Annotated in this window: 45 protein-coding genes, 1 tRNA gene, 1 pseudogene and 1 riboswitch; of the genes and pseudogenes, 22 read left to right on the top strand and 25 right to left on the bottom strand. The window is 62.9% G+C overall.

Annotation, left to right across the window (positions count from 1 at the left end; genetic code table 11):
• The 6 genes and pseudogenes from NP534_RS06550 to NP534_RS06525 form a co-directional block, all read right to left on the bottom strand.
• A pseudogene (locus tag NP534_RS06550) lies at window positions 1-115 on the bottom strand (sensor histidine kinase); the annotation flags it as partial.
• Complete coding sequence (locus NP534_RS06545; protein ID WP_033701281.1) at window positions 112-1,719, bottom strand: tetratricopeptide repeat-containing response regulator; 1,608 nt, start codon at window positions 1,717-1,719, stop codon at window positions 112-114. The pseudogene NP534_RS06550 and the gene NP534_RS06545, both read right to left, overlap by 4 nt.
• Window positions 1,720-1,891: 172 nt before the next feature.
• Window positions 1,892-4,609 carry a LuxR C-terminal-related transcriptional regulator gene (locus NP534_RS06540; RefSeq protein WP_274098194.1) on the bottom strand — a complete coding sequence of 906 codons (2,718 nt, stop codon included), beginning with the start codon at window positions 4,607-4,609 and terminating at the stop codon, window positions 1,892-1,894.
• Window positions 4,610-4,887: 278 nt separating this feature from the next.
• Complete coding sequence (locus NP534_RS06535; RefSeq protein WP_033701284.1) at window positions 4,888-6,252, bottom strand: DUF1329 domain-containing protein; 1,365 nt, start codon at window positions 6,250-6,252, stop codon at window positions 4,888-4,890.
• 25 nt (window positions 6,253-6,277) lie between these two features.
• Window positions 6,278-8,164, bottom strand: coding sequence for a DUF1302 domain-containing protein (locus NP534_RS06530; RefSeq protein ID WP_274098193.1), 1,887 nt, complete (start codon window positions 8,162-8,164; stop codon window positions 6,278-6,280).
• 333 nt (window positions 8,165-8,497) lie between these two features.
• A complete protein-coding gene (locus NP534_RS06525) occupies window positions 8,498-10,180 on the bottom strand; it encodes a fatty acid--CoA ligase (RefSeq protein WP_274098192.1) in 1,683 nt (560 codons plus the stop codon).
• 216 nt (window positions 10,181-10,396) lie between these two features.
• Here NP534_RS06525 and NP534_RS06520 point away from each other — a divergent pair, with 216 nt between their 5' ends.
• The 3 genes from NP534_RS06520 (at window position 10,397) to NP534_RS06510 (ending at window position 13,268) form a co-directional block, all read left to right on the top strand.
• Complete coding sequence (locus NP534_RS06520) at window positions 10,397-11,362, top strand: 2-hydroxyacid dehydrogenase (RefSeq protein ID WP_274098191.1); 966 nt, start codon at window positions 10,397-10,399, stop codon at window positions 11,360-11,362.
• Window positions 11,363-11,416: 54 nt separating this feature from the next.
• The gene (locus NP534_RS06515; RefSeq protein ID WP_274098190.1) at window positions 11,417-12,415 is read left to right on the top strand and encodes a class I SAM-dependent methyltransferase; all 999 of its coding nucleotides are present in this window, start codon (window positions 11,417-11,419) and stop codon (window positions 12,413-12,415) included.
• Between the two features lie 39 nt (window positions 12,416-12,454).
• Window positions 12,455-12,596: riboswitch (yybP-ykoY riboswitch) on the top strand.
• A 90-nt stretch (window positions 12,597-12,686) separates the two neighbouring features.
• A complete protein-coding gene (locus NP534_RS06510; RefSeq protein ID WP_177326489.1) occupies window positions 12,687-13,268 on the top strand; it encodes a TMEM165/GDT1 family protein in 582 nt (193 codons plus the stop codon).
• A gap of 60 nt (window positions 13,269-13,328) precedes the next feature.
• On the opposite strand, the gene NP534_RS06505 is transcribed toward NP534_RS06510, so the two are convergent.
• The 4 genes from NP534_RS06505 to NP534_RS06490 form a co-directional block, all read right to left on the bottom strand.
• A complete protein-coding gene (locus NP534_RS06505; RefSeq protein ID WP_033701292.1) occupies window positions 13,329-14,144 on the bottom strand; it encodes a M48 family metallopeptidase in 816 nt (271 codons plus the stop codon).
• 97 nt (window positions 14,145-14,241) lie between these two features.
• Entirely contained in the window at window positions 14,242-14,862 is a 621-nt protein-coding gene (locus tag NP534_RS06500; protein WP_274098189.1) for an SOS response-associated peptidase, read from the bottom strand.
• Window positions 14,863-14,877: 15 nt separating this feature from the next.
• Window positions 14,878-15,138: a putative signal transducing protein gene (locus tag NP534_RS06495; RefSeq protein WP_274098188.1), complete on the bottom strand. Its 261-nt coding sequence runs from the start codon at window positions 15,136-15,138 to the stop codon at window positions 14,878-14,880.
• Entirely contained in the window at window positions 15,138-15,323 is a 186-nt protein-coding gene (locus tag NP534_RS06490) for a CPXCG motif-containing cysteine-rich protein (RefSeq protein WP_033701296.1), read from the bottom strand. Before NP534_RS06490 ends, NP534_RS06495 begins: the two co-directional genes overlap by 1 nt.
• Before the next feature lie 122 nt (window positions 15,324-15,445).
• On the opposite strand from NP534_RS06490, the gene NP534_RS06485 reads away from it, so the two are divergent.
• The gene (locus tag NP534_RS06485) at window positions 15,446-16,615 is read left to right on the top strand and encodes a 1-acyl-sn-glycerol-3-phosphate acyltransferase (RefSeq protein ID WP_274098187.1); all 1,170 of its coding nucleotides are present in this window, start codon (window positions 15,446-15,448) and stop codon (window positions 16,613-16,615) included.
• 33 nt (window positions 16,616-16,648) lie between these two features.
• Here NP534_RS06485 and NP534_RS06480 read toward each other — a convergent pair whose 3' ends face one another.
• On the bottom strand, window positions 16,649-16,909 hold the full coding sequence (locus NP534_RS06480; RefSeq protein WP_274098186.1) for a hypothetical protein: 261 nt from the start codon (window positions 16,907-16,909) through the stop codon (window positions 16,649-16,651).
• 160 nt (window positions 16,910-17,069) lie between these two features.
• Here NP534_RS06480 and NP534_RS06475 point away from each other — a divergent pair, with 160 nt between their 5' ends.
• Window positions 17,070-17,276 carry a hypothetical protein gene (locus tag NP534_RS06475; RefSeq protein WP_033701299.1) on the top strand — a complete coding sequence of 69 codons (207 nt, stop codon included), beginning with the start codon at window positions 17,070-17,072 and terminating at the stop codon, window positions 17,274-17,276.
• 65 nt (window positions 17,277-17,341) lie between these two features.
• Here the strand turns inward: NP534_RS06475 and NP534_RS06470 are convergent, their stop codons facing one another.
• Window positions 17,342-17,926, bottom strand: a complete 585-nt coding sequence (locus tag NP534_RS06470; protein WP_274098185.1) for a YajG family lipoprotein — start codon at window positions 17,924-17,926, stop codon at window positions 17,342-17,344.
• Between the two features lie 144 nt (window positions 17,927-18,070).
• Here NP534_RS06470 and NP534_RS06465 point away from each other — a divergent pair, with 144 nt between their 5' ends.
• On the top strand, window positions 18,071-18,304 hold the full coding sequence (locus tag NP534_RS06465) for a hypothetical protein (protein WP_033701301.1): 234 nt from the start codon (window positions 18,071-18,073) through the stop codon (window positions 18,302-18,304).
• A gap of 602 nt (window positions 18,305-18,906) precedes the next feature.
• Window positions 18,907-20,412, top strand: a complete 1,506-nt coding sequence (gene mqo, locus NP534_RS06460; RefSeq protein WP_033701303.1) for a malate dehydrogenase (quinone) — start codon at window positions 18,907-18,909, stop codon at window positions 20,410-20,412.
• 63 nt (window positions 20,413-20,475) lie between these two features.
• Here the strand turns inward: mqo and NP534_RS06455 are convergent, their stop codons facing one another.
• The 4 genes from NP534_RS06455 to NP534_RS06440 form a co-directional block, all read right to left on the bottom strand.
• A complete protein-coding gene (locus tag NP534_RS06455) occupies window positions 20,476-20,766 on the bottom strand; it encodes a PA4642 family protein (RefSeq protein ID WP_274098184.1) in 291 nt (96 codons plus the stop codon).
• Window positions 20,767-20,834: 68 nt separating this feature from the next.
• Complete coding sequence (locus tag NP534_RS06450; RefSeq protein WP_274098183.1) at window positions 20,835-21,305, bottom strand: hypothetical protein; 471 nt, start codon at window positions 21,303-21,305, stop codon at window positions 20,835-20,837.
• A 65-nt stretch (window positions 21,306-21,370) separates the two neighbouring features.
• Complete coding sequence (locus NP534_RS06445; protein WP_274098182.1) at window positions 21,371-21,844, bottom strand: WbuC family cupin fold metalloprotein; 474 nt, start codon at window positions 21,842-21,844, stop codon at window positions 21,371-21,373.
• Between the two features lie 2 nt (window positions 21,845-21,846).
• Window positions 21,847-22,404: a hypoxanthine-guanine phosphoribosyltransferase gene (locus tag NP534_RS06440; RefSeq protein ID WP_033701308.1), complete on the bottom strand. Its 558-nt coding sequence runs from the start codon at window positions 22,402-22,404 to the stop codon at window positions 21,847-21,849.
• A 160-nt stretch (window positions 22,405-22,564) separates the two neighbouring features.
• On the opposite strand from NP534_RS06440, the gene upp reads away from it, so the two are divergent.
• Both upp and NP534_RS06430 read left to right on the top strand, forming a co-directional pair.
• A complete protein-coding gene (gene upp, locus NP534_RS06435) occupies window positions 22,565-23,203 on the top strand; it encodes a uracil phosphoribosyltransferase (RefSeq protein WP_033701309.1) in 639 nt (212 codons plus the stop codon).
• Window positions 23,204-23,205: 2 nt separating this feature from the next.
• The gene (locus tag NP534_RS06430) at window positions 23,206-24,471 is read left to right on the top strand and encodes a uracil-xanthine permease family protein (protein WP_033701311.1); all 1,266 of its coding nucleotides are present in this window, start codon (window positions 23,206-23,208) and stop codon (window positions 24,469-24,471) included.
• Between the two features lie 51 nt (window positions 24,472-24,522).
• Here the strand turns inward: NP534_RS06430 and hemH are convergent, their stop codons facing one another.
• Together hemH and NP534_RS06420 are read right to left on the bottom strand one after the other, a co-directional pair.
• Entirely contained in the window at window positions 24,523-25,536 is a 1,014-nt protein-coding gene (hemH, locus tag NP534_RS06425; RefSeq protein ID WP_274098181.1) for a ferrochelatase, read from the bottom strand.
• Window positions 25,537-25,549: 13 nt separating this feature from the next.
• Entirely contained in the window at window positions 25,550-26,455 is a 906-nt protein-coding gene (locus NP534_RS06420; RefSeq protein ID WP_274098180.1) for a TIGR01777 family oxidoreductase, read from the bottom strand.
• A 186-nt stretch (window positions 26,456-26,641) separates the two neighbouring features.
• On the opposite strand from NP534_RS06420, the gene NP534_RS06415 reads away from it, so the two are divergent.
• From NP534_RS06415 to NP534_RS06395, 5 genes are all read left to right on the top strand, one after another.
• Complete coding sequence (locus NP534_RS06415; protein ID WP_274098179.1) at window positions 26,642-27,628, top strand: NAD(P)/FAD-dependent oxidoreductase; 987 nt, start codon at window positions 26,642-26,644, stop codon at window positions 27,626-27,628.
• Between the two features lie 106 nt (window positions 27,629-27,734).
• On the top strand, window positions 27,735-28,703 hold the full coding sequence (locus NP534_RS06410) for a YbgA family protein (protein WP_274098178.1): 969 nt from the start codon (window positions 27,735-27,737) through the stop codon (window positions 28,701-28,703).
• Window positions 28,693-29,592: a MerR family transcriptional regulator gene (locus NP534_RS06405; protein ID WP_274098177.1), complete on the top strand. Its 900-nt coding sequence runs from the start codon at window positions 28,693-28,695 to the stop codon at window positions 29,590-29,592. Before NP534_RS06410 ends, NP534_RS06405 begins: the two co-directional genes overlap by 11 nt.
• Window positions 29,583-31,025, top strand: coding sequence for a deoxyribodipyrimidine photo-lyase (gene phrB / locus NP534_RS06400; protein ID WP_274098176.1), 1,443 nt, complete (start codon window positions 29,583-29,585; stop codon window positions 31,023-31,025). The genes NP534_RS06405 and phrB overlap by 10 nt, the downstream gene beginning before the upstream one ends.
• Window positions 31,022-31,720 carry an SDR family oxidoreductase gene (locus tag NP534_RS06395; protein WP_443201074.1) on the top strand — a complete coding sequence of 233 codons (699 nt, stop codon included), beginning with the start codon at window positions 31,022-31,024 and terminating at the stop codon, window positions 31,718-31,720. The genes phrB and NP534_RS06395 overlap by 4 nt, the downstream gene beginning before the upstream one ends.
• 68 nt (window positions 31,721-31,788) lie before the next feature.
• Here the strand turns inward: NP534_RS06395 and NP534_RS06390 are convergent, their stop codons facing one another.
• The 6 genes from NP534_RS06390 to hemA all read right to left on the bottom strand — a co-directional run bounded on the left by NP534_RS06390 (window position 31,789) and on the right by hemA (window position 37,139).
• Window positions 31,789-32,307, bottom strand: coding sequence for an acyloxyacyl hydrolase (locus NP534_RS06390; RefSeq protein ID WP_274098175.1), 519 nt, complete (start codon window positions 32,305-32,307; stop codon window positions 31,789-31,791).
• 106 nt (window positions 32,308-32,413) lie between these two features.
• Window positions 32,414-33,211, bottom strand: coding sequence for a glutamate racemase (gene murI / locus NP534_RS06385; RefSeq protein ID WP_274098174.1), 798 nt, complete (start codon window positions 33,209-33,211; stop codon window positions 32,414-32,416).
• Window positions 33,204-33,959: a molybdopterin-synthase adenylyltransferase MoeB gene (locus NP534_RS06380; protein WP_033701323.1), complete on the bottom strand. Its 756-nt coding sequence runs from the start codon at window positions 33,957-33,959 to the stop codon at window positions 33,204-33,206. The genes murI and NP534_RS06380 overlap by 8 nt, the downstream gene beginning before the upstream one ends.
• The gene (gene prmC, locus NP534_RS06375) at window positions 33,953-34,783 is read right to left on the bottom strand and encodes a peptide chain release factor N(5)-glutamine methyltransferase (RefSeq protein ID WP_274098173.1); all 831 of its coding nucleotides are present in this window, start codon (window positions 34,781-34,783) and stop codon (window positions 33,953-33,955) included. The genes NP534_RS06380 and prmC overlap by 7 nt, the downstream gene beginning before the upstream one ends.
• Window positions 34,783-35,865 carry a peptide chain release factor 1 gene (gene prfA, locus NP534_RS06370; RefSeq protein ID WP_186660275.1) on the bottom strand — a complete coding sequence of 361 codons (1,083 nt, stop codon included), beginning with the start codon at window positions 35,863-35,865 and terminating at the stop codon, window positions 34,783-34,785. Before prfA ends, prmC begins: the two co-directional genes overlap by 1 nt.
• Window positions 35,862-37,139, bottom strand: a complete 1,278-nt coding sequence (hemA, locus tag NP534_RS06365; RefSeq protein ID WP_033701328.1) for a glutamyl-tRNA reductase — start codon at window positions 37,137-37,139, stop codon at window positions 35,862-35,864. The genes prfA and hemA overlap by 4 nt, the downstream gene beginning before the upstream one ends.
• Window positions 37,140-37,473: 334 nt before the next feature.
• On the opposite strand from hemA, the gene NP534_RS06360 reads away from it, so the two are divergent.
• The 8 genes from NP534_RS06360 to ychF all read left to right on the top strand — a co-directional run bounded on the left by NP534_RS06360 (window position 37,474) and on the right by ychF (window position 44,262).
• The gene (locus NP534_RS06360) at window positions 37,474-39,195 is read left to right on the top strand and encodes a tetratricopeptide repeat protein (RefSeq protein WP_274098172.1); all 1,722 of its coding nucleotides are present in this window, start codon (window positions 37,474-37,476) and stop codon (window positions 39,193-39,195) included.
• A gap of 4 nt (window positions 39,196-39,199) precedes the next feature.
• Window positions 39,200-39,817: a lipoprotein insertase outer membrane protein LolB gene (gene lolB, locus NP534_RS06355; RefSeq protein WP_274098171.1), complete on the top strand. Its 618-nt coding sequence runs from the start codon at window positions 39,200-39,202 to the stop codon at window positions 39,815-39,817.
• Window positions 39,818-39,820: 3 nt separating this feature from the next.
• On the top strand, window positions 39,821-40,681 hold the full coding sequence (gene ispE, locus NP534_RS06350; protein ID WP_274098170.1) for a 4-(cytidine 5'-diphospho)-2-C-methyl-D-erythritol kinase: 861 nt from the start codon (window positions 39,821-39,823) through the stop codon (window positions 40,679-40,681).
• Between the two features lie 19 nt (window positions 40,682-40,700).
• Window positions 40,701-40,775, top strand: a tRNA-Gln gene (locus tag NP534_RS06345).
• Between the two features lie 47 nt (window positions 40,776-40,822).
• The gene (locus tag NP534_RS06340; protein WP_003247410.1) at window positions 40,823-41,764 is read left to right on the top strand and encodes a ribose-phosphate pyrophosphokinase; all 942 of its coding nucleotides are present in this window, start codon (window positions 40,823-40,825) and stop codon (window positions 41,762-41,764) included.
• A 118-nt stretch (window positions 41,765-41,882) separates the two neighbouring features.
• Window positions 41,883-42,476: a 50S ribosomal protein L25/general stress protein Ctc gene (locus tag NP534_RS06335; RefSeq protein ID WP_274098169.1), complete on the top strand. Its 594-nt coding sequence runs from the start codon at window positions 41,883-41,885 to the stop codon at window positions 42,474-42,476.
• A 79-nt stretch (window positions 42,477-42,555) separates the two neighbouring features.
• A complete protein-coding gene (gene pth, locus NP534_RS06330) occupies window positions 42,556-43,140 on the top strand; it encodes an aminoacyl-tRNA hydrolase (RefSeq protein WP_008099045.1) in 585 nt (194 codons plus the stop codon).
• Window positions 43,141-43,161: 21 nt separating this feature from the next.
• Window positions 43,162-44,262 (top strand): redox-regulated ATPase YchF, encoded by a 1,101-nt coding sequence (gene ychF, locus NP534_RS06325; protein WP_033701333.1) that lies wholly within the window; start codon window positions 43,162-43,164, stop codon window positions 44,260-44,262.
• Window positions 44,263-44,400: 138 nt separating this feature from the next.
• On the opposite strand, the gene NP534_RS06320 is transcribed toward ychF, so the two are convergent.
• Window positions 44,401-45,699: an MFS transporter gene (locus NP534_RS06320; protein WP_274098195.1), complete on the bottom strand. Its 1,299-nt coding sequence runs from the start codon at window positions 45,697-45,699 to the stop codon at window positions 44,401-44,403.
• Window positions 45,700-45,702 lie beyond the last annotated feature (3 nt).

The raw sequence follows: 45,702 nt of genomic DNA, 5'->3' as shown, positions 1-45,702 counted from the left end.
AGCGCGCCAGCCACTGGTCATGGGACTGGATCAGCGCTGACAGGGAGTTTTTGAGGTCGTGCACGGTGGAGGCGATCACCGTGGAAAAATCCAGCCCCTGATTGTCTTGATTCATGCGCCGAACACTCGGATGTGCAGTTTGCCATAGCGGTCATAGCGGTTGTCGCTGGCCGGGATGCCGGCAACGCTGGTCAAGGCGTTGCGGCATTCCTGCATGATCGCAGGCTGTGGGTCATCCCCCCCGATGCGCAGCAGCGCCTGGGCGGTGTTGAGGGCGATGCTGATGTTCTTCGGTTGCAAGGCCAAGGCCTTGCGGAACAACTGCAGCGCTTCGTCGAGCTGACCTCCCTGGTAACTACGCACTCCCTGGCGGTTGAGGGTTACGGCTTCGGTGATCGCATTGAGTACAGCCGGATCATCCGTCAGCTTGGCCACCTTCTGCATGACCTTGGGGTCATCGCCATAGCTTTCCACACAGCTTTTGAGCACCCCGATCGCGGCCGCTTCCTGCCCTGACGCCTGCAGTTGGGCAGCCACTGTCAGCGCGGCATCGACCGAGAAGAACTGTTCCATCTTGTCCAGACGCTGCATGGCCTGCTCGGTGAGCTTGGCGGCCGTCTCGGCGTCACCGGCCTGCTGCAGGCTCGCGGCTTTCATCATCCGGGCGCGCACCTGCAAGCCTTGATCCTCGGGGTTTTCCTTGGCCACTTCACTGAGCACGGTGTTGATCTCGACGCGGGTCCGGGCGTCCAGGCCAAAGCCTGCGTTCTTGCTCATCAACGCCTGCACCAGGCCCAGGTTGTTCTCGGCATCCTTGTAGCGCGAACTCTGCCCCTGGTTCACCGCATGGCGGAACGCTTTCGAGGAGGTTTCAAAGTCCTCGTTGCCCAGCGCCAGCTTGCCCAGCGTGGCCTGCCGGCGTACCGACAGCGGCGACAGGCGCACCGCTTCTTCCAGCATGTTCTGCGCGCGCTTGTTCTCGCCCTGCGCCACCAGCACTTCGGCCATGCCGTCGTACAGGCCCGGCATGATCGGGAAGGCCTTCAGTGCCTGCTCGTACACACCCTGAGCCTGGGCATTCTGGCCACGCTTGTGCATCAGGCTGCCCAGCGCCGAGTACACCCACGGCTGCGGGCGGCTGGCGAGAATGGCCTTGAGGAACTTTTCCAGCTCGTCAAAGCGATTGAGGTTGCGCAGGGCATCGGCCCGGTAGCGCAGGCACAAAGGGGCGAAGCGCGGATCCTTCTTGCACAGCTCGGCGCAGGCCGCCAGGACTTCGGCCGGGCGACCGCGGTCCAGGGCCTGGAGGATCGGCTTGAGCAAGGTCTTGCGCTGGAACAGCTTCTCGACGCGCTGGGCCAGGCCTACCCGGTTGAACGGCTTGGTCAGGTAGGCATCGGGCTCATGCTCGATGGCACTGAGGACGATGGCCTGGCTGCTCTCGGCCGTCACCATGATGAACACGCACTCATGGCTGATGTGCTTGTCGAGGATCAGGTCTTCGAGCACCTGCTGGCCGTTTTTCTTGCCGTCGCCCAGGTGGAAGTCCTGCAGGATGAAGTCATAACGTTTCTGCGCGCACATGCGCAGGGCCTGCTCGCCGCTGTCGGCAGTGTCCACATCGCGCACACCCAGTTCGCGCAACATGGAACGTGTCGACGTACGAAAGTCGGTGAAGTCGTCGACGATCAGAAAGCTCTTTTGCCCGTACTGCAGCATCAACACGACCTGTATTGGGATGATTGAAAAATCGCGCAAGGCGATGCATACCACCGAATGCTGTATCGGCAGCCGGTCGAGAAAGATGAGGGTAGAGCATGCAGCGCGCTAAACAATTGCGCGCAGTGGCCTCAAGCCATTACTTTAGCGAGCAAACCCCGCGAGGGCTACCTCAGGCCAGCAAGCCCAACGATTTGGCCTTGGCCACCGCTTGCGTCCGGCGCTCGACGCCCAGCTTGCTGTTGATGTGGCTGGCATGGGTCTTGACGGTATGCAGCGAGATGAACAGCCGTTCGCTGATCTGCTGGTTGGAACACCCCTGCGCGATCAGCTCGAGCACAGCCCGCTCCCGACCACTCAACGCCTCGCCGCCGCCGCTGCTGACCACAGGTAATGGCGGCAGGCGCTTGAGCAGTTCGGCCTGCACCGCGCAACCGGGGTGAGCTGCAAGCTGCTCGTGCAGCCACTGTGGGTGTTTTTCGAGCAACGTTTGGAAGGGGTGCAGCACGCCGCCCTGCGCGGCTTCGAGCGCCTTGGGCAGCAGCCCGGCAGCTTGCGCGTCACGGCCCTCCCCTAATAGCAGGGCAACCCACTGGCACAGTGCGCTGACGGCCAGCAGCATGCCGCCACTGACCAAACCCCGTTCGACCAGCCCCGACAGGCGCTGAATAGATTCATCTGTACGCAGCTGGATACGCGCCAGCAACGCCTGCTGCAATTCGATATGCAGTGGCAGCAACGGATGAAACTCCGGGGCCGCTGCGGGCTGCTCGCCGCCGTAGGTCTGCCCCAGCCGCAGCAACCACGACTCGGCAAGGTCGGTACGCCCTTGCGCCAGCCACAGCTCGCACTTGACCAGGGTAATCATGGCCAGGTAGTAAATCGGCGGAACGTCCCAGATGTGCATCAGCCGCTCCGCCTCGGCCAGCTCGGCGAACGCTTCGGCGAAGTGGCCCTCGCGGCCATCGAGCGTCGCAATCACACAGTGGCCGATCAGCACGCTGATGTCCCGGCAGGCCCGCGCTTCACCCAGCCCCGCACGCAGGCGCGCACGACCTTGGCCGGCTTGCAGGCGCGAAACCAGCAGGTAGCCCTCGTACAGGGTCAGCCGCGCTCGCACCGCATACAAGCGCTGCCCCGACAGCCCCTGCAGGCGCTGCAAGCCTTGGCGCACTTCGTCCAAGGCCCGCAACACTTCACCACGGGCATGCAGCACCCGCGCCCGATCATAGTGCGCCAGGGCCTCGAACAGCGGGTTGCCAACACGCTGGGCCAGCTCCAGGGCTTCGCGGTTCCAGCCCCGCGCATGCCAGAAGTCGGCATCGGCAATAGCCAGGTTGGACAGTGTCGACAGGCACACCAGGCGCTGGCCATAACGCTTGCACGGCAGGCTTTGCAGCGCTTCGCCGCAATAAGCCAAGGTGCGCTCGCGATCACCCCGACCGCGCGCGATGACGCCGCTCAGCGCCAGCCACTGGGCCAGCATCGACTTCTGCGCGGTCGCCGACGGCGCAGGCAGAAAACGGCTGAGGTAACCGGCCAGTTCTTCGGCCGCATCCAGCTGGCAAGCCAACCCCAACGCCCAGCTATACAGCACGATCAGCCGCGGCGTACTGATCAGCAAGCTTTCTGGCAGGTCCATCTTCCAGCGCAGCAGCATGCCGACGTTCTGCTCGGCCAGCAGCTGCTCCTCGGAAAGGCTCTGCACCAGGTCGGCAGCGACATCGAGGTGGCCGGCACGCAGCGCCTGTTCAACCGCCTCATCCAGCAAGCCTTGGCCCTCGAACCAGCGGCAGGCACGCAAATGCAGGCCCGCCAGCGGTTCGCTGGCCTGGCGGCTACGCAACAGATCGGAAAACAGGTGGTGGTAACGAAACCAGTGACCGTGCTCGTCCAGCGGCACCAGAAACACCTGGTGAGCCTGCAGGAAGCGCAGGACAGCGGCACTGTCCTCGCGGCCACGCAGGGCATCGCAGAGGGACGCGCAGAAGCGCTCCTGGCTCGCCGTGTCGTAGAGAAAGGCCTGTACGTCCGCCGGCAGGATCTCGATGACTTCTTCCAGCAAGTAATCGCGTATCAGCCCTTCGCCGCCATGCAAGGCGTGGGGCAAGGCATGCTCATCGCCTGATTCGCTGGCCGCCAGCTGCCAGAAGCGCAGCCCGGCCACCCAGCCGTCACTGCGCTGGATCAGGTTGTCCAGTGCCTGGCCACGCAGGCCGGTGGGTTGGCGGCCGATCACCGCCAACGACTCGTCAGGCGTCAGGCGCAGCTCCTGCTCGTTGAGCTCGACCAGTTGCCGGGACAGACGCAAGCGCGCCAGGTGCCAATCCGGGCGCTGGCGGCTGGTGATCAACAGCACCAGGCCGTTGGGCAAGTGATTGAGGAAAAACTGCAGGCAACTGTCGAGAACCGGCCCTTGCGCCAGGTGATAGTCATCCAGCACCAGCAGCAGGGGCGTATCGGCTTGCAGGTACTGCGCCAGCTCGTCGAGCAGGCCGTCGATCCACTCCTCGAAGGCGAATGGCTGGTGGCGTTGGCGCATTTTCAGCAAGCCCATGGCCTGGCCACCCAAGGCGGGGCAGTACTGCTGCAGGCCTTCGAGCAGCCGTTCGAGAAAACGCCCGGGGTCGGCATCGCGCTGGCTCAGGCCAAGCCAGAGGCTTCGCCAGTGCTCGGGCAGTGCTTCGCAGAACTCGATGGCCAACGAGCTTTTACCAAAGCCCGCTGGCGCGTTGACCAGCAGCAACCGCCCATTCAGGCCTGCTTGCAGGCGCTGACACAGACGTGCACGCGGCACATGGCCGTCCGGCAGCGGTGGCCGGAAGAAACGCCCGTCCAGCAGGCCGAGGGCCTGGCTGGCGAATCCATGCGTACGGGACAGATCTGTCATGGCCGGCTCATTCTGATGGGAAGACAACGGCGATACGGATGCTTGCGAGACTAGCGGGTAACGCAGCGCATTTGAAGATGATGGGCGCAATTGCGCTGTAAAAGACTACGACAAAAAGCAACAACGCTGATGGACGAGCGCTAGACCGGGGCTTTGGCGGAATATTCACCGGCCTTATCGCGGCCCTGCAGGTGGCCGCGAATTGCGCAATGGCTTAACAGAAACGCCCCGGCAAGCCGGGGCGTTCTGGGGATCACACGGAGTTGCAGGTTATCAGCTCAACGAATACCCGACTGACGCAGGGCCGCTGGCTGGAAGTCGGCTTTGCTGGCACTGAAGCCAAAGTCGTAAGCGCGCTTCTCTTCGTTCTTCATGCCCAGCGCCAGGTAACGCCCCGACTGCAGGTCGTAGATGGTTTCCAGGGTGTACCAAGGCACCTCTTTGTTGTAATACGGCTGGGAATGGGCTTCGGAAACGCGCCACAGCTGGCCACGACCGTCGTACTGGTCGATCACTGCAGCCTGCCAGGTGTCTTCATCGATGTAGAAGTCACGCTTGGCGTAGATGTGCCGCTGGCCCGGTTTGAGGGTTGCGACCACGTGCCAGACGCGGCGCAGCTCGTAACGGGACAGGTCCTGGTTGATGTGCCCGGCCTTGATGATGTCGGTGTACTTCAGCTTGGGGTCATCCAGCTTGAAAGCGTTGGAGGCGATGTACAGCTCCTTCTTGCCTTCCAGCTTCCAGTCGTAGCGGTCTGGCGCCCCGTTGAACATATCCAGGTTGTCCGAGGTACGCAGGCCGTCGGCAGCGGTACCCGGGCCGTCGTACGACACTTGCGGTGCCTGGCGTACGCGACGCTGGCCGGCGTTGTAGATCCACGCCTTGCGCGGCTCTTTCACCTGGTCGAGGGTTTCGTGCACCAGCAGCACGGTCCCGGCCAGACGAGCGGGCGCGGTCACTTCCTGCTTGAAGTAGAAGAGGATATTGCCCGGGTTGCTCGGGTCGTAATCCTTCATCTTGTCGCGGAAGACGAACTGGTCGGAGAAGTACACCGGGTTGAAAGAGCCGTTCTGCTGTGGCGTTGCCTGGGTTACCAGGCGGCTGACACTGCCCCCCCGGTAGCGGGTAATGTGGTTCCAGATCACTTCCAGGCCGCTTTTCGGGATCGGGAACGGCACCGCCGTGTCGAAGTTGTTCAAGCCGTTGCCGCCTTCCACCAGCGTGGTCTGGGTGGCGTTTTTCTTGATGGCGGCGAACACGTCGGCAGGTACCGTGGAGCCGCGATGGGTCTTGAATACCGGGATCCTGAAGCTGTCCGGATAGCGCTTGAACATGGCCAGCTGGCCCGGCGAAAGCTTGTCCTTGTACTGATCGGCGTTCTGCGCAGTGATGGTGAACAGCGGCTTGTCACTGCCATACGGGTCGGCCAGGAAGCCCTTGCCGTCTACGCTACCCGCCGTCTTCGACAGCGGCTCCCACGGGCCGATCGAGCCATCGGCGTTGCCGGCCTTTTCGGCGCCCATCGGGGTCAGGGTACTGCCCAACTTGGCCGCCTCGTCGGCGGATACCGCAGCCATGACGCTGGTCGCCAGCAGGGACAGGCCCAGTACACCGGCTTGCAGCAGACTTCTGGTCTTGTTCATGTTGTGTCGTCCTGAATCAGTATTCTTAGAAGTTCACGCCGAAGCTGAGGGCGACGAAGTCGCGGTCATCCACGGTGCTGTACTTGCCGTCGAAGAAGTTGGTGTACGACAGGCTCGCCGTATAGGTGTTCTGGTACTCGGCGTCCAGGCCCAGGCTGACGGCCTTGCGGCCTTCCTCGAAGTTGGCGCCAGGGCCAGGCGAGTAGCCGGAAACGTCATGCGACCAGGCCACGCTGGGCTTGAGGTTGACCCCGGCGAAGACGTCGTTGTAGTCCCAGATGACCCGGGCGCGGTACCCCCAGGAGGTGCTGGTGGTGTAGCCATCGTTCTCGCATTTGCGATTCAGGTTGGTGGTGGATGCCCCAGCACCCGCGCCAGCGATGGTGCTGCCATTGAGTGCCTGGCAGGTGTCCGCACCGCCGGTGGCAGGCAGCGGGCCAGGCCCGAAGACCGGGTCACGGCCGTAGCGGGTCTCGCGTGCGTTTTCCAGGCCGCCAACGTGGGTAACCCCAACTTCGCCCACCACAGTCATGCGGCTGGCGCCCATTACCTGGTCGAAGAAATGCGTCAGCGTGGTCTGGAACTGGGTGATTTCCTTGCGCCGGTAGCCGTGCAGGTCTTGGCCGGGGGTACCGGAGAGCAGCGAAGCGTTGGTCAGTGCGCCACCAATCGGACGCACGCCCGAGAACAGGATGTCGGTGGTATTCAGTTGCACAGGGGCATTGGGGCGATAGCTGACTTCACCACTCCAGGCCGTACCCGTAGGCAGCGTAGTGGAGAAGCTCAGGCCGTACAGGCGGATGTCCTCGGGGTACTCGACGAAGTACTCGGAGTTACCAGCCACAATCAGCGGTGCCAGCGCTCGCAACTGTGCAGGCAGCGCGCTCAGGCCGGCGAACACCGACGGTGGTGCGCCGGTGGCGCTGAAGATCGGCGCGCGGCTGTGGTAGTTCATGAAGTAGGCACCGAACTCGGTGTCCAGCGGGTCGAACATGTAGCGCAGAGCCACGCCGAACTGGCCGCTGTCGCGGGCATCACGGTCGGCGCCGCGGCGCACCATCACCCCTTCTTCGTTGATGTTCACGCCCTGGGTGGCGAGGAATTGCTGGGCTGCGCCCGGCACCGTGCGGCTGCTGTTGAGCACGCGCAGGTTGTCGGTACAGCCGTCGGCGATGATGTCTGGCTGGGAGAAGAACGTGCCGCAGTTGTCGACGACGGTCTGGTCCCATTCGATCTGATAGAAGGCCTCGGCCGACAGGTTATCGGTCAGGCTCTGGGAGATGTAGAACATGTTGACCGGGATCAGGCCTTCCTTGATCTCGGCCCCCGGGCGGCGGAACGCGGATACGTCGATCGGGTTGATCGAGTTGATGCCGCCGCCGATGAAGGTACTCTCACCCCAACTGACAACCTGCTTGCCCAGGCGCACCGAGCCTGGCATGTCGCCAATCGAATAGTTGTGATAGACGAACGCATCGAGCAGTTCGGCACCGGAAGACTTGGCGCCTTCCTTGCGGTTGGAGTCGCTGATGTCCTTGAACTCGCGGCCTTCGTCCTTCAGCTCGAAGTCGTACCAGTACTTGCCGCGCACGAACACACCGGTGTCGCCGTACTTGAGTTCGAGGTCGTGGATACCCTTGAAGATCTTGGAGAACGTTTCGCCCTTCTTGAAGTTCAGGTGGCCATCGTCCGAGGTCTGCGACAGGCCCTTGCCGCCGTTGTTCACCCCGATCAGGTTCTTGTTGGGGTTGGCCGTCGACCAACTGGCGCCGATGGAGAGCGACGAGTCGAACTGGCCTTCGATTTCACCAATGTTGAAACTGACAGCGAAAGCAGGACTTGCGAGCGTGGAAGCAAGGCTGACGGCCAGGGGCAATTTGGCCCGGCGCCAGAACAGGTTTGCAGATTTCATCGACGCTACTCCATGTACTTTTTTGTTATGGCAGTGAGTCCTTTCAGAAACGGCCCGTGGGACCGGTATGCAGGCTTGCGCCTGCGGCAACACGGCTTGCGCGTGTCGCCCTCCCCCATTCCTGAAAATCCCCTGGCCTCGACTATAGCCAGCAAGGCACAGGCGCTTGATCCCTCTAAAGTGTGATTTGCGCTCCGTGCCGCCAACTCGCTCCGACGTTTTTCTTCGTGACGCGCTGGCAGTGCTGAAGCATGGCGCATTTTGGCTGTTTGGCAAGGCGCCGGGCTCTCTAGCATGCGGGTCGTGTTCTGACGTACACGACCCCCACTGTGCTTACAGAGTCGACAGGAACGCGCTGTTACTGGCCTGCCACTGGACGATGTCCTGGCGGATGCGTTTCTTGTCGAGTTTGCCGACACTGGTCTTGGGAATTTCAGTAACAACGGCGATCTGGCTTGGAATTGCCCACTTGTTGATATGCCCCTCTTCAACAAAAGGCTTGAGGTGGTCCTTGAGCGACTTGGCATCAATGGCCTGCCCGTCGCGCACCACCAGCAGGGCAAAGGGCCGCTCGCCCCACTGCGGGTCGGCGACACCCACCACCGCCACTTCGCGCACCGCCGGGTGACGGCTGATCAGGTCTTCGAGGTCGAGCGAAGATACCCACTCGCCGCCGGTCTTGATCACATCCTTGATGCGATCGCGGATATCGATGTAACCCATGCCATCGAGGGTCGCGACGTCACCGGTGTGCAGCCAGCCACCCTGCCACAGCTCTTGGCTCTTTTCCGGCTCTTTGAAGTAGCCCATGGTCAGCCACGGCGCACGCAGCACCAGTTCACCCTGGGTCTCGCCATCGGCCGGGAGGAAATTGCCCTCGCCGTCGACGATCGCCGCTTCCACCAGGGGCACCGGCACGCCGGCCTTGATCCGGTAGGTAATGCGCTCATCCTCGCTGCCGGCCTGCAGTTCGTCGTTCAGGTGCGCGGCAGAAATCAACGGGCAGGTCTCGGACATGCCGTACGCCGCCGTCAGCTGGATACCGCGCGCCAGTGCAGCCTGGTACAACGACCGGTTAAGCGAACTGCCGCCGATGATGATCTTCCAGCCACCGAAGTCCTCGCCCTGGGCGCTGGGGCAATTGAGCAGCATCTGCAGGATGGTCGGCACGCAATGGGAGAAGGTGACCTTCTCTTCACGCCACAGCTTGACCAGCATGTCCGGCTCGTAGCGCCCCGGGTACACCTGCTTCATGCCAAGCATGGTGGCGGCGTAAGGGATGCCCCAGGCATGCACGTGGAACATCGGGGTGATGGGCATGTACACATCGTTGCTGCCCAGCAGGCGCACGCTGTCGATGCTGCCGGTCACCGAGGCTTCAGCCAGGGTGTGCAGCACCAGTTGCCGATGGGTGAAGTACACCCCCTTGGGGTTGCCGGTGGTACCTGTGGTGTAGAAGGTGGTGGCCACCGAGTTCTCGTCGAAATCCGGGAAGTCGTAGCGTGGGCTGGCGGCGGCGAGCAACTGTTCGTACTCGCCGACCAGGTTGGGCAGCGCGGCGGTCTTGTCCGGGCCATCGGTCAGCAGCACGGTCTTGTCGACCGTCGTCAACTGACCGGCGATGGCCTGGTAGAGCCCGACGAAGTCACTGTTGACCAGGACCACCCGGTCTTCGGCGTGGTTCATGGTGTAGAGGATCTGTTCCGGTGACAGGCGCACGTTGATGGTGTGCACCACCGCGCCGATCATTGGGATGGCGAACATGCATTCCAGGTAGCGATGGCTGTCCCAGTCCATCACCGCCACCGTGTCACCGGCCTTGACCCCGGCTTCGGTCAGAACATTGGCCAGGCGAGCGATACGCTCGTTGAGCTGTGGATAAGTCAGGCGCAGCTGATCGCGATAAACGATCTCGCGGGTTTTCTCGTAACGGCTGCCGGACATCAGCAGGCGTTTGATCAGCAGCGGGTAGGCGTAGGCGCCTTCGGCGGGTTTGATGATGCGGGTCTGCAACATGGGTATCCCTTTTCTGAAAAGCGGGCCGGACAAGTCTGGATCTACTGTAGTAGCTCAATGTGACGGTCAAATCAGCCGAAGGAATGATTTGGGCCGTTGAGGTATGAGTGGCAGGCGTTGACGCGCGGTAACCGCGGGCTAGACACTGCGGCTAACCCCTTCGGGCTTTGCACCGAAACCCATGCCCCATTTCCCGCCCCGCCACCGGAGAACCCCATGCCCAGCCCGCGTCGCGCCGTGTTCCTCGATCACCAGTCCCTGGACCTGGGTGACCTCGACCTGTCGCCCTTGCAATCGCAGTTCGAGGCGTTCGAGCTGTTTGCCGCCACCCGCCCGGAGCAGGTCGCCGAACGCCTGCAGGGCGCCGTCGCGGTGATCAGCAACAAGGTCATGCTCGATGCCGCAGCCCTTGCGGCCAACCCGCAGCTCAAGCTGATCCTGGTGGCTGCCACCGGCACCAACAATGTCGACCTGGCAGCGGCCCGCGCCCAGGGCATTACGGTGTGCAACTGCCAGGGCTATGGCACGCCGTCGGTGGCCCAGCACACCCTCGCCCTGCTGCTGGCCCTGGCCACGCGCCTGTGCGACTACAACCAGGCGGTGGCTGACGGCCAATGGGCCAAGGCCAGCCAGTTCTGCCTGCTGGACTTCCCCATCGTCGAGCTGGAGGGCAAGACCCTTGGCCTGCTCGGCCATGGCGAGCTGGGCGGCGCGGTGGCACGCCTGGCGGAAGCCTTTGGCATGCGCGTGTTGAGCGGGCAGATCCCCGGCCGCCCGGAGCGCGCCGACCGCATGCCGCTGCAAGACCTGCTGCCGCAAGTCGACGCGCTGACCCTGCACTGCCCACTGAACGAGCATACCCGGCACATGATCGGGGCCGACGAGCTGGCCCTGCTCAAGCCCGGTGCCCTGGTGGTCAATACCGCCCGAGGGGGACTGATCGACGAGCAGGCCCTGGCCGACGCCCTGCGCCAGGGCCACCTCGGTGGCGCCGCCACCGACGTGCTCAGCGTCGAGCCGCCGGTCAACGGCAACCCGCTGCTGGCAGGCGATATCCCCCGGCTGATCATCACCCCGCACAGTGCCTGGGGTGCAGTGGAGTCGCGCCAGCGCATCGTCGGCCAGCTCAGCGAGAATGCCCAGGCCTACTTCACCGGTCAGCCACGCCGCGTGGTCAGCTGAGCGCAGCGTTAGCCTCTGCTACACTGCGCGACTTTTTTCCAGGAGGCGTCGTCCATGGACCCGCGCAGTGAAGTGTTGCTCCGCCAGGCGGACCTGTTCCAGGGCCCGCTGCTGATCGCCGGTGCGCCCGCCGACGATCTGCTCGGCCACCTGCCCATGGCCCATGGCTGGACCTGGCATGCCGGCGACCAGGCCATGCTCGAAGGGCGCTTTGCCGGCCGCAGCCACTACGGTGTCGAACCGCCCCCGGTGGCCTTCGACAGCGCCGTGCTGTTCCTGCCCAAGTCCCGTGAGCTGGCCGCCTACCTGCTCAACGCCCTGGCGTCGCGCCTGGCCGGGCGTGACCTGTACCTGGTCGGCGAGAAACGCGGCGGTATCGAAGGCGCGGCGAAGCAGCTGCAGGCCTTTGGCAAACCGCGCAAGCTCGACAGCGCCCGGCATTGCCAGTTGTGGCAGGTAACCGTCGACCAGGCGCCAGCGGCCACGCCGCTGCAAAGCCTGGCCGAGCGTTTCGAGCTCGACCTCGAAGACGGCCCACTGCAGGTGGTCAGCCTGCCGGGCGTGTTCAGCCATGGCCGCCTCGATCGCGGCACCGCATTGCTGCTCAAACACCTCGATGGCCTACCGAGCGGGCATGTACTGGACTTCGGTTGTGGTGCCGGCGTGCTGGGCGCCACGGTGAAACGCCGCTATCCGCAAAGCCGGCTGACCTTGCTGGACGTGGACGCCTTCGCCGTGGCGGCCAGCCGCCTGACGTTGGCCGCCAACGGCCTGGAAGGTGAAGTGATCAGCGGCGATGGCATCGACGCGGCCCCCACCGACTTGAGCCTGATTCTGAGCAACCCGCCGTTTCATACCGGGGTCCACACCAATTACCAGGCGTCGGAGAACTTGCTGAAAAAATCCAGCGTTCATCTGCGAAAAGGTGGCGAAATGCGCCTGGTGGCGAACAGCTTCCTGCGTTACCAGCCGCTGATCGAAGGGGCGTTGGGGAACTGCCAGGTACGCGCCGAGGCCGACGGTTTTCGTATCTACCAGGCAACACGCGGTTAAAAACAGCGCTTGCCGAAACCGATTCGGCTAGGCAGAATCCGCACCGTCCTAGGGGAGTAGTCTCCCGCGAGCACCCAGCTCGCCCGGCACGCGTCAACATACTTGGCCCACAGGCCATGGCGCGTGCGACCCGCTATGCAGCGCCTGCATAGAGAGATCCGCACAGACGGATCCGCGGTTTGACAAGACCTATGACACGCACACCTTACCCGGGGCGGGAAGGCTGTACGTGTCATAGCCGTGTCGACCCGCCCCCGTAGGAAACCTGATGCTGGAATCCCTGCTGGTCCCCACCGCCATCGTTGCCCTCGCCGAAATCGGCGACAAGACGCAACTGCTCGCGCTCATCCTCGCTGCCCGCTTCCGCAAGCCTTGGCCGATCATCGCCGGTATCATCGCCGCCACCCTGGCCAACCATGCCGCCGCTGGCGCCGTGGGTGCGTGGGTCGGCGGGTTCTTCAGCGACTCGGCGCTGCACTGGATCCTGGCCGCCAGCTTCACCGCCACTGCACTGTGGACGCTGGTGCCGGACAAGATGGATGACGATGAAAACCCCGCGCGCCGCTTCGGCCCATTCCTGACCACACTGATTGCGTTCTTCCTGGCCGAGATCGGCGACAAGACCCAAGTGGCCACGGTGATGCTTGCAGCACAGTACCCGCACCTGATCATGGTCATCATCGGCACCACCCTGGGCATGCTGATTGCCAACGTGCCGGTGGTACTGGCGGGTAACTTTGCGGCGGATAAACTGCCATTGACGCTGATTCGTCGCCTGGCGGCTACCGCGTTCATCGTGCTGGCGGTCGTGGCCGTTTACTCGGCGATGAAAGCCAGTGGCTGGGTGGGGTAACACAAAGCTGGGGGCGCTTTGCGTTGCAAAAGGGCCGCAAAGCGGCCCCCTTGGCAATGCTTACTTCTTGGCCGCCTGATACAACGGCATCACCTTCGGAATGGCTGCCTGCAACGAGGCGATACGGCTCTCGGACGCCGGGTGAGTGCTCATGAACTCAGGCGGCGCGCCTTCGGATGCCTTGCTCATCTTGTTCCACAAGGTGATCGCCGCGTTCGGGTCGTAACCGGCACGCGCCGACAGCTCCAGGCCGATCAGGTCCGCCTCGTTCTCGTTGGAACGGCTGTTGGGCAGGGTCATGGCGTAGTTCACCACGGTATCAGCCAAGGCCATGCTGCTCTGGCCCAACCCGAAGAGGGCGCCCGCGCCCTGACGGGCCATTTCCACACCATAGGCCTTGGACATCGCTTCGCGGCTGTGCTCACGCAAGGCGTGGGCGATCTCGTGGCCGACCACCGCTGCAATCTCGGCATCGGTCAGCTTGAGCTGGTCGATCAGGCCGGTGTAAACGATGATCTTGCCGCCAGGCCCGCAGTTGGCATTGAGCTCATCGCTCTTGATCACGTTGACTTCCCACTTCCACTGGGCAGCATCCGGGCGAAAGATCGGCGCCTGGGCGATCAGTCGGTCAGCGATGACCTGCACGCGCTTGGCGTCGGCGCTGGACTTGTCCAGCACGCCTTTGTTCGACGCCTCACCGAGGGTCTGCTGATAGGACTGGGCGTACATCTGGTTGACCTCATCGGTCGAGAGCATGCTGAACATGTACTGCTTGCGCTCGACACCGACGGCCCCGCCGCTGGTCGTATTTACCGACTGGCAGCCTGCCAGAAGGATACCGGCGCTCAACAGACTGACAACAAATGACTTACGCATGAAAACACTCCCTTTTACATGCGGCGTATCCTAGGCCTAGTCGCCCAGGCCCGCCATAGCCGCAGGGAAGAATTTTACCGGCACTGCGGCCAGCGCATCAGGCCGGGGTCAGGCATTCTGGCGCATCGAGCTTCGGGTCATTGACGAAATGCGCCAACGCCCGCTCACGCAACGTGGCCGGCGGGCTGGCCAGCAATTCATGCAACCGCACCATCGGCGTATCAGGGTCCAGCCAGGCCGCCCGCCCCGCCTCATCCAGAATCAACGGCCGGCGCTGGTTCATGGCCGCCTGGGTCACTACCGCGCAACTCAACCAGACCTGGTCCTGTACCGGATACGCCTCCCACACTGCCGCGAAATACAGCGAAGCCCCCTCCCCTGGCGTCAGCCAGTACGGGCGTTTGCGCACAGTACCGCGCCATTCATAGAAGCCATTGGCTGGCATCAGGCAACGGCGCTGGCGAAACGCCTCGCGAAACATCGGTTGCTCGGCAAGGGTTTCGGCGCGGGCATGGGCAGGCGTACGGGAAAGGTCGGTGAGCCAGGCCGGGGTCAGCCCCCAGCGCGCCTTGGCGAGTTGCTGCTGGCCGTCGAGCTGGCGCTGAATCAGCACCGAAGCACCCGGCGAGATATTCCATTGGGCCGGCTGGCCGGCCGGAAAGCCCGGCAGACTGGCAAGGGCCTGGGGCCAGCGAAACAGGGCGTAACGTCCACACATGAGCGAATTCTGAACCTAGCAGATCAAGGTACCGGGATAGCTCTCCGGTTCGTCGCCAACCAGTGGCTGGGCAGCATTGTACGCATCGATCAGCTGCCGTGCGTATTCGGCCTGCTCGTCGGGCACGGCCAGCGCCAGCAAGCCCTGCATCGGTAGCTCACCGGCAGCACCGACCAGGTCGCGCCCAATCAAATGTACCGAGACACCTTCACTGGCCAACATGCCCACCAGCATTTCGGCCTCCAGCAAACTCTCCGGTTCGTAGATTCGCTGCATCAGGCATCGTCCTCGCGTCTGACCTCAAGCATCCATTCGTCACCGTGCACCTGCAAAATGAACACCACAGGCTGGCAACACACTTGGCAATCCTCGGTGTAGCGCTGGTCGCCACCGGAAATATCGACAGTGGTTTCCACACGTTCGCCACAATAAGGGCAATCATAGAAGTCGGTTTCCAGCATCGCGGCCTCCGCAGTGACTTATGCGTATAATTGCCGGTCTGATTACAGGGCCTGCGTGTGTTCGAGCCGTTTTTCGGACCCCGTCCCTACCTTATTACCCTAGCCGTTTCCAACAAGAGAGCATGATGGGCGAATTCGATGCCATCCGACCGTACGACGACGCTGAGGTCCCTGCCGTGCTGGCACGCCTGCTCAGCGACCCGGCATTCCTCGATATCCTCACCCACTTCCGCTTCCCGCGTGCGGCTGGCCCCCTCGGATGGCTGCTCAAGCCGCTGATCGCCCGTCGCCTGCGCAAGGAGTTCGCCGGCGTCACCTGCGTCTCGACCTTGCAGGACAAAGTCGAGTACTACGTCGATCAAACCATCGAACGCGCCACTGACGGGGTCACCTACTCGGGCGTCGAGCAGCTCAAGGCCGGCACCGCATACCTGTTCCTGGCCAACCACCGCGACATCGTCATGGACCCGGCCTTCGTCAACTACGCCGTGTACCACGCCGGCCTGCCGACCCCACGCATCGCCATCGGTGACAACCTGCTGCAAAAGCCTTTCGTCAGCGACATGATGCGCCTGAACAAGAGCTTCATCGTGCACCGCTCGCTCAGCGGTCGTCGCGAAAAGCTGGCGGCCTACCAACTGCTCTCGGCCTACATCAACCACTCGATCCGCAACGATGTTGCGTCGATCTGGATCGCCCAGGCCGAAGGCCGCGCCAAGGACGGTGACGACCGCACCGACTCGGCGATCCTCAAGATGTTCCACATGAGCCGCAAGGACGAACCGTTCGGCGCGGTCATTCAGAGCCTTAACCTGACGCCGGTGTCGATCAGCTACGAGTACGACCCCTGCGACCAGGCCAAGGCCCGTGAGCTGTACATCCGCGCCACCACCGGCACCTACAAGAAGGCGCCGGGCGAAGACGACAACAGCATCGCCAAAGGCATCACTGGTTACAAAGGCCGTGTGCACATCAACTTTGCAGCGCCGGTGACCGAATACTTCGAAGACACCAAGCAGCTGGCAGCCGAAATCGACCGGCAGATCCTCGGCGGCTACCGGCTGTTCCCGGTGCACTACCTGGCCTACGCGATGTGGGACGAAAAGGATGAGGCACTGCAGGTGCCGAGTGCCGAGAAGGTGTTCCCGGCCGAAGAGTTGTCGCGGGCCAAGGAAGAATGGCAGCGGCGCCTGGAGGCATGCCCCGAAGAGCAGCGGCCGTACCTGGTGTTGCAGTATGCGACGCCGGTGCGCAACCAGTACCAGGTCAGGCAGCAGGCACCGGTCGCCTGATCAACCTTGGGGCTGCTCTGCGGCCCCAGGTTCTCAGACCCAGGTACTGAACCAGGACAACAACAGCGCCAGGGCCAGGCACGAAAACCCGAGAATATAGAAGTAACGCGGCACCCTCAGGTCAAACGCATCCACCACCCCTTCATCCACCGCCAGGCTTTCACGCGTGACCGCCTCGCGCCGCCGTGCGCTGTGCAGCAGCAGGCCGCCTGGGCAGGTCATCAGCAATGCCAGCAGGTTGATCAGCTTGGTGGGATGGGCGGCCAGAAACCCCCAGAGCACTTGCAACGACATCACGCAACCTCGGTTTGAACGACAGCGAAGGCCGGCATTCTACCCAAGTCCGACCCAGGCGCCCGGCCTGCGCGACAAAGTGTCACTAAATTTCATCTGTCACATGCTCGTCATCAGAACAGGCCACCCTGTCGGCCTTTCCCCGATCCGGAGCTTGTTCATGCTGCACGCCGAAAACCAGGACCGCCTCTATCTCGTTGCCCAGAGCGACGAACAACAGGCGTTGATCGACGGTTTCGCCATCAATGTGCAAGACCGGCAGTGGCTGGTCTATTGCGCATTGGGCGGGCATGCTCATGAAGACTTGCCAGAGGTGGATGTTGCCACCGGTTTCAGCGTGCTGGATTTCCACATCCAGGCGGCCTGAAGCCCGCAGCCGCCAACAAAAAACCCGCTGCCAGGCAGCGGGTTTTTTGTAAGGCAACTGAACGCTTACTCGGCCAGCACCTGCCCGATGGTCGGGTCTTTGAACAGGCGGGTCAGGGCATCGCTCAGCACATCGCTGACCAGCTTGGTGTTGGTTTCCTGGTTCGGCGCCATGCCGAAGCGCTGATCCAGCGAAGCGCCGTAACGGCCGCTGTAGCGGCGGTTGGCGTTGGCCACGTCGGCACGGAAGGTGGCGCCGATGGTGGCCTCGGTCACGTACAGGTTGTCCTTGGGCGACTGGTATTTCAGCTCGGCCAGGGTCACGGTCAGTTGCGGCGCATTGTTAGCGTTCGGCGTCGGGGTGAAACCGAGCAGGCGTACAGCGGCTTCGGCCTGGGCCTGCAGCTTGGGCAGCACATCATTGCCACTGACGCTGATGGTGCTGGTCTCGGGGTACATGCCACCGCGAGTGCCCAGGGACTGCGAAGCCCGACCATCAACCACCTTGACCACCACCGGCTGACCATGGCCGACAGGTGCGAGCTGGGCGGTGAGCTTGGGTTGCGGGCTGAGTTGTTGCGGGCTGTGGGCACATCCGACCAGGCTGAGGCTGGCCACGGCGATCAAACCGAACAACAGACGTTGCAACATGCGCGTTTCTCCAGAAAATGCGGCTAAGGCGCACAGTATACCCAGCCTCGCACAGGCCAGTCATCGCCAAGGCTGCGCTGTCACAATCGTTTCATGCCCCTGCCGTTATCCTTGGCCCAGCCCTAACACACAGGACTCACCGCCATGGCCTCGCTCTGGACCCTGCTCTTCCAACGCCCGCGCCACCGCCCCTATGCCCACCTCGACGCTGACGGCAAATGCCTGGCGTTCAAGCACTGCAGCCAGCCGCCAAGCGGCAGTGGCTGGGTGCAGGTCAGCGAAGTGCAGCTCGCCTGGCTGGGCCGCCAATTGCCCGCCAGCGCTCGGGTTTGCGCGCGCGCAAACAACCGTTGGCATCAACGCAGCCTGCCGGCCTGACAAACGCTGCAATAAAAACCACGAATAACGACCTTTCTGCCCGCGACATCGCTATAATCTCCCCCCGATTATAAGGACGTCTCCTGATCGGGCCCCGCATTTGCCGCTTGACCCCGGCACCTTCACCGCTTCGCCCACAGAGAGCCTTCCACTCAGGTCTTGCATCGGCTGTCGTGCCTGCTTTTCCGGCCCTTCGCACTGCATGAACCTGTGGGTTGCCATCGCGCAGTCCCCTTTTGAGGTTCACGTCTCCAAAAGAGCGTGAAAAAACGGTTTTTCACAACTTCACGAGAGTGTGGCGAGCAAATGAACAGTCTGGCATGTGCAAAAGCAGCAGATGTGTCCCGAACAGCCCTGAACAGGCGGCAACTGCGCTCATCCCGGATGAGTATCTGAGGCCGCTCCATAACGCACGCACGACACCTTGACCATAAGTCGAATTGCCGCACCTGTGGCAAACGGGGTTCAATACCTGAACCCGAAGACTGATTGGCGGTGTCCGCGGAAGTTGCAAGAACTGCGAAAAGTCGGACATGGCGATCCTGGCAAACCCAGGTCCTATGCTGTCAATTAGGTAGCTGTAGATTGTGGAGACGCGTTAAATGGCGCAGAACGAATCGGTTGATGTAGTACTGGTAGGCGCGGGCATCATGAGTGCCACCCTGGCCGTACTGCTCAAGGAGCTCGACCCGACCCTGAAGCTTGAGGTCGTCGAGGCGATGGACTCCGGGGCCGCGGAAAGCTCCAACCCCTGGAACAACGCAGGTACCGGCCACGCTGGCCTGTGCGAGCTTAACTACACGCCCCAGGCCGCCGATGGCAGCATCGACATCAAGAAGGCCGTGCACATCAACACCCAGTTCGAGGTCTCGCGCCAGTTCTGGGCCTACCTGAGCAAGAAGAGCAACTTCGGCTCGGCGCGTGCTTTCATCAACCCTGTCCCGCACCTGAGCTACGTCGAAGGTGAAAAGGGTGTGTCCTTCCTCAAGAAGCGCTTCGAGCTGCTCAAGCAGCATCACGCCTTCACCGAGATGGAATACACCGAAGACAAGGCCGTGATGAAGGACTGGATGCCGCTGATGATGCCCGGCCGCCCGGCCGACCAGCACATCGCCGCCACCCGCGTGGCGAAAGGCACCGACGTCAACTTCGGCGCGCTGACCAACAAGATGCTCAAGCTGCTGGCCGACACCCCGGACACGCAGGTCAAGTACAGCAAGAAAGTCGTCGGCCTGCGCCGTAACGGCAGCGGCTGGACCGTGAGCATCAAGGACGTCAACAGCGGCGGCAGCCGTGAAGTCGACGCCCGCTTCGTGTTCCTCGGCGCCGGCGGCGCGGCCCTGCCGCTGCTGCAGCTTTCCGGCATTCCCGAGAGCAAAGGCTTCGGCGGCTTCCCGGTCAGCGGCCAGTGGTTGCGCTGCGACAACCCGGAAATCGTCAAACTGCACCAGGCCAAGGTCTACAGCCAGGCCGCAGTCGGCGCGCCACCGATGTCGGTGCCGCACCTGGATACCCGCGTGGTGGACGGCAAGACCTCGTTGCTGTTCGGCCCTTACGCCGGCTTTACCACCAAGTTCCTCAAGCATGGCTCGTTGATGGACCTGCCGCTGTCGGTACGCATGGGCAACATCGGCCCGATGCTGGCCGTGGCCCGCGACAACATGGACCTGACCAAGTACCTGGTCAGTGAAGTGATGCAGTCGATGGAGCAACGCCTGGAATCCCTGCGTCGCTTCTATCCGCAGGCTAAAGCCGAAGACTGGCGCCTGGAAGTGGCCGGCCAACGCGTGCAGATCATCAAGAAAGACCCGAAAAAAGGCGGCATTCTGCAGTTCGGTACCGAGCTGGTCTCGGCTCAGGACGGCAGCCTGGCGGCGCTGCTCGGCGCATCGCCGGGTGCTTCGGTCACCGTTTCGATCATGCTCGAACTGATCGAGCGCTGCTTCCCCGAGCAGGCCAAAGGTGCCTGGGCTGCCAAGCTCAAGGAGATCTTCCCGGCTCGCGAGAAGACTTTGGCAACCGATGCTGCGCTGTACCGCAAGATCAGTGCCGACAACGATGCGGCCCTGGAACTGGTAGAAGACAGCCCGGCCCAGCATTACGCCTGAGCTGGCTGAAACGAAAAAACGCCCCTCGGGGCGTTTTTTTGTGCCTGCGATACAGGCTACACATCAGCCCCGGGCTTTTTCGATGACCTCGATGTACTCCGGCGCACCGCGCTGGTCGGCGATCGCCTCGACAAAGGTCTTGCCGTGCTCGTCCTTGCCATCCAGGTCCAGGCCAGCTTCGACGAAGAAGCGGACGAAACGCTCGAAGTCGTCGATGCGCAGACCACGGTAGGCCTTGATCAGCTTGTGCTGAGAAGGCGAAGTCACGCCATCGGCCGGTTCGAACTGAAGGAACGCCTTGATGTAGTCGTCGCTGATTTCGTCACCGATTACCTGTTTCTTGTCTTTACGCATTGCCGACTCCAACTGGACCATCACGGAATTTCGAAGGCCGGCAGTTTACCCCCCGCAGGGCGCGCGCCTCAACGCGTACGTACGGTCCCGGTGTGCAGGTCGGCCCAGATATGGCCGTTGCCATAGGTCAAAAACTGCACATAGAGCGTCTCGCTGCGCAAAAGGTCCATGATCACGCGGTAATCGCTGACCGGGTAATTGAGGCTCAAGGTGCGGTTTTTTTCGTCATAGACCGGTTTTTTCAAGCTTTTGCCGGGCTCGCCATCGAAGGTCAGCAGCACCTGGGCAAGGGTGGCGCCCTTGCTCAGCGGCTTGCCCTTGAGGCGCATCTGCAACGAGGCGGTGATCGGGATCGGCTGCTGGTCGGACTGGCGCTGGGCACCTACAACGACCGAATAATCGGTCACCTGCAGCAGTTGCTGACCGGTCGGCGCTTCCTGGCGCAACGACAGGTCATCGGGCGGCAGAAACTGGCTGTGCAGCGGTGCTGCACCAAGCGGCAGGCTGACCGCCAGCAGGAGGGGAACAATCGCACGCATGTGAGGCTCCTTGGCATGAACAGGCACTCTAGCATGCTGTGTTCAGCCTGTACCGGAGCCGCCGCTCAATCGAACTGCGCGCGCATCCAGGCCTGGTACTCGGCCACGCCCGCTTCGCCTTCGCGTGGCGCCCAGTGCGCATGCTCGCCCTCGCCCACCGGCCGATACGGCCCGGCCTTGCACTCGAACAAGATGCTGTCTGGCTCCAGCACCACCAACCCATGGTAGGTACCGGGTGCCAGGTCCACGCCCAGGCAGTCACCGCCAGCCTGCAGCACACGCTTGTCGGTCAGCGCGCCCTGTTCATCGAAAATCAGCAGGCCCAGGCGCCCCTTGAGCACGATCAGTGCTTCGGCCTTGTCGTCATTAAGATGCCGATGCGGCGGGATGTACGTGCTCGGTTGCAACCCGACCGCCATGCGGTGGCAGGGCTCTTCCATGTCGTGGAAATTGTGGTGCTGCCGCCCACGAGGGTTGGCGGCAGCCTTTTGCGCCAGCCCAGCGAACAGCGATTGGTCGATGAACGCGGGCTGGCGCATGGTCACAGCCCCTTGACGGCGAAGATGCCGTTGGCGTTGCGCCAGTAGCCTTTGTAATCCATGCCATAGCCGAAGATGTAGCGATCGACGCACGGCAGGCCCACGTAGTTGGCCTTGAGGTCCGGGCTGGCCTTGCGGTCGTGGTCCTTGTCGATCAGCACTGCGGTGTGCACCGAACGAGCGCCGGCATGCTTGCAGAACTCGATGATGGCGCTGAGGGTGTGGCCTTCGTCGAGGATGTCGTCGACGATCAGCACGTCACGGTCGATGAACGAAACTTCAGGCTTGGCCTTCCAGAACAGCTCGCCGCCGCTGGTCTGGTTGCGGTAGCGGGTGGCGTGCAGGTACGACGCTTCCAGCGGGAACTGCAGGTGAGTCAGCAGTTTGCCGGTGAAAATCAGGCCGCCATTCATCACGCAGAAGACCACCGGGTTCTTGTCGTGCAGGTCTTTGCAGATCTGCTCGCCGACCTTGGCGATGGCCGCTTCGACTTCGGCTTCGTTGTACAGACAGTCAGCTTCGCGCATGACTTGACGGATGTGCTCGAGATCGGCGGACATTGCGCTCTCCGGGGGTATTTTGGAAAAGCGGGCAAAGGTACGCATCCGCTCGTCACAGATCAAGCATTTATGGACTAACGTCCAAAAGGACTACACGACAGCACAGGTTGAATAGATTAATCTAGCGCGGTTTTTTTGCCCGCCTTTCGGAGCCCCCCCTATGCCCACTCGTGAGATCCGCCATCCGCTGATCCGCCACAAGCTCGGCCTCATGCGCCGTGCCGACATCAGCACCAAGAATTTTCGCGAACTCGCCCAGGAAGTCGGCGCGCTCCTGACCTATGAAGCCACTCAAGACCTGCCGCTGGAAACCTACGAGATCGACGGCTGGTGCGGCAAGGTGCAGGTCGAAAAAATCGCCGGCAAGAAGATTACCGTGGTGCCGATCCTGCGCGCCGGTATCGGCATGCTCGACGGCGTGCTCAGCCTGATTCCGGGTGCCAAGGTCAGTGCCGTTGGCGTCGCGCGCAACGAGGAAACCCTCGAAGCCCACACCTACCTGGAAAAGCTCGCGCCGGATATCAACCAGCGCCTGGCCTTGATCATCGACCCGATGCTGGCCACCGGCGCCTCGATGGTCGCCACCATCGACCTGCTGAAAAAGGCTGGCTGCAAGGAAATCCGCGCCATGGTCCTGGTCGCAGCACCGGAAGGTATCGACGTGGTGGAAAAAGCCCACCCCGACGTACAGATCTACACCGCCTCGATCGACCAGCGCCTCAACGAGCACGGCTACATCGTGCCGGGCCTGGGTGATGCCGGCGACAAGATCTTCGGCACCAAGCAAAAGGACGCCTGACCATGCAGGACGGCTTCAACGACCCGCTCTGGCGCCAGGTCGTTTCGGGCGCGCAGATGCTCTTCGTGGCATTTGGCGCGCTGGTGCTGATGCCACTGATCACCGGCCTCGACCCGAACGTCGCGCTGTTCACTGCCGGCATCGGCACGCTGCTGTTCCAGCTGGTCACTGGCCGCCAGGTGCCGGTGTTCCTGGCGTCGAGCTTTGCCTTCATCACCCCGATCATCCTTGCCAAGGGCCAGTTCGGCCTGGCCGAGACCATGGGCGGCGTGATGGCCGCAGGCTTCGTCTACACCTTCATGGGGCTGATGGTCAAAATCAAAGGCACCGGTTTCATCGACCGCATGCTGCCGCCCGTGGTGATTGGCCCGGTGATCATCTCGATCGGCCTGGCCATGGCACCGATCGCCGCCAACATGGCCATGGGCAAGGGCGGTGATGGTGCTGCGCTGATGCCTTACCAGACCGCCATGCTGATCTCGATGCCGGCGCTGCTGACCACCTTGATCGTTGCGGTGTTCGGCAAGGGCATCTTCCGCCTGGTACCGATCATCTCCGGCGTGCTGGTGGGCTTTGCCCTGGCGTTCGCCTTCGGTGTGGTCGACACCGCCAAGATTGCCGCCGCGCCTTGGCTGGAGATCCCCAACTTCACCGCGCCGGCGTTCAACTGGCAGGCCATCCTGTTCATCGTGCCGGTGGCGTTGGCACCGGCGATCGAACACATCGGCGGGGTGATCGCCGTGGGCAGCGTGACCGGCCGCGACTACCTGAAAAAGCCCGGCCTGCATCGCACCTTGCTGGGTGATGGCCTGGCGACCACGGCTGCCGGCCTGTTCGGTGGCCCGCCCAACACCACCTACGCCGAAGTGACCGGTGCGGTGATGCTGACCAAGAACTACAACCCGAAGATCATGACCTGGGCGGCGATCTTTGCTATCACCCTGGCCTTCATCGGCAAGTTCGGCGCGCTGCTGCAGAGCATTCCGGTACCGGTCATGGGCGGTATTCTGTGCCTGCTGTTCGGTTCGATCGCGGCGGTGGGCATGAACACCATGATCCGCCACAAGATCGACCTGGCCGAAGCGCGCAACCTGGTGATCGTTTCGGTGACCCTGGTGTTCGGCATTGGCGGGGTCTTGATCGGCAGCGGTGACGGCCCGGACGACTGGGGCCTCAAGGGTATTTCCCTGTGCGCCGTAGTGGCCATTGCCCTGAACCTCATTCTGCCGGGCAATGACGGCTGGAAGAACAAGAAGCTGGATGTGTAAGAGCGGCCTTGCCGGACCGCTCGCAAAGGGCCGCAATGCGGCCCTTTCCATTCAAGCCTTTTCGCACATCCCCGCCAACACCCGCACCCACTCCGGGTGATCATTCAGGCACGGCACCAGCACCAACTCCTCGCCCCCCGCCTCGAGGAACTGCTCCTTGCCGCGGTCGCCAATCTCTTCCAGCGTCTCGATGCAATCGGCAACGAACGCCGGGCACATCACCAGCAGCTTCTTCACCCCCGCCTTGCCCAGCTCATCCAGCCGCGACTCGGTATAAGGTTCGATCCACTTGGCCCGGCCCAAGCGCGACTGGAACGACACCGACCACTTGCCGTCAGGGATGCCCATCTTCTGGGCAAACGCCTTGGCCGTGGCCAGGCACTGACCGCGATAACACACGGCGCGCATCTCGGCGCTGGCGTCCTTGCAGCAGTCCGCCGCTTGGAAGTCATGCGTGCCGGTAGGGTCGAGCTTCTTCAGGTGCCGCTCCGGCAACCCATGGAAACTCAGCAACAGATGGTCGTAATCCTGCTCCAGATAGGGCCTGGCACTGGCCACCAGCGCGTCGATGTAGTCGGGATGATCGTAGAACGGCTGCAGCACACGCATCTGCAGCGGCAGCTGGCGTTCGCTGATGGTCTGCTTCGCCTGCTCGACCACCGTGGTGACCGTACTGTCGGCAAACTGTGGATAAAGCGGTGCCAGGGTAACCGTGCGCACGCCCTGGGCGGCCAGGCGCTCGAGCACCTCGGGCAATGCCGGCTGGCCATAGCGCATGGCCATCTCCACCGGGCCATGGGGCCAGTGCTCGACCATCGCAGCCTGCAGACGGCGGGTCAGCACCACCAGTGGCGAACCGTCCTCCCACCAGATGGAGGCGTAGGCGTGCGCCGACTGTTCCGGGCGCTTGATCAGGATCAGCGACACCAGCAAGCGCCGCACCGGCCAGGGCAGGTCGATCACGTACGGGTCCATCAGGAACTGGTTGAGGTAACGGCGTACATCGGCCACCGAAGTGGAGGCCGGGGAACCCAGGTTGACCAGCAGCAGGGCGTGATCAGTCATGCAGCGTCCTTTGTCAGAGGCGGCTGGACAAGTCGTCCAGGGCCGATTGCAGATCGTTGAAACGGAAGGTGAACCCTGCCGCCAGCAAGCGCACCGGGCGCGCCCGCTGGCCACCGAGCAGCAGCGTCGACAACTCGCCAAGGCCAGCCTTGAGCAACAGTGCAGGCACGGGCAGCACGGCCGGCCGGTGCATGGCCCGGCCCAGGCGCTTGGCGAACTCGCGGTTGCGCACAGGCTCTGGGGCGCAGGCATTATAAGGACCGCTGGCGTCCTTGTGCTGCAAGAGAAAATCAATCAGGGCGACCTGGTCGTCTATATGGATCCAGGGCATCCACTGCCGGCCATCGCCCAACGGCCCGCCCAGCCCCAGTTTGAAAGGCAGGCGCAGGCGCGACAAAAAGCCGCCATCGCTGGCCAGCACCAGCCCCGTGCGCACCAGCACCACCCTGATGCCTTGTGCCTGCGAACGCTGGGCGGTTTCTTCCCAGGCGATGCACAGCTGGCTGGCAAAATCTTCGCGGACCGGCTGCGATGCCTCGGTCAGTTCGCGCTCACCGCCATCCCCGTACCAGCCCACCGCAGACCCGGAGATCAGTACCTCCGGGCGCTGTTCACGGCTGCCCAGCCAAGCCAGCAACTGCTCGGTCAGGGTGACCCGGCTGGCCCACAGCAGGTTGCGCCGGGCACCGGTCCAGGGCCGATCGGCAATCGGCGCGCCGGCCAGGTTGATGACCGCATCCAACGGGTCATCTGCCTCCAGCTCTTCCAGCCGGGCGATGCCACGCACCTGGCTACCGCACAGTTTCGGCACCTGCTCGGGCTGGCGGCTCCAAACCGTAAGGCGATGGCCCTGGCCGAGCCAGAGCTGGCACAGGTGCCGGCCTATCAAACCGGTGCCGCCTGTCAGCAATATATGCATGGCTGTGTCCTCGCAGAATGCGGCAGTGGTCTATTTTTAGAACAAGGCACTTTTTTGACCCGACGCTCTCGGATAAACATAGGCCAACCTGCTCCATAAAGCGGAATAACCTTATACAAAAGTTGTGCATTGTACAGGTTTGCCTGACAGCGTAGTCTGCTCACAGCAAGGTTTGAAGAGGCCATCATGACAGTACCTATTGCCATCATCGGTGCCGGTATCGCCGGTCTGTCCGCCGCCCAGGCGCTGCAAAAGGCCGGGCAATCCGTGCATTTGTTCGACAAAGGCCACGGCAGTGGCGGGCGCATGGCCAGCAAGCGCAGCGACGCTGGCGCGCTGGACCTCGGCGCCCAGTATTTCACTGCCCGTGACCGGCGTTTCGTCGATCAGGTCCAGCAATGGGTGGCTGCGGGTTGGGCCGAGCAATGGAAGCCGCAACTGTACAACTACCGCGACGGCGAACTCACACCCTCCCCGGACGAGCAGACTCGCTGGGTAGGCGTGCCGCGCATGAGCGCCATCACCCGCGGCATGCTCAAGGATGTGACGGTCAACTTTGGCTGCCGCATCGCTGAAGTGTTCCGCGGCAAGCAGTACTGGCACCTGCAAGACACCGAAGGCTGCAGCCACGGCCCGTTCAGCCGCGTGGTGATCGCTGTGCCTGCGCCACAGGCGACGCCGTTACTGGCCTCTACGCCCAAACTCGCTGCCGTGGCCGCCGGTGTGCAGATGGAGCCTACCTGGGCCGTCGCCCTGGGCTTCCAGACGCCACTGGACACCCCGATGCAAGGTTGCTTCGTGCAGGACAACCCGCTCGACTGGCTGGCCCGCAACCGCAGCAAGCCCGGGCGTGACGAGCACCTCGACACCTGGGTGCTGCATGCCACGTCGAACTGGAGCCGGCAGCATATCGACCTGCCCAAGGAAGAGGTGATCGAGCAGTTGTGGGGCGAATTCGCCGAACTGGTCGGCTGCGTGGTGCCGGCCCCCACCTTCGCCCTCGCCCACCGCTGGCTGTATGCACGCCCCACCAGCCACCATGAGTGGGGCGCCTTGGCCGATGCCGATCAAGGCCTGTATGCCTGCGGCGACTGGTGCTTGTCCGGGCGCGTCGAGGGTGCCTGGCTGAGCGGCCAGGAAGCCGCTCGCCGGCTGCTGGAGCATCTCGACTGAACGGGCGCTGAGCCTGTACAAAAAAATCAGTTTGCATAACGCCAAGGCTGTGCTGGAATAAACTTGTACAAAATAGATATCGCGTACAAGTTTACCGGAGACAGCCATGCAAGCCCCTTCCGCCCACTGCAAGCCTCGCATCGCCATCAGCGCCTGCCTGACCGGGCACAGTGTGCGCTACAACGGTGGGCACAAAGCATCCGACCTTTGCCGCGCGCAACTGGAAGCGCACTTCGAATGGCTGCCCGTTTGCCCTGAAGTCGCTATCGGCCTCGGTGTACCGCGCGACCCTATTCGCCTGGTAGGCGACCCAGAGCAGCCGGAAGTGGTCGGTACCCGCAACCCCGGCATGGACCTCACCGGCCCGCTGCGCACCTATGGCGAGCAGATGGCCGGCGAGCTCGACGATATCTGCGGCTATATCTTCATGCAGAAGTCGCCTTCCTGCGGGTTGGAGCGGGTCAAGGTTTACCAGGATAACGGCCACCCTGCGTTGCATGGCGGACGCGGTGTATATGCCCAGGCCTTCTGCAACCTTCGCCCGGACCTGCCGGTGGAGGAAGAAGGCCGCCTGCATGACGCAGTGCTGCGCGAAAACTTCATCAGCCGCGTGTACGCCTATGCCGATTGGCAGCGCCTGCTGGCCGAAGGCCTGAGCCGCGGCGCGCTGGTGCGGTTTCACTCGCGCTACAAGTACCTGCTGATGGCCAACAACCCCCATGCCTACCGCACCCTGGGGCGACTACTGGGCAGCATGAGCCGGGATGACGACCCGCAGCAGGTCGGCCCACACTATTTCAGCCAGCTGATGCAGGCCCTGCGCCGCTGTGCCAGCCGCGGCACGCATTGCAACGTACTGCAGCACCTGAGCGGTTACTTCAAGGATGCCCTGACCCAGCAGGACAAGGCCGAACTGCAAGCCATCATCAGCCAGTACCAACAGGGCGTGGTGCCGCTGGTGGTACCGCTGACCCTGCTCAAGCACCACCTGCGCAAGCATCCAGACCCATACTTGATGCAGCAGGCCTACCTGCAGCCACACCCCGAAAGCCTGGGGTTGCGCAATGCCGTCTGAGGCCCTGCTAGCGATCGGCGAACTCGCTCGCCGCACTGGCGTCAACCCGGTCACCCTGCGGGCCTGGGAGCGCCGTTACGGCCTGCTCAAGCCACAGCGCACCGCAAAAGGGCATCGCTTGTATTGCGCTGAGCAGATCGAGCGCGTGCAGGCGATCCTGGCCTGGCTGCATCGGGGCGCATCGGTGGGGCAGGTGCGCGAATTACTCGAAAAACCGGCCAGCACCGCCCCACAAAGCAACTGGCAGGCGCGACAGGCGCAGTTAATCGAGGCTATCGCCACCCTCTCGCAGCGGGCACTCGACCAGCAACTCAACCAGGCCATGGCGCTGTACCCCGCGATTACCCTGTGCGAGCAGTTGCTGCTACCCCTGCTCGACAGCCTGGACCTGCGCTGGCGCAACTATTTCAATGCACGGCTTGAGCAAGTGTTCTTCCACAGCTGGCTGCGCAGCAAACTCGGCGCCCGGGTGTATCACGACAACCAGCTGCTGCAGGGTGCGCCAGTGCTGCTGGCCGAAGACAGCGAACGCGCCTTCGACCCTGAGCTGTGGCTGTGTGCCTGGCTGCTCAGCAGCAACGGCATCCCTGTCGAGGTGCTTGAACAGCCGGTGGGTGGCCCGCAACTGCAACGGGCCATCGCCGCGCTGCAACCGCGCGCCCTGCTGCTGCACTTGGGGCCACGCATCGACATCAAGGCCTTGCAGCGCACGCTGCAGGGTACGCCGGGGGCAAAACTGCTGGGCGGCGCCACGCTCGCCCTGCATGAGGCCCAACTGAACGCCCTCGACCTCCCCGACCTGTTCCTGTTCGATACCCCGCAGGCGGCATTGCGTTTGCTTCAAGGCAATGACCGCCGGCCTGTAGAGATGAATGCACCATGCAATTGATCTGGCTGCGCAGCGACCTGCGCATCGACGACAACACCGCCTTGAGCGCCGCCTGTGAGCGCGGCCCGACCGTCGCCCTGTGGTTGCTCAGCCCCGGCCAATGGCAGGCTCACGACGACGCCGCGTGCAAAGTCGACTTCTGGCTGCGCAACCTGCGCGACCTACGCCAGGCACTGGGCACGCTCAACATTCCTTTGCTGATCCGCTCGATCGACAGGTGGGATCAGGCATCAGATGCAATAATGGCAGTATGCCACCAACATCGGATCGATAGCGTGCACTGGAACGACGAGTACGGCATCAACGAACAGCGCCGCGACCAGGCTGTGCGGGCACGGCTGGAACAATCAGGCGTGCAGGCGCACAGCTACCTCGACCAGCTGTTCTTCCGCCCTGGCACCATTCTTACCCGCAGCGGTGACTACTTCCAGGTCTTCAGCCAATTCAAGAAAAGCTGCCTGGAGCATCTGCACCGCAGCCTCCCCGCGCTGGCCCCACGGCTAAAGCCCCAGGCGCCTCTGGCGATCGCCAGCGACCCGCTACCTGAACATGTGCAGGGCTTCGACCCCGTACCACGTGCCTTGCGCGAGAGTTGGCCAGCGGGCGAAGCCGAAGCGCACGCACGGCTGTCGCGTTTTCTCGATGAGCGGGTGGAAGACTACCAATACCAGCGCGACCTCCCGGCCAAGCCCGGCACCAGCGAGCTCTCCGCCTACCTGGCCGCTGGGGTGATTTCGCCCCGGCAATGCCTGCACGGGGCCTTGGCCAGCAACCGTGGCGAGTTCGACAGCGGCAGCACCGGCATCCAGACCTGGGTCAACGAGTTGCTTTGGCGGGAGTTCTACAAGCACATCCTGGTGGGTTATCCACAGGTATCCCGTCACCGCGCCTTCCGCGCCCAGACCGAAGCCCTTGCCTGGCGCGATGCACCTGAAGACCTCGCCGCCTGGGAACAGGGGCGAACCGGCTTTCCTATCATCGATGCCGCCATGCGCCAATTGCTGCATACCGGCTGGATGCACAACCGCCTGCGCATGATCGTCGCCATGTTCCTCAGCAAGAACCTGCTGATCGACTGGCGCAAAGGCGAGCGGCATTTCATGCGTCACCTGATAGACGGTGACCTGGCAGCCAACAACGGCGGCTGGCAGTGGAGCGCGTCTACCGGCACCGACGCCGTGCCCTACTTCCGCATCTTCAACCCGGTTTCGCAGTCTCAGCGCTTCGATCCGCAGGGGCGTTTCATTCGGCACTGGGTGCCGGAACTGCAGGCGCTGGATGATAAAGCCATTCATCAGCCAGTAAAGGCTGCGGATCTTTTTGCTACAAATTCGTATCACAATCCAATAGTCGATCTCGGCAGCAGTCGCCAGCGCGCATTAGAAGCCTTCAAAGGCCTTCCGCGCCGGCAGCATCAGGGGGCAGTATCGTGAATAGAGCTCGCAGTGTCTGGGTGACAGGGGCCGCTAACGGATTAGGGCTGGCATTGGTACAACAGTTGCTCGAAGAGGGGCACCGGGTAGCCGCAAGCGGCAGGGAATGTGAAGCACTGGACACACTGGGCGAACGCTACGGCACGCAATTGCTGCGCCTGCCGGGCCAGTTGCAGGCGCTGGACCAGGTCGAGGCAGCCAGCAAGCTGCTGTTGGGCAACTGGGGGTCACTGGACTGCCTGATCGTCAATGCCGGCACCGGTGAGTATGTGGCCGACGCCATACCTGATGCCGAGCTGTTCGAGGCAATCGCTGCCAGCAACCTGCTGGCCAGCGAACAATGCCTGGCCAGCGCCTTGCCGCTGCTGACCAAGGGTGAAGCGCCTCAGGTAATGGCGATCCTCAATCGCTATTCGGCCTCGCAGCTGTTTGCGCCCACACAGGTTTCCAGCGGTTTCAACAGCACCGCGCAGTGGTTTCGCGAGCAACGCCAGGTACTGGACCAGCTGCAGATCAGCCTGACGGTGGTGGCGCCGCAATCATTGAAGACACCCGTGACACCGGCGCAGGCAATGCCGGAGATGTGGACAGCGCAGAGCGCTGCCGAAGAACTGCTGCGGCGATTGCCGCTGCGTGAACCCGAACTGGTGCTGGAGACGCTGGACACAAGCAGCTTGTGGCCGTTACCGCGCTGACACAGGGTTAGGGAAATGTTGCTGCAGTGGGAGCGGGCTCACCCGCTCTCACTGCCCAAGCAGAAGGGTTACAAGGCCATACGGTAATGCAGGCTGTAACTCTCCACACCATCGTTGGGCTGCTTGATACCGGCGTTGGAATAGTGGATGGCGCGCACACCAATCTCATGCCCACCGGCAAAGCGTAAACCGAAACCGATCCGGTCCTCGAACTGGAACGCCGAGCCTAGCTCGTTGCTTTCGAGCTCGGTGCTGGAGAAGGCCGCGACACCGATGCCCGCCTCGATATAAGGCTTCACCGACTCCCCGGCAAACTCATAGACGAACACCGGCGCAAACGACAGGCTGTGGTTGCTCGCCGTCTCGTCACCCTGCCAGTAGGTATAAGCCCCATCCCAATAACCGGTGAGACGGCCAACGCTGGTCTGCCACCAGCTTGCCTCCCAGTTCGACTGCAACCCCAGCCGGTAGACCATGGTCGAGTCACCGGTCTGCCCCACCGAAAATGAAACATCGGCAGCCTGCGCCGACCCCACTTGCCCCAAGGTAAAGACGGCAGCCGCCGCCAAGCCGAGCAGTTTCCTCATAAGAAACATCCTTCTTCCTGATGCTGTTGTTAGTGTTCGCCTCTTGCCAGGCAAATCGGTAGAAATCGGCAGTGGTACGATAGTTCAGCTGCTTTTGACGTTTTTTTCACAACGCAAAGCTTTGCACACTGTCGGACTTATGCCACAGCAACGGTAGGATTTTTCTCAGAGTTTGCGGGTCGGCACTGGTCCAGAAGCGGGTATCCAGTGCCGGGCCCTCGGCGAGCAGGTCGTTGGTGTCCAACAGCCGTTGCAACTGGCGCGCCACGGCGGCGCCGGTATCGATGATGGCCACGTCTGCCGGCACCATGTCGGCCAGCAAGGGGCGCAGGAAGGGGTAGTGGGTGCAGCCAAGAATCAGCGTATCGCAGCCGGCATCCAGCAGTGGCTGCACAAACCCGAGTAGCAACTGGCGCAACGCGGGGCTGCCCAGGTCACCGGTTTCAATCAGCTCTACCAGCCCTGGGCAAGGCTGGGTGACCACCCGTACATCGCTGGCGAAGCGGTCGAGCAATGCCGCGAACTTGGCGCTCTGCAAGGTCCCGGTAGTGGCCAGCACCCCGACCACACCGGAGCGGGTGGCGGCGGCTGCAGGCTTTACCGCAGGCTCCATGCCCACCAGCGGCCACACCGGGTACAGCTCGCGCAGGTCGGCAACAGCTGCCACCGTGGCAGTATTGCAGGCCAGGACCATGGCTTTGGCACCTTGCTGCTGGAAGAATTCGGCAATGCGTCGGCAGCGTTGGCGGATGTAGTCCGCCGACTTCTCACCGTAGGGCACATGACCGCAATCGGCCACATACAGCAGGGTTTCGTTGGGCAGCAGGCGCTGGATCTCGGCAAGTACCGACAAACCGCCGACCCCCGAATCCATCACGCCAATCGGCGCCGAACGCTCAGCCATCGCGCTTGCCGCAGACGGCGCAGGCCGGGTCGCGCTTGACCCGCAGTTCACGTATGCGCGTGCCGAGGGCATCGATCAGCAGCAGGCGGCCCACCAGTGGCTCGCCGAACCCGGCCAGCAGTTTCATGGCTTCCAGCGCCTGCAGGCTACCGACCAACCCCACCAGCGGGCCGATCACGCCGGCTTCGCTGCAGGTCAGTTCATCCTCGCTGCCATGGCCGTACAGGCAGTGGTAGCACGGGCTGTAGTCACGCCGTGGGTCGAACACCGAAAGCTGGCCCTCGAGGCGGATCGCCGCCCCACTGACCAGCGGCTTGCCAGCAGCGACGCAGGCGGCATTGACCGCCTCGCGCGTGGAAAAGTTGTCGGAGCAGTCCAGCACCAGGTCGACCGCAGCCACCGCTGCGGCCAGCGAGTCTTCGTCCAGCGCCTGGCGGTGGGCGACCAGGCTGATCTCTGGGTTGATCGCCCCCAGGCGCTGCAGCGCCGAGTCCACCTTGCTCATGCCGACGCTGTCGCTGTCGTGCATCACCTGGCGTTGCAGATTGGTCAGGTCGACGGTGTCGAAATCTGCCAGGTGCAGCTCGCCCACGCCCGCCGCAGCCAGGTACAGCGCCACAGGTGAACCCAGCCCACCGAGGCCGACGATCAGTGCCTTGCTCTGCTTGAGGCGCAACTGGCCGTCGATATCGATCTGCGCCAGCAGCACCTGACGGCTGTAGCGCAACAGTTCCTGATCACTCAGCATGGCAGGCGCCCCAGGGTAATGCGTTCATGGCTGCCCAGGTCGATGCGGCTGGCAACCTCGGCAAAGCCTTGTTCAGTCAGCAAGGCGCGCACCGCCGCTGCCTGATCATAACCATGCTCCAACAGCAACCAACCGCCTGGCAGCAAGTGCTGCGGCGCCTGGGCAATGATCACCCGCAGGTCGTCCAGGCCATCGGCACCTGCCACCAGTGCGCTGCTGGGTTCGAAACGCACATCGCCAGCGGCCAGGTGGGGGTCTTCGCTGGCAATGTAGGGGGGGTTGCTGACAATCAGGTCGAAACGCTCACCGCCGAGTTGGTCAAACCAGTGGCTGACGCGCACCTGCACATTGCCCAGCCCCAGGCGCTGGCGGTTGCGCTCGGCCAGCGCGGCGGCCTCCTCGACACGGTCCACCGCCATCACCTGCCAGGCCGGGCGGTCGCCTGCCAGGGCCAGGGCGATGGCCCCGGTGCCGGTGCCCAAGTCGAGCACCTTGGCAGGTGTCGCAGGCTGAAGCTCCAGGGCGGTCTCGACCAGCAGCTCGGTGTCCGGGCGCGGGATCAGCGTATGCGGTGCCACTTCCAGGTCGATCTTCCAGAACCCCTGCTGCCCAAGGATATACGCCACCGGCTCACCGCTGCGGCGGCGCTGCAGGTAACCGGCATAAGTGTCGGCCGCTTCGCTGCTGACGATGCGCTCGGGCCAGGTATGCAGGTAGCTGCGCGACTTGCCGATGGCTGCGGCCAACAACAGTTCGGCGTCCAGCCGCTCGGTGGGCGATTCGGGCAACTGCGCATTGCGCAGCAAGCTGGCGATGATGGTCATCAGTCCCCCAGGGCGGCCAGTTGATCGGCCTGGTATTCGGCCAACAGCGGTTCGATCACGGCGTCGACGCCACCGGCAAGGATGTCGTCCAGCGAATACAAGGTCAGGTTGATGCGGTGATCGGTTACCCGGCCCTGTGGATAATTGTAGGTGCGGATACGCTCGGAGCGGTCACCGGAGCCCACCAGCAGCTTGCGCTCACTGGCGATGGCATTTTGCGCGGCGCTGGTCTGCATGTCATTGAGCTTGGCCGACAGCCAGGACATGGCACGGGCACGGTTCTTGTGCTGCGAGCGTTCTTCCTGGCACTCGACCACGATACCGGTGGGCAAGTGAGTAATGCGAACCGCCGAGTCAGTCTTGTTGATGTGCTGGCCACCGGCCCCGGAAGCGCGGTAGGTGTCCACGCGCAAGTCGGCCGGGTTGATCTCGATCACTGCCTGCTCATCCGGTTCGGGCAGCACGGCCACGGTGCAGGCGGAGGTGTGGATGCGCCCCTGCGACTCGGTCTCGGGCACCCGTTGTACACGGTGCGCGCCAGACTCGAACTTGAGCTTGCCGTAAACGTTTTCGCCTTCGACGCGGGCGATGATTTCCTTGTAGCCGCCGTGTTCGCCTTCGTTCTCGGACAGAATCTCCAGGCGCCAGCCACGCTTTTCGGCGTAGCGCGAATACATGCGGAACAGGTCACCCGAGAAGATCGCCGCCTCGTCGCCACCGGTGCCGGCGCGGATTTCGAGGAACACGTTGCGCCCGTCGTTGGGGTCCTTGGGCAGCAGCATGCGTTGCAGCTGCGCCTCCATCGCCAGCAGTTGCTCCTTGGCTTCGCGCACTTCCTCCACGGCCATTTCGCGCATATCCGGGTCGCTGTCCTTGAGCAGCGCCTGGGCACCTTCAAGGTCGTCCTGGACTTTGCGCCATGCCTGATAGGCCGTGTGAACCGGCTCGACTTCGGCGTATTCGCGGGAATAAGCACGGAAACGCGTCTGGTCGCTGATGACCTCAGCGTCACCGAGCAGTGCGGTCAGTTCTTCGAAGCGGTCCTGGAGAATATCCAGTTTGTTCAGCAGCGACGCTTTCATTGCAGGGATTTGTCCGTCGAGCCCTCGTTGAGGGCAAAGAGTTCCTGGGCCATGGCCAGCGCATCGAGGCGGCCCTCGGCCGAGAGCTTTTTCAACTGCACGCTGGGCGCGTGCAGAAGTTTGTTGGTCAGGCCCCGGGCCAGCTGGGCCAGCACGTCCTCGGGGTTGCCGCCGTTGGCCAGCAGGCGCTGGGCTTTTTGCAGCTCTTCATCGCGCAGGCGCTCGCTTTGCTGGCGGTAGGCCTTGAGCACGTCCACCGCAGCCAGCTCGCGCAGGCGCACCATGAAGTCTTCGGCGCCCACCGACACCAGCTCTTCGGCAGCCTGGGCCGCGCCCTGGCGGCTCTTGAGGTTTTCTGCGACTACGTCGTGCAGGTCATCGACGGTATAGAGGTAGACGTCGTCGAGCTCGCCCACTTCGGGTTCGATATCACGCGGCACGGCGATGTCGACCATGAAGATCGGCTTGTGCCGGCGTTGTTTCAGCGCGCTCTCGACCGCGCCCTTGCCAAGGATCGGCAACTGGCTGGCGGTGGAGCTGATGACGATGTCGCTGTTGGCCAGTTCCTGGGGGATGTCGGCCAGCAGCACGGCATGTGCGCCGAACTGTTCGGCCAGCGTGCTGGCACGCTCCAGGGTACGGTTGGCCACCACGATCCGGCGCACACCCTGTTCATGCAGGTGGCGTGCGACCAGGGTGATGGTCTCGCCGGCCCCGATCAGCAGGGCCTGGCTGCGGCCCAGGTCACTGAAGATCTGCCGCGCCAGGCTCACCGCGGCGAACGCCACCGAAACCGGGTTTTCGCCGATCGCGGTGTCGGTGCGCACCTGTTTGGCGGCACTGAAGGTGGCCTGGAACAGGCGCCCGAGCAGTGGGCCAACGGTACCGGCCTCACGCGCCACGGCGTAGGCGGACTTCATCTGGCCGAGGATCTGCGGCTCGCCGAGCACCAGCGAATCGAGGCCAGAGGCCACGCGCATCATGTGCCGCACCGCATCGTGCTCTTCATGGATGTAGGCGCTGGCGCGCAGTTCATCCAGGCTCAGCCGGTGGTAATCGGCCAGCCACAGCAGTACGGCCTCGGCAGACAGGTGGTCCTGCTCTATATAAAGCTCGCTACGGTTGCAAGTCGACAGGATCGCCGCTTCACGGCTGGCGGTCAGTCGGCAGAGCTGTTGCAGGGCGTCCACCAGCTGCTCTGGGGTAAACGCCACGCGCTCGCGTACGTCTACCGAGGCAGTCTTATGGTTGATACCAAGTGCAAGAAAGGCCATGCAAGGTCGCTGGTTGTGACGAGAAGCCGATAATTGTCCTCTTTCGCAGGTTTTAGAACAACCACCGTTCGCTATTGTCGTGTAGGAGCGGCCTTGCGTCGCGAAAGGGCTGCGCAGCGGCCCCGGCAATATCTCTGACAAACCTGAAAACCTGGGGCCGCTACGCACCCCTTTCGCGACCCAAGGCCGCCCCCACAGGCCACCCCCCCACACAGGTGGCGGAACCTGGGCGCCCCTGCCATGGTCGCAGTTAAGCAAATGCTTCGCAGGTGGGTTTGCCCCCGCGCTTGTGTCATCATGCTCCGACCGCCGGTGAGTCCTTTTAAGCCTTTCTATGAACAGACACTACGCACTGCTGCTTGCCTTCGCCCTGCTCCAGGGTTGCCAGAGCCTGGCCCCGCAAAAAGCCGAGCCACCCGCTGCCGAAGCCGGCAAGGGCGAGGCCGAAAAAACCGTGGTGTACGGTTCGTTCAAGCAAGACACCCTTTATAGCCTGTTGGTGGCGGAGCTGGCCGGCCAGCGCAACCGCTTCGACATCGCCCTGGCCAACTACGCCGACCAGGCCGAAAAAACCCAGGACCCTGGCGTTTCCGAACGCGCCTACCGCATCGCCGAGTACCTCGGCGCCGACGAGCCGGCCCTGGAAAACGCCTTGATCTGGGCCCGCAACGACCCGGACAACCTCGACGCCCAGCGCGCCGCCGCCATCCAGCTGGCCCGCGCCGGTCGCTACGACGACGCCATGGTCTACATGGAAAAAGTCCTGCAGGGCCAGGGCGATACCCACTTCGACTTCCTCGCCCTGTCGGCCGCCGAGACCGACCAGAGCACCCGCGACGGCTTGCTGCAGAGCTTCGAACGCCTGCTGGTCAAGTACCCGGAAAACAGCCAGCTGGTGTTCGGCAAAGCGCTCCTGCTGAACCAGGACGGCAAGGCAGAAGAAGCGCTCGAACTGCTCGAGGCGCACCCACCGCAAAACGGCGAGATCGCCCCGATTCTGCTGCGTGCCCGCCTGCTGCAAGCGCTCGACCGCGGCAAAGAGGCCCTGCCCCTGCTGCGTGGTGCGATCCGCGACAACCCGGATGACAAACGCCTGCGCCTGACCTACGCCCGTACCCTGGTTGAGCAGGACCGCATCGCCGATGCCAAAGGTGAGTTCATCAGCCTGGTCCAGCAGTACCCCGAGGATGACGAGCTGCGCTACTCGCTGGCACTGGTATGCCTGGAAAACAAAGACTGGGATGAAGCCGAGGGCTACCTGCAGGAGCTGGTCGAGCGCGACAGCAACGTCGACGCCGCCCACCTGAACCTGGGCCGCATCCGCGAGGAGCGCCACGACCCCGAAGGCGCCTTGCGCGAATACGCCCTGGTCGGCACCGGCCCTGACTACCTGCCGGCGCAGCTGCGCCAGGCCGACATCCTGATTGCCAACGGCCGCGGCACCGAGGCTTCGCGCCTGCTCGCCGAAGCCCGCGAGGCCCAGCCGGACTATGCCATCCAGCTGTACCTGATCGAATCGGAAAGCTACAGCAACAACAACAAGGACGCCCAGGCCAACCAGGTGCTGCAACAAGGCATCCAGCGTTACCCGGACGACCTCAACCTGCTGTATACCCGCGCCATGCTGGCCGAAAAGCGTGATGACCTGCCGCAGATGGAGAAAGACCTGCGCGCCATCATCGACCGCGAGCCGGAAAACGCCATGGCCCTGAACGCCCTGGGTTACACCCTGGCCGACCGCACCACCCGCTACGCCGAAGCCAAGGCGCTGATCGACAAGGCCCACCAGCTCACCCCGGATGACCCGGCGGTGCTCGACAGCCTGGGCTGGATCGCCTACCGCCAGGGCAACCTGGACGAAGCCGAAGGCTACCTGCGCCAGGCCCTGGAACGCTTCCCCGACCACGAAGTGGCTGCGCACCTGGGCGAAGTCCTGTGGGCCAACGGCAAGCGCCGCGAAGCCCGCCAGGTCTGGGCCAAGGCCTTCGAAGCCCAGCCCGACAGCCCCATCCTGCGCAAGACCGTACTGCGCCTGACCGGATCAGAGACCCTTTAACGCCATGTTCCTGCGCCATTGCATCACCTTCACCCTGATCGCCCTGCTCGCGGGCTGTGCCGGCTTCGGTAGCCGTGAAGCCCTGCAAGGCCATGGCGACCCGCAGCAGTGGCGCCAGCACAAAGAGCAACTCAGTACCCTCGATGGCTGGCAGATCAGCGGCAAGGTCGGCATCCGCGCCCCGCGCGATTCCGGCAGCGGCACGCTGTTCTGGCTGCAGCGCCAGGACTACTACGACATCCGCCTGGCCGGGCCATTGGGCCGTGGCGCTGCCCGCCTGACCGGCCGCCCCGGCGGCGTGGTGCTGGAAGTGGCCAACCAGGGCCGCTACGAAGCCACCAGCCCGGAAGCACTGCTGGAAGAACAACTGGGCTGGCAACTGCCGGTTTCGCACCTGGTCTGGTGGGTACGCGGCCTGCCCGCGCCCGACAGCAAGAGCCAGCTGACCCTGGACGGCGACAGCCGCCTGGCCAGCCTGCAACAGGATGGCTGGCAGGTGCAGTACCTGAGCTATACCGAGCAGAACGGCTACTGGTTGCCCGAGCGCCTGAAACTGCACGGCAAGGACCTCGACGTGACGTTGGTGGTCAAGGACTGGCAGCCGCGCCAGCTGGGGCACTGATCGATGACCACCCTGACCCTGCCCGCCCCGGCCAAGCTCAACCTGTGGCTGCACATCATCGGCCGCCGCCCGGACGGTTACCACGAGCTGGAGACCGTCTTCCAGTTTCTCGACCACGGCGACGAGCTGAGCTTCGCCCTGCGTGAAGACGGCGTGATCCGCCTGCACACCGACATCGAGGCGGTGCCCCACGACAGCAACCTGATCGTGCGTGCCGCGCGCAAATTGCAGGAACAATCCGGCACCCGCCTTGGCGCCGACATCTGGCTGACCAAGGTCTTGCCCATGGGCGGTGGCATCGGCGGCGGCAGCTCGGACGCCGCGACCACGCTGCTGGCGCTGGCGCACTTGTGGCAGCTGGACTGGGATGAAGATCGCCTGGCCGGCCTGGGCCTGACCCTCGGTGCCGACGTGCCGGTGTTCGTGCGCGGCCACGCGGCGTTCGCCCAGGGTGTGGGCGAGCAACTGACCCCGGTCGACCCGATCGAGCCCTGGTATGTCGTGCTGGTGCCGCAAGTGTCTGTCAGTACTGTAGAAATTTTTTCACATCCGCAGTTGACACGTGATTCCCTCCCCCTTAAGATGCGCCCCGTTCCCGAGGGAAACAGTCGAAATGACTGCCAACCGGTGGTAGAGCAGAGTTACCCAGAAGTTCGCAATGCGTTGAATTCACTGGGCAAATTCACTGAAGCTCGATTAACCGGCACTGGAAGTTGTGTGTTTGGGGCCTTCCCAAGCAAAGCCGAAGCTGATAAAGTTCTGGCCCTTCTTTCAGCGACCCAAACAGGGTTTGTGGCGAAAGGAAGCAATGTTTCGATGTTGCATCGCAAGCTGCAAAGTCTGGTCAAGAAGTCGAGTGCCTAGCGCTCGCAGCAACAGATACAGGGGCGTCGCCAAGCGGTAAGGCAGCAGGTTTTGATCCTGCCATGCGTTGGTTCGAATCCAGCCGCCCCTGCCATTTTCCTATACTCATCCAGGTATACCCTCAGCCTTCAGGTACTGCGCGTGTCCAAGATGATGGTCTTTACGGGGAACGCTAACCCCGATCTGGCTCGGCGTGTCGTACGTCAGCTGCATATCCCTCTCGGTGACGTCTCTGTCGGTAAATTCTCCGACGGCGAGATCAGCACTGAGATCAATGAAAATGTCCGCGGTAAAGACGTCTTCATTATTCAGCCGACCTGTGCCCCGACCAACGATAACCTGATGGAACTGGTAGTGATGGCCGACGCCTTCCGCCGCTCCTCAGCATCCCGAATCACCGCCGTGATTCCTTACTTCGGATACGCCCGCCAGGACCGCCGTCCGCGTTCGGCACGTGTAGCCATCAGCGCCAAAGTTGTCGCTGACATGCTCACTGTCGTGGGTATCGACCGTGTACTCACCGTCGACCTGCACGCTGACCAGATCCAGGGTTTCTTCGATATCCCAGTCGACAACATCTACGGCTCGCCCGTATTGGTCGACGATATCGAAGACCAGCGTTTCGAGAACCTGATGATCGTCTCCCCGGACATCGGTGGTGTCGTGCGCGCACGTGCCGTTGCCAAGTCCCTGGGTGTCGATCTGGGTATCATCGACAAACGCCGCGAGAAGGCTAACCACTCCGAGGTGATGCACATCATCGGCGACGTCGAAGGGCGCACTTGCATCCTGGTAGACGACATGGTCGACACCGCCGGCACCCTGTGCCACGCGGCCAAAGCCCTGAAAGAACACGGCGCTGCCAAGGTTTACGCCTACTGCACGCACCCTGTCCTGTCGGGCCGCGCGATCGAGAACATCGAGAAGTCGGTACTGGACGAGCTGGTGGTGACCAACACCGTTCCGCTGTCCGCCGCTGCTCAAGCCTGTGACCGTATCCGCCAGTTGGATATCGCACCGGTTGTCGCTGAAGCGGTACGCCGCATCAGCAACGAAGAATCGATCAGCGCGATGTTCCGCTAAGCGGAACACGTGTTGATGTGAAGCGCCCCGCCCCAGCATTTGTTGGGGCGGGGCTTTTTTGCCATTCCCGTTGGCGCTGGTCGCAAACGCCCTCGGGAGGCTATTTTGGAGAAACAAAATGACTGATTTCACGCTGAACGCCAAAGTGCGTACTGACCTGGGGAAAGGTGCGAGCCGCCGCCTGCGTCACTCGCTGAGCATCCCTGCCGTTGTCTACGGTGGCGATAAAGAAGCGCAATCCCTGACCATCGTGTCGAAGGAAATCGCCAAGCTGTTCGAAAACGAAGCTGCCTACAGCCACGTGATCGAGCTGAACGTTGACGGCGCCAAGCAAAACGTCATCGTCAAGGCCATGCAGCGTCACCCAGCCAAGCAATTCATCATGCACGCTGACTTCGTTCGCGTCGTTGCTGGCCAGAAGCTGACTGCCAAGGTTCCGGTTCACTTCATCGGCGAAGAAGCGCCGGTCAAGAAAGGCGGTGAGATCTCCCACGTTGTTTCCGAGATCGAAGTTTCCTGCGAAGCCAAAGACCTGCCTGAGTTCATCGAAGTTGACCTGGCTAACGCTGAAGTCGGCACCATCATCCACCTGTCGGACCTGAAAGCTCCGAAAGGCGTAGAGTTCGTCGCTCTGGCCCACGGTGATGACAAGGCTGTTGCCAACGTTCACGCGCCACGCGTTGCTCCAGAAGCAGAAGGCGCTGCCGAGTAATCCACTCGCACGCCGGTGTTGATCGGGTTACAGTGCCGCGCGCCCTGTAACCCACCAACTCCAAGGAAGAGCCCCTGACGTGACCGCCATCCAGTTGATCGTTGGCCTGGGTAACCCCGGCCCCGAATACGAACAGACCCGGCATAACGCAGGGGCTCTTTTCGTTGAACGCATTGCCAGCGCCCAGCGCGTCTCGCTGACCGCTGACCGCAAGTATTTCGGCCTGACGGCTAAATTCAGCCATCAGGGCAACGACGTTCGTCTGCTCATCCCCACCACCTACATGAACCGTAGCGGCCAGTCCGTGGCGGCCTTGGCCAATTTCTTCCGCATCAAGCCGGAAGCGATTCTGGTGGCGCATGACGAACTCGACCTGCCTCCGGGCGTCGCCAAGCTTAAACGCGGCGGCGGCCATGGCGGGCACAACGGCCTGCGCGACATCATCGCGCAGCTCGGCAACCAGAACGACTTCCACCGCCTGCGGCTTGGCATCGGCCACCCGGGTGACGCCAAACTGGTCTCCAACTTCGTCCTGGGCCGCGCGCCGCGCGCCGAGCAGGAGAAGCTCGACGCCAGCATCGATTTTGCCCTCGGCGTGCTGCCAGATGTCCTCGCTGGCGATTTCGCCAAGGCGATGCGCGAGCTGCACAGCCAGAAGGCCTGATTTCCTAGAGAGGGAATACCCATGGGTTTCAATTGCGGCATCGTCGGCCTGCCCAACGTCGGCAAGTCCACCCTGTTCAACGCCTTGACCAAGTCTGGCATCGCGGCGGAGAACTTCCCTTTCTGCACCATCGAGCCGAACAGCGGGATCGTGCCGATGCCCGACGCGCGTCTGGCTGCCCTGGCAGAGATCGTCAAGCCTAACCGCATCCTGCCGACCACCATGGAATTCGTCGACATCGCCGGCCTGGTGGCAGGCGCTTCGAAAGGTGAAGGCCTGGGCAACAAGTTCCTCGCCAACATCCGCGAGACCGACGCCATCGCCCACGTGGTGCGCTGCTTCGAAGACGAGAACGTGATCCACGTTTCCAACAGCGTCGACCCCAAGCGTGACATCGAGATCATCGACCTCGAACTGATCTTCGCCGACCTCGACAGCTGCGAGAAGCAACTGCAGAAGGTTGCCCGCAACGCCAAGGGTGGCGACAAGGAAGCCCTGGCGCAAAAGGCCATTCTGGAAAAGCTGATCCCGCACTTCACCGAAGGCAAGCCTGCGCGCAGCCTGATGAAGCACATGGCTGACGACGAAAAGGCCGTCATCCGTGGCTTCCACCTGCTGACCAGCAAGCCTGTGATGTACATCGCCAACGTCGCTGAAGACGGCTTCGACAACAACCCGCACCTGGACGTGGTCAAGGCCATCGCCGAGGAAGAAGGCGCGGTCGTGGTACCGGTGTGCAACAAGATCGAAGCCGAAATCGCCGAGCTGGACGACGGTGAAGAGAAGGACATGTTCCTCGAGGCCCTGGGCCTGGAAGAGCCTGGCCTGAACCGCGTGATCCGCGCCGGTTACGAGCTGCTTAACCTGCAGACCTACTTCACTGCCGGTGTGCAGGAAGTACGCGCCTGGACCGTCCGCATTGGCGCCACCGCGCCACAGGCTGCTGGCGTGATCCACACCGACTTCGAAAAAGGCTTCATCCGCGCTGAAGTAGTGGCGTATGACGACTTCATCCAGTTCAAGGGTGAAAGTGGCGCCAAGGAAGCCGGCAAGTGGCGTTTGGAAGGTAAAGACTACATCGTCAAAGACGGCGATGTGATGCACTTCCGCTTCAACGTCTGACGGGCGGCCGTGGGCTCCACGGCAACCGCTGAATCGAACCCCCCCGTGCTCGCCTAGCGACACGGGGGTTTTCGTTTTTGCTCACAGCGGCGTCTCAGGTACGGCCCTTGCGCAGGCTTTACCAGCGACTACGGGATGTCACGCAGGCTTGGGCCACCTCCCCTCTTCCACTTCCTCTGCCTGCTCCGCCGGCTTCTCAGGCCGGGCCATGAACATGATCACCGCCGCAGCGCACAGGTCCAATGCCGACAGTGCGGCGAACAGCGGTCCGTAACCGATCTTGGTCACCAATACGCCCATGATCGCCGTGTACAGCGCGGCCCCCAGAAACCCGCACATACCGATCAAGCCCGCAGCGGTGGCGACGTCGTTCTTGTCGAAGGAGTCCGAGGTCATCGAGTAGAGCGCGCAGGACAACATCTGGTGCGCGAACCCGCCCACGCACAGCAGCATGATCGCGGTATAGGGGCTGCCGGCCAAGCCTACGCAGCCGGGTGCGATCATGCACAGGCAGCCGGTGACCATCACCAGTTTGCGCGAGGTGAACAGCGATACCTTGAAGTAGCGATGGTAAAACGGTGAAAGGTAGCCGCCCACCACGCTGCCCAGGTCTGCGGCCAGAAACGGCAGCCAGGCGAACAGCGCGATCTGCTTGATGTCCATGCCGCGTTCATGCATCAGGTACAGTGGGATCCAGGCATTGAACACCTGCCAGGCCGGGTCGGCCATGAACCGGGCGATGGCCACTGCATAGAAGTTGCGCCGTTTCAGCACGTTGCGCCACTGCGCCTTTTGTTTGGGCTGGTCGCGAAACTTCGCCTCCTGGCCGGCGTAGATATAGTCGCGCTCCTCGGCATGTAACTGCGGATGCTCCGCTGGCGGATGATAGAGCCATAGCCACAACCCGCCCCAGATCAGGCCGAACACACCGGTCATGATAAACGCCAGTTGCCAGCCGCTGCTGAGGATTGCCCAGACTACCAGGGGTGGCGCCAACAGCGCGCCCAGCGCGGAACCGATGTTGAACCAGCCCAGCGCCACCGAGCGCTCCTTGGCCGGGAACCATTCAGCAGTGGTCTTGATGCCAGCAGGGTAACCGGCGGCCTCCGTCATGCCCAGCAGCCCGCGGAAGAACGCCAGGCTCTGCCAACCAGTCGCCAATGCCGCCAGGGCACAGGAGATCGACCAGGCGATGGCGAAGAGGGCGAAGCCCAATTTGATACCGATGGCGTCGATGATGTACCCCGCCACAGGTTGCATCACGGCATAGCCGAGGGTCCAGGCCACCACTACCCAGGAGTACTCCTCGGTGGTCATGTTCATCTCGACCATCATGGTGGGCGCAGCCACCGAAAGGGTATTGCGGGCCAGGTAGTTGATGATCAGGCCAATGATCATCAACCCCACTACCCACCAACGTAAGCTTTTTATCTTCATGGT

The organism is Pseudomonas sp. 39004, from assembly GCF_028682155.1.
GTDB lineage: Bacteria > Pseudomonadota > Gammaproteobacteria > Pseudomonadales > Pseudomonadaceae > Aquipseudomonas > Aquipseudomonas capeferrum.
The sequence above is the reverse complement of the archived record's forward strand: the minus strand, read 5'-3'. Positions and strand labels throughout refer to the sequence as shown.

What these genes read in the sequence shown, in the direction of transcription:
- NP534_RS06475 (WP_033701299.1), top strand. Translation starts at nt 17,070, where the DNA reads ATGCTGCACGCCGAAAACCAGGACCGCCTCTATCTCGTTGCCCAGAGC.
- phrB (WP_274098176.1), top strand. Translation starts at nt 29,583, where the DNA reads ATGCAATTGATCTGGCTGCGCAGCGACCTGCGCATCGACGACAACACC.
- NP534_RS06450 (WP_274098183.1), bottom strand. Translation starts at nt 21,305, where the DNA reads ATGCGTGCGATTGTTCCCCTCCTGCTGGCGGTCAGCCTGCCGCTTGGT.
- ispE (WP_274098170.1), top strand. Translation starts at nt 39,821, where the DNA reads ATGACCACCCTGACCCTGCCCGCCCCGGCCAAGCTCAACCTGTGGCTG.
- NP534_RS06545 (WP_033701281.1), bottom strand. Translation starts at nt 1,719, where the DNA reads ATGCTGCAGTACGGGCAAAAGAGCTTTCTGATCGTCGACGACTTCACC.
- NP534_RS06490 (WP_033701296.1), bottom strand. Translation starts at nt 15,323, where the DNA reads ATGCTGGAAACCGACTTCTATGATTGCCCTTATTGTGGCGAACGTGTG.
- NP534_RS06430 (WP_033701311.1), top strand. Translation starts at nt 23,206, where the DNA reads ATGCAGGACGGCTTCAACGACCCGCTCTGGCGCCAGGTCGTTTCGGGC.
- NP534_RS06360 (WP_274098172.1), top strand. Translation starts at nt 37,474, where the DNA reads ATGAACAGACACTACGCACTGCTGCTTGCCTTCGCCCTGCTCCAGGGT.
- NP534_RS06485 (WP_274098187.1), top strand. Translation starts at nt 15,446, where the DNA reads ATGATGGGCGAATTCGATGCCATCCGACCGTACGACGACGCTGAGGTC.
- NP534_RS06525 (WP_274098192.1), bottom strand. Translation starts at nt 10,180, where the DNA reads ATGTTGCAGACCCGCATCATCAAACCCGCCGAAGGCGCCTACGCCTAC.
- hemA (WP_033701328.1), bottom strand. Translation starts at nt 37,139, where the DNA reads ATGGCCTTTCTTGCACTTGGTATCAACCATAAGACTGCCTCGGTAGAC.
- NP534_RS06505 (WP_033701292.1), bottom strand. Translation starts at nt 14,144, where the DNA reads ATGCGTAAGTCATTTGTTGTCAGTCTGTTGAGCGCCGGTATCCTTCTG.
- mqo (WP_033701303.1), top strand. Translation starts at nt 18,907, where the DNA reads ATGGCGCAGAACGAATCGGTTGATGTAGTACTGGTAGGCGCGGGCATC.
- NP534_RS06410 (WP_274098178.1), top strand. Translation starts at nt 27,735, where the DNA reads ATGCAAGCCCCTTCCGCCCACTGCAAGCCTCGCATCGCCATCAGCGCC.
- NP534_RS06495 (WP_274098188.1), bottom strand. Translation starts at nt 15,138, where the DNA reads ATGCAGCGAATCTACGAACCGGAGAGTTTGCTGGAGGCCGAAATGCTG.
- NP534_RS06415 (WP_274098179.1), top strand. Translation starts at nt 26,642, where the DNA reads ATGACAGTACCTATTGCCATCATCGGTGCCGGTATCGCCGGTCTGTCC.
- prfA (WP_186660275.1), bottom strand. Translation starts at nt 35,865, where the DNA reads ATGAAAGCGTCGCTGCTGAACAAACTGGATATTCTCCAGGACCGCTTC.
- NP534_RS06405 (WP_274098177.1), top strand. Translation starts at nt 28,693, where the DNA reads ATGCCGTCTGAGGCCCTGCTAGCGATCGGCGAACTCGCTCGCCGCACT.
- prmC (WP_274098173.1), bottom strand. Translation starts at nt 34,783, where the DNA reads ATGACCATCATCGCCAGCTTGCTGCGCAATGCGCAGTTGCCCGAATCG.
- NP534_RS06320 (WP_274098195.1), bottom strand. Translation starts at nt 45,699, where the DNA reads ATGAAGATAAAAAGCTTACGTTGGTGGGTAGTGGGGTTGATGATCATT.
- NP534_RS06515 (WP_274098190.1), top strand. Translation starts at nt 11,417, where the DNA reads ATGGACCCGCGCAGTGAAGTGTTGCTCCGCCAGGCGGACCTGTTCCAG.
- NP534_RS06535 (WP_033701284.1), bottom strand. Translation starts at nt 6,252, where the DNA reads ATGAACAAGACCAGAAGTCTGCTGCAAGCCGGTGTACTGGGCCTGTCC.
- upp (WP_033701309.1), top strand. Translation starts at nt 22,565, where the DNA reads ATGCCCACTCGTGAGATCCGCCATCCGCTGATCCGCCACAAGCTCGGC.
- NP534_RS06455 (WP_274098184.1), bottom strand. Translation starts at nt 20,766, where the DNA reads ATGCGTAAAGACAAGAAACAGGTAATCGGTGACGAAATCAGCGACGAC.
- NP534_RS06500 (WP_274098189.1), bottom strand. Translation starts at nt 14,862, where the DNA reads ATGTGTGGACGTTACGCCCTGTTTCGCTGGCCCCAGGCCCTTGCCAGT.
- ychF (WP_033701333.1), top strand. Translation starts at nt 43,162, where the DNA reads ATGGGTTTCAATTGCGGCATCGTCGGCCTGCCCAACGTCGGCAAGTCC.
- NP534_RS06530 (WP_274098193.1), bottom strand. Translation starts at nt 8,164, where the DNA reads ATGAAATCTGCAAACCTGTTCTGGCGCCGGGCCAAATTGCCCCTGGCC.
- hemH (WP_274098181.1), bottom strand. Translation starts at nt 25,536, where the DNA reads ATGACTGATCACGCCCTGCTGCTGGTCAACCTGGGTTCCCCGGCCTCC.
- NP534_RS06480 (WP_274098186.1), bottom strand. Translation starts at nt 16,909, where the DNA reads ATGTCGTTGCAAGTGCTCTGGGGGTTTCTGGCCGCCCATCCCACCAAG.
- NP534_RS06445 (WP_274098182.1), bottom strand. Translation starts at nt 21,844, where the DNA reads ATGCGCCAGCCCGCGTTCATCGACCAATCGCTGTTCGCTGGGCTGGCG.
- NP534_RS06470 (WP_274098185.1), bottom strand. Translation starts at nt 17,926, where the DNA reads ATGTTGCAACGTCTGTTGTTCGGTTTGATCGCCGTGGCCAGCCTCAGC.
- murI (WP_274098174.1), bottom strand. Translation starts at nt 33,211, where the DNA reads ATGGCTGAGCGTTCGGCGCCGATTGGCGTGATGGATTCGGGGGTCGGC.
- NP534_RS06420 (WP_274098180.1), bottom strand. Translation starts at nt 26,455, where the DNA reads ATGCATATATTGCTGACAGGCGGCACCGGTTTGATAGGCCGGCACCTG.
- NP534_RS06520 (WP_274098191.1), top strand. Translation starts at nt 10,397, where the DNA reads ATGCCCAGCCCGCGTCGCGCCGTGTTCCTCGATCACCAGTCCCTGGAC.
- NP534_RS06380 (WP_033701323.1), bottom strand. Translation starts at nt 33,959, where the DNA reads ATGCTGAGTGATCAGGAACTGTTGCGCTACAGCCGTCAGGTGCTGCTG.
- NP534_RS06540 (WP_274098194.1), bottom strand. Translation starts at nt 4,609, where the DNA reads ATGACAGATCTGTCCCGTACGCATGGATTCGCCAGCCAGGCCCTCGGC.
- NP534_RS06440 (WP_033701308.1), bottom strand. Translation starts at nt 22,404, where the DNA reads ATGTCCGCCGATCTCGAGCACATCCGTCAAGTCATGCGCGAAGCTGAC.
- NP534_RS06335 (WP_274098169.1), top strand. Translation starts at nt 41,883, where the DNA reads ATGACTGATTTCACGCTGAACGCCAAAGTGCGTACTGACCTGGGGAAA.
- lolB (WP_274098171.1), top strand. Translation starts at nt 39,200, where the DNA reads ATGTTCCTGCGCCATTGCATCACCTTCACCCTGATCGCCCTGCTCGCG.
- NP534_RS06390 (WP_274098175.1), bottom strand. Translation starts at nt 32,307, where the DNA reads ATGAGGAAACTGCTCGGCTTGGCGGCGGCTGCCGTCTTTACCTTGGGG.
- NP534_RS06465 (WP_033701301.1), top strand. Translation starts at nt 18,071, where the DNA reads ATGGCCTCGCTCTGGACCCTGCTCTTCCAACGCCCGCGCCACCGCCCC.